This is a genomic window from Aliihoeflea sp. (assembly GCF_052435475.1).
Classification (GTDB): domain Bacteria; phylum Pseudomonadota; class Alphaproteobacteria; order Rhizobiales; family Rhizobiaceae; genus Aliihoeflea.
On sequence record NZ_JBQVMV010000016.1, the window covers coordinates 1 to 53690 of the forward strand.

Annotated in this window: 58 protein-coding genes, 3 tRNA genes and 1 riboswitch (1 of these 62 running past the window's edge); of the genes, 35 read left to right on the forward strand and 26 right to left on the reverse strand. The window is 64.9% G+C overall.

The features are described from left to right. Positions 1-114: 114 nt before the first annotated feature. Positions 115-1431, reverse strand: coding sequence for an NAD(P)H-dependent oxidoreductase (locus tag ACT6QU_RS15995; protein ID WP_444564529.1), 1317 nt, complete (start codon positions 1429-1431; stop codon positions 115-117). A gap of 174 nt (positions 1432-1605) precedes the next feature. On the opposite strand from ACT6QU_RS15995, the gene gpmI reads away from it, so the two are divergent. Next, positions 1606-3114 carry a 2,3-bisphosphoglycerate-independent phosphoglycerate mutase gene (gpmI, locus tag ACT6QU_RS16000; RefSeq protein ID WP_444564530.1) on the forward strand — a complete coding sequence of 503 codons (1509 nt, stop codon included), beginning with the start codon at positions 1606-1608 and terminating at the stop codon, positions 3112-3114. Between the two features lie 63 nt (positions 3115-3177). Here gpmI and ACT6QU_RS16005 read toward each other — a convergent pair whose 3' ends face one another. Next, positions 3178-4464, reverse strand: a complete 1287-nt coding sequence (locus ACT6QU_RS16005) for a PQQ-dependent sugar dehydrogenase (RefSeq protein WP_444564531.1) — start codon at positions 4462-4464, stop codon at positions 3178-3180. A 179-nt stretch (positions 4465-4643) separates the two neighbouring features. Further along, a complete protein-coding gene (locus ACT6QU_RS16010) occupies positions 4644-4925 on the reverse strand; it encodes a c-type cytochrome (RefSeq protein ID WP_444564532.1) in 282 nt (93 codons plus the stop codon). 254 nt (positions 4926-5179) lie between these two features. Between ACT6QU_RS16010 and ACT6QU_RS16015 the strand changes: the two genes are divergently transcribed. After that, positions 5180-6619, forward strand: coding sequence for an FAD-binding oxidoreductase (locus tag ACT6QU_RS16015; protein WP_444564533.1), 1440 nt, complete (start codon positions 5180-5182; stop codon positions 6617-6619). Between the two features lie 151 nt (positions 6620-6770). Here the strand turns inward: ACT6QU_RS16015 and ACT6QU_RS16020 are convergent. Further along, a tRNA-Thr gene (locus ACT6QU_RS16020) sits at positions 6771-6845 on the reverse strand. A gap of 119 nt (positions 6846-6964) precedes the next feature. Here ACT6QU_RS16020 and ACT6QU_RS16025 point away from each other — a divergent pair. The 12 genes from ACT6QU_RS16025 (at position 6965) to ACT6QU_RS16080 (ending at position 13913) form a co-directional block, all read left to right on the forward strand. Further along, positions 6965-7162: a hypothetical protein gene (locus ACT6QU_RS16025; protein ID WP_444564534.1), complete on the forward strand. Its 198-nt coding sequence runs from the start codon at positions 6965-6967 to the stop codon at positions 7160-7162. Between the two features lie 111 nt (positions 7163-7273). Continuing rightward, the gene (murA, locus tag ACT6QU_RS16030; protein ID WP_444564535.1) at positions 7274-8563 is read left to right on the forward strand and encodes a UDP-N-acetylglucosamine 1-carboxyvinyltransferase; all 1290 of its coding nucleotides are present in this window, start codon (positions 7274-7276) and stop codon (positions 8561-8563) included. A gap of 89 nt (positions 8564-8652) precedes the next feature. Continuing rightward, positions 8653-9087 carry a DUF2948 family protein gene (locus ACT6QU_RS16035; RefSeq protein ID WP_444564536.1) on the forward strand — a complete coding sequence of 145 codons (435 nt, stop codon included), beginning with the start codon at positions 8653-8655 and terminating at the stop codon, positions 9085-9087. A gap of 16 nt (positions 9088-9103) precedes the next feature. Continuing rightward, on the forward strand, positions 9104-10396 hold the full coding sequence (gene hisD / locus ACT6QU_RS16040) for a histidinol dehydrogenase (protein WP_444564537.1): 1293 nt from the start codon (positions 9104-9106) through the stop codon (positions 10394-10396). Positions 10397-10401: 5 nt separating this feature from the next. Further along, positions 10402-10887, forward strand: a complete 486-nt coding sequence (locus tag ACT6QU_RS16045; RefSeq protein ID WP_444564607.1) for a UPF0262 family protein — start codon at positions 10402-10404, stop codon at positions 10885-10887. A gap of 6 nt (positions 10888-10893) precedes the next feature. Then, complete coding sequence (locus tag ACT6QU_RS16050) at positions 10894-11331, forward strand: arsenate-mycothiol transferase ArsC (protein ID WP_444564538.1); 438 nt, start codon at positions 10894-10896, stop codon at positions 11329-11331. Between the two features lie 103 nt (positions 11332-11434). Further along, a complete protein-coding gene (gene infA / locus ACT6QU_RS16055; RefSeq protein ID WP_024588484.1) occupies positions 11435-11653 on the forward strand; it encodes a translation initiation factor IF-1 in 219 nt (72 codons plus the stop codon). A 27-nt stretch (positions 11654-11680) separates the two neighbouring features. Beyond that, entirely contained in the window at positions 11681-12307 is a 627-nt protein-coding gene (locus ACT6QU_RS16060) for a Maf-like protein (protein ID WP_444564539.1), read from the forward strand. After that, on the forward strand, positions 12307-12507 hold the full coding sequence (yacG, locus tag ACT6QU_RS16065) for a DNA gyrase inhibitor YacG (RefSeq protein WP_024588486.1): 201 nt from the start codon (positions 12307-12309) through the stop codon (positions 12505-12507). The genes ACT6QU_RS16060 and yacG overlap by 1 nt, the downstream gene beginning before the upstream one ends. A gap of 130 nt (positions 12508-12637) precedes the next feature. Further along, positions 12638-12713 (forward strand) — tRNA-Phe (locus tag ACT6QU_RS16070). Positions 12714-12946: 233 nt separating this feature from the next. After that, positions 12947-13192 (forward strand): hypothetical protein, encoded by a 246-nt coding sequence (locus ACT6QU_RS16075; RefSeq protein ID WP_152529666.1) that lies wholly within the window; start codon positions 12947-12949, stop codon positions 13190-13192. Positions 13193-13487: 295 nt separating this feature from the next. Further along, positions 13488-13913: a L,D-transpeptidase gene (locus ACT6QU_RS16080; RefSeq protein ID WP_444564540.1), complete on the forward strand. Its 426-nt coding sequence runs from the start codon at positions 13488-13490 to the stop codon at positions 13911-13913. On the opposite strand, the gene ACT6QU_RS16085 is transcribed toward ACT6QU_RS16080, so the two are convergent. The 3 genes from ACT6QU_RS16085 to ACT6QU_RS16095 all read right to left on the reverse strand — a co-directional run bounded on the left by ACT6QU_RS16085 (position 13904) and on the right by ACT6QU_RS16095 (position 18652). Further along, on the reverse strand, positions 13904-15067 hold the full coding sequence (locus ACT6QU_RS16085) for an osmoprotectant NAGGN system M42 family peptidase (protein ID WP_444564608.1): 1164 nt from the start codon (positions 15065-15067) through the stop codon (positions 13904-13906). The two genes, ACT6QU_RS16080 and ACT6QU_RS16085, sit on opposite strands and share 10 nt — an antisense overlap. A gap of 10 nt (positions 15068-15077) precedes the next feature. Further along, positions 15078-16793, reverse strand: a complete 1716-nt coding sequence (gene ngg / locus ACT6QU_RS16090) for an N-acetylglutaminylglutamine synthetase (protein WP_444564541.1) — start codon at positions 16791-16793, stop codon at positions 15078-15080. An 86-nt stretch (positions 16794-16879) separates the two neighbouring features. Further along, entirely contained in the window at positions 16880-18652 is a 1773-nt protein-coding gene (locus ACT6QU_RS16095; RefSeq protein WP_444564542.1) for an N-acetylglutaminylglutamine amidotransferase, read from the reverse strand. A 92-nt stretch (positions 18653-18744) separates the two neighbouring features. Here ACT6QU_RS16095 and ACT6QU_RS16100 point away from each other — a divergent pair, with 92 nt between their 5' ends. Together ACT6QU_RS16100 and hemA are read left to right on the forward strand one after the other, a co-directional pair. Beyond that, complete coding sequence (locus ACT6QU_RS16100) at positions 18745-19245, forward strand: MarR family winged helix-turn-helix transcriptional regulator (protein ID WP_444564543.1); 501 nt, start codon at positions 18745-18747, stop codon at positions 19243-19245. 117 nt (positions 19246-19362) lie between these two features. Continuing rightward, a complete protein-coding gene (gene hemA / locus ACT6QU_RS16105) occupies positions 19363-20643 on the forward strand; it encodes a 5-aminolevulinate synthase (RefSeq protein WP_444564544.1) in 1281 nt (426 codons plus the stop codon). A 165-nt stretch (positions 20644-20808) separates the two neighbouring features. Here hemA and ACT6QU_RS16110 read toward each other — a convergent pair whose 3' ends face one another. Together ACT6QU_RS16110 and mscL are read right to left on the reverse strand one after the other, a co-directional pair. Continuing rightward, entirely contained in the window at positions 20809-21975 is a 1167-nt protein-coding gene (locus ACT6QU_RS16110) for a pyridoxal phosphate-dependent aminotransferase (protein ID WP_444564545.1), read from the reverse strand. Positions 21976-22028: 53 nt separating this feature from the next. Further along, the gene (gene mscL / locus ACT6QU_RS16115) at positions 22029-22460 is read right to left on the reverse strand and encodes a large conductance mechanosensitive channel protein MscL (protein WP_444564546.1); all 432 of its coding nucleotides are present in this window, start codon (positions 22458-22460) and stop codon (positions 22029-22031) included. Positions 22461-22662: 202 nt separating this feature from the next. Between mscL and ACT6QU_RS16120 the strand changes: the two genes are divergently transcribed. After that, entirely contained in the window at positions 22663-26145 is a 3483-nt protein-coding gene (locus ACT6QU_RS16120) for a PAS-domain containing protein (RefSeq protein ID WP_444836706.1), read from the forward strand. Here ACT6QU_RS16120 and ACT6QU_RS16125 read toward each other — a convergent pair whose 3' ends face one another. Beyond that, positions 26146-26799 (reverse strand): response regulator transcription factor, encoded by a 654-nt coding sequence (locus ACT6QU_RS16125; protein ID WP_024588497.1) that lies wholly within the window; start codon positions 26797-26799, stop codon positions 26146-26148. A gap of 208 nt (positions 26800-27007) precedes the next feature. Here ACT6QU_RS16125 and ACT6QU_RS16130 point away from each other — a divergent pair, with 208 nt between their 5' ends. After that, a complete protein-coding gene (locus ACT6QU_RS16130) occupies positions 27008-27385 on the forward strand; it encodes a hypothetical protein (RefSeq protein ID WP_444564548.1) in 378 nt (125 codons plus the stop codon). Positions 27386-27391: 6 nt separating this feature from the next. Here the strand turns inward: ACT6QU_RS16130 and ACT6QU_RS16135 are convergent, their stop codons facing one another. Beyond that, a complete protein-coding gene (locus tag ACT6QU_RS16135; RefSeq protein ID WP_444564549.1) occupies positions 27392-27805 on the reverse strand; it encodes a hypothetical protein in 414 nt (137 codons plus the stop codon). 69 nt (positions 27806-27874) lie between these two features. On the opposite strand from ACT6QU_RS16135, the gene ACT6QU_RS16140 reads away from it, so the two are divergent. Further along, positions 27875-28222, forward strand: a complete 348-nt coding sequence (locus ACT6QU_RS16140; RefSeq protein ID WP_444564609.1) for a DUF952 domain-containing protein — start codon at positions 27875-27877, stop codon at positions 28220-28222. Continuing rightward, complete coding sequence (locus ACT6QU_RS16145) at positions 28219-29286, forward strand: quinone-dependent dihydroorotate dehydrogenase (RefSeq protein ID WP_444564550.1); 1068 nt, start codon at positions 28219-28221, stop codon at positions 29284-29286. Before ACT6QU_RS16140 ends, ACT6QU_RS16145 begins: the two co-directional genes overlap by 4 nt. Here the strand turns inward: ACT6QU_RS16145 and ACT6QU_RS16150 are convergent. Beyond that, a complete protein-coding gene (locus ACT6QU_RS16150; protein ID WP_444564610.1) occupies positions 29274-30569 on the reverse strand; it encodes an MATE family efflux transporter in 1296 nt (431 codons plus the stop codon). The genes ACT6QU_RS16145 and ACT6QU_RS16150 overlap by 13 nt on opposite strands. A 127-nt stretch (positions 30570-30696) precedes the next feature. Between ACT6QU_RS16150 and ACT6QU_RS16155 the strand changes: the two genes are divergently transcribed. Then, positions 30697-31599: a histone deacetylase family protein gene (locus tag ACT6QU_RS16155; protein WP_444564551.1), complete on the forward strand. Its 903-nt coding sequence runs from the start codon at positions 30697-30699 to the stop codon at positions 31597-31599. Here the strand turns inward: ACT6QU_RS16155 and ACT6QU_RS16160 are convergent, their stop codons facing one another. Together ACT6QU_RS16160 and ACT6QU_RS16165 are read right to left on the reverse strand one after the other, a co-directional pair. Further along, the gene (locus tag ACT6QU_RS16160; protein WP_444564552.1) at positions 31600-31863 is read right to left on the reverse strand and encodes a DUF6460 domain-containing protein; all 264 of its coding nucleotides are present in this window, start codon (positions 31861-31863) and stop codon (positions 31600-31602) included. A gap of 61 nt (positions 31864-31924) precedes the next feature. Further along, positions 31925-31998, reverse strand: a tRNA-Gly gene (locus tag ACT6QU_RS16165). Positions 31999-32121: 123 nt separating this feature from the next. Between ACT6QU_RS16165 and ACT6QU_RS16170 the strand changes: the two genes are divergently transcribed. After that, a complete protein-coding gene (locus ACT6QU_RS16170; protein WP_444564553.1) occupies positions 32122-32946 on the forward strand; it encodes an ion transporter in 825 nt (274 codons plus the stop codon). On the opposite strand, the gene ACT6QU_RS16175 is transcribed toward ACT6QU_RS16170, so the two are convergent. Further along, positions 32888-33979 carry a 2'-deoxycytidine 5'-triphosphate deaminase gene (locus tag ACT6QU_RS16175; protein ID WP_444564554.1) on the reverse strand — a complete coding sequence of 364 codons (1092 nt, stop codon included), beginning with the start codon at positions 33977-33979 and terminating at the stop codon, positions 32888-32890. The genes ACT6QU_RS16170 and ACT6QU_RS16175 overlap by 59 nt on opposite strands. 78 nt (positions 33980-34057) lie before the next feature. After that, positions 34058-34134, forward strand: a riboswitch (SAM riboswitch). A 55-nt stretch (positions 34135-34189) separates the two neighbouring features. Here ACT6QU_RS16175 and ACT6QU_RS16180 point away from each other — a divergent pair. Beyond that, complete coding sequence (locus tag ACT6QU_RS16180) at positions 34190-35374, forward strand: O-succinylhomoserine sulfhydrylase (protein WP_444564555.1); 1185 nt, start codon at positions 34190-34192, stop codon at positions 35372-35374. Between the two features lie 12 nt (positions 35375-35386). Here ACT6QU_RS16180 and ACT6QU_RS16185 read toward each other — a convergent pair whose 3' ends face one another. Then, positions 35387-36118 (reverse strand): helix-turn-helix transcriptional regulator, encoded by a 732-nt coding sequence (locus ACT6QU_RS16185; RefSeq protein ID WP_444564556.1) that lies wholly within the window; start codon positions 36116-36118, stop codon positions 35387-35389. A 169-nt stretch (positions 36119-36287) separates the two neighbouring features. Here ACT6QU_RS16185 and phoU point away from each other — a divergent pair, with 169 nt between their 5' ends. Then, positions 36288-37016: a phosphate signaling complex protein PhoU gene (gene phoU / locus ACT6QU_RS16190; protein WP_024588509.1), complete on the forward strand. Its 729-nt coding sequence runs from the start codon at positions 36288-36290 to the stop codon at positions 37014-37016. Positions 37017-37018: 2 nt separating this feature from the next. Here the strand turns inward: phoU and ACT6QU_RS16195 are convergent, their stop codons facing one another. Continuing rightward, positions 37019-37516: a GcrA family cell cycle regulator gene (locus ACT6QU_RS16195; protein ID WP_444564557.1), complete on the reverse strand. Its 498-nt coding sequence runs from the start codon at positions 37514-37516 to the stop codon at positions 37019-37021. Positions 37517-37877: 361 nt separating this feature from the next. On the opposite strand from ACT6QU_RS16195, the gene ACT6QU_RS16200 reads away from it, so the two are divergent. From ACT6QU_RS16200 to ACT6QU_RS16225, 6 genes are all read left to right on the forward strand, one after another. Then, positions 37878-39080 (forward strand): aspartate aminotransferase family protein, encoded by a 1203-nt coding sequence (locus ACT6QU_RS16200; protein WP_444564558.1) that lies wholly within the window; start codon positions 37878-37880, stop codon positions 39078-39080. An 11-nt stretch (positions 39081-39091) separates the two neighbouring features. Continuing rightward, positions 39092-40009 carry an ornithine carbamoyltransferase gene (gene argF / locus ACT6QU_RS16205; protein ID WP_444564559.1) on the forward strand — a complete coding sequence of 306 codons (918 nt, stop codon included), beginning with the start codon at positions 39092-39094 and terminating at the stop codon, positions 40007-40009. A gap of 107 nt (positions 40010-40116) precedes the next feature. Beyond that, entirely contained in the window at positions 40117-41106 is a 990-nt protein-coding gene (locus ACT6QU_RS16210) for an Hsp33 family molecular chaperone (RefSeq protein ID WP_444564560.1), read from the forward strand. A 2-nt stretch (positions 41107-41108) separates the two neighbouring features. Continuing rightward, a complete protein-coding gene (locus ACT6QU_RS16215) occupies positions 41109-41465 on the forward strand; it encodes an MliC family protein (RefSeq protein WP_444564561.1) in 357 nt (118 codons plus the stop codon). Between the two features lie 108 nt (positions 41466-41573). Then, the gene (locus tag ACT6QU_RS16220; RefSeq protein ID WP_444564562.1) at positions 41574-41747 is read left to right on the forward strand and encodes a hypothetical protein; all 174 of its coding nucleotides are present in this window, start codon (positions 41574-41576) and stop codon (positions 41745-41747) included. 63 nt (positions 41748-41810) lie between these two features. Then, the gene (locus tag ACT6QU_RS16225) at positions 41811-42068 is read left to right on the forward strand and encodes a hypothetical protein (protein ID WP_444564563.1); all 258 of its coding nucleotides are present in this window, start codon (positions 41811-41813) and stop codon (positions 42066-42068) included. Here the strand turns inward: ACT6QU_RS16225 and apaG are convergent. Then, entirely contained in the window at positions 42061-42453 is a 393-nt protein-coding gene (gene apaG / locus ACT6QU_RS16230) for a Co2+/Mg2+ efflux protein ApaG (protein ID WP_444564611.1), read from the reverse strand. The genes ACT6QU_RS16225 and apaG overlap by 8 nt on opposite strands. Positions 42454-42589: 136 nt before the next feature. On the opposite strand from apaG, the gene ACT6QU_RS16235 reads away from it, so the two are divergent. Both ACT6QU_RS16235 and ACT6QU_RS16240 read left to right on the forward strand, forming a co-directional pair. After that, positions 42590-43198, forward strand: coding sequence for a CDP-alcohol phosphatidyltransferase family protein (locus ACT6QU_RS16235; protein ID WP_444564564.1), 609 nt, complete (start codon positions 42590-42592; stop codon positions 43196-43198). 353 nt (positions 43199-43551) lie between these two features. After that, on the forward strand, positions 43552-45348 hold the full coding sequence (locus ACT6QU_RS16240) for a glycosyltransferase family 2 protein (protein WP_444564565.1): 1797 nt from the start codon (positions 43552-43554) through the stop codon (positions 45346-45348). Here the strand turns inward: ACT6QU_RS16240 and ppk2 are convergent. Next, positions 45308-46210: a polyphosphate kinase 2 gene (gene ppk2 / locus ACT6QU_RS16245; RefSeq protein ID WP_444564566.1), complete on the reverse strand. Its 903-nt coding sequence runs from the start codon at positions 46208-46210 to the stop codon at positions 45308-45310. The two genes, ACT6QU_RS16240 and ppk2, sit on opposite strands and share 41 nt — an antisense overlap. A gap of 80 nt (positions 46211-46290) precedes the next feature. On the opposite strand from ppk2, the gene ACT6QU_RS16250 reads away from it, so the two are divergent. Together ACT6QU_RS16250 and ACT6QU_RS16255 are read left to right on the forward strand one after the other, a co-directional pair. Next, entirely contained in the window at positions 46291-47580 is a 1290-nt protein-coding gene (locus ACT6QU_RS16250) for an ATP-binding protein (protein ID WP_444564567.1), read from the forward strand. Further along, the gene (locus tag ACT6QU_RS16255; protein ID WP_444564568.1) at positions 47577-48410 is read left to right on the forward strand and encodes a transporter substrate-binding domain-containing protein; all 834 of its coding nucleotides are present in this window, start codon (positions 47577-47579) and stop codon (positions 48408-48410) included. Before ACT6QU_RS16250 ends, ACT6QU_RS16255 begins: the two co-directional genes overlap by 4 nt. On the opposite strand, the gene ACT6QU_RS16260 is transcribed toward ACT6QU_RS16255, so the two are convergent. Then, on the reverse strand, positions 48407-48865 hold the full coding sequence (locus ACT6QU_RS16260; RefSeq protein WP_024588522.1) for a tellurite resistance TerB family protein: 459 nt from the start codon (positions 48863-48865) through the stop codon (positions 48407-48409). The two genes, ACT6QU_RS16255 and ACT6QU_RS16260, sit on opposite strands and share 4 nt — an antisense overlap. Positions 48866-49031: 166 nt before the next feature. Between ACT6QU_RS16260 and ACT6QU_RS16265 the strand changes: the two genes are divergently transcribed. Then, on the forward strand, positions 49032-50687 hold the full coding sequence (locus tag ACT6QU_RS16265; protein ID WP_444564569.1) for a lysine--tRNA ligase: 1656 nt from the start codon (positions 49032-49034) through the stop codon (positions 50685-50687). On the opposite strand, the gene ACT6QU_RS16270 is transcribed toward ACT6QU_RS16265, so the two are convergent. The 6 genes from ACT6QU_RS16270 to ACT6QU_RS16295 all read right to left on the reverse strand — a co-directional run. Next, positions 50688-51365 (reverse strand): thermonuclease family protein, encoded by a 678-nt coding sequence (locus ACT6QU_RS16270; RefSeq protein WP_444564570.1) that lies wholly within the window; start codon positions 51363-51365, stop codon positions 50688-50690. A gap of 1 nt (position 51366) precedes the next feature. Continuing rightward, positions 51367-52002 (reverse strand): S24 family peptidase, encoded by a 636-nt coding sequence (locus ACT6QU_RS16275; RefSeq protein ID WP_444564571.1) that lies wholly within the window; start codon positions 52000-52002, stop codon positions 51367-51369. 67 nt (positions 52003-52069) lie between these two features. Then, positions 52070-52687, reverse strand: a complete 618-nt coding sequence (locus ACT6QU_RS16280; protein WP_444564572.1) for a 2-hydroxychromene-2-carboxylate isomerase — start codon at positions 52685-52687, stop codon at positions 52070-52072. After that, a complete protein-coding gene (locus tag ACT6QU_RS16285; RefSeq protein WP_444564573.1) occupies positions 52684-52980 on the reverse strand; it encodes a type II toxin-antitoxin system RelE/ParE family toxin in 297 nt (98 codons plus the stop codon). Before ACT6QU_RS16285 ends, ACT6QU_RS16280 begins: the two co-directional genes overlap by 4 nt. Continuing rightward, positions 52970-53176, reverse strand: a complete 207-nt coding sequence (locus ACT6QU_RS16290; protein WP_444564574.1) for a hypothetical protein — start codon at positions 53174-53176, stop codon at positions 52970-52972. Before ACT6QU_RS16290 ends, ACT6QU_RS16285 begins: the two co-directional genes overlap by 11 nt. 46 nt (positions 53177-53222) lie before the next feature. Next, positions 53223-53690: the 3' portion of a thioesterase family protein gene (locus ACT6QU_RS16295; protein ID WP_444564575.1), read on the reverse strand. It continues 78 nt past the right edge of the window; 468 of the gene's 546 nt are visible here — the last part of the coding sequence; its start codon lies beyond the right edge, outside the window; the stop codon is at positions 53223-53225.

Here is a 53690-nt window from a genome sequence, read left to right on the forward strand (position 1 = left end):
GCAGACAAACGCCTTCGTGCAGCATCAAAATGCTCGCTACACCGATTTTGCAACGATCCCCCTTGTGGGGAGGGATAGAGGGTGGGGGTGTTCGTCGAGCGCAATAGCTCGCCACTAGCCGAGGGTGGCGACCATTTCTTCTTGCTTTTGGCGGAGGGCCCAGAGGCGGGTGGTGGTGTCGGGGGTGGCGTTGTCGAGGGTTATGAGGTCGCCCTTTTTGACCGGTTTCAGCACCTTGCCGCCTTCCAGGAGCCCGACGGGAACGGCTCGGGCGGCTGCCGCCTCGCCTGCCGTCATGGTCCAGGAGCGGTAGCAGGTCTCGCCGATGGCGTCGAAGGTTTCGCCGACGGCAAGATTGCGCTTGGCGACGGCGGCGACTTCGGCGACGGGCTTGGCCAGCGGCACCATGTCGGCCTTGCCGTAGAGGACAGCGCGGGCGCAGGAGAGCGGGACTTCGAGGCTGGTCAAATGGTAGGGCCGGTGGAAGGCGTAGTACGGACCCTTGCCGACATGAAGGTCATCCATGCGTTCGATGACGCGCGGGTGCGTCGCCTCGACGACGACGAAGACGCCGGGGGCGACGCCCTTGCCGATCGTATAATCGACCACGCCCTTTTTCGACAGGACGCCACCATCCTCGCGCGGGATGAGCACCCGGGCGAGTTCGTCGCGGCCGGCGCTCGGGCCGTGCATGCCCGGCTTGTCGGGCACGAGGCCCGTCGCATTGGCGATGGCGGCCATCTCGACCATGGTCTTGGAACCGTCGATGAACTCGACCAGCATGCGCGGGTTCATGTTCCGCCGCTCGGCTTCCTCACGATACTGATCGGGCACGGCGTCGTGGTTGAGCGGGTTGTTCTTGCCCTTGCCGGCGGAGACGACCCGCAGGCCGAGCGCGGTGGCGAACTCGATCAGTTCCATGCAGGAGGACGGCTCGTCGCCGGCGCCGACCGTGTAGACGACGCCGAGCCGATCCGCCTCGCGCTTCAGATACGCGCCGATCGTCACATCCGCCTCGACATTCATCATGACGAGGTGCTTGCCGTGCTCCATCGCCATCAGGTCGTAATCGGCGGCGACGCCGGGCTTGCCGGTGGCGTCGATGACGACGTCGATCAGCGGGTTGGTCACCATGGTCTCGACGGCAGTGATGGCGATGCGGCCGGCCTCGATGGCCGCGGTAACCTTCGACTGCGTGTCGGCCTCGGCGGCGCGGGAATCGTCGCCATAAGCGATTTCGATCGCGGCGCGGGCGGTCCAGGGTCGGCGGGTCGAGATCGCCGCAACCTCGATGCCCGGCATCAGCATGCCCTGCGTGACCAGATCCGTGCCCATTTCGCCCGAGCCGATGACGCCGATGCGCACCGGACGGCCGCTTTCGGCGCGGCGGGCGAGATCGCGGGCGAGCCCCGTTAGGGCGACATTCGTCATCAAAAATTCCTCGAGGCTCAAAAGTCGCGGCAGATGACTGACCGGCTGTCCGCTTGTCAACCAAGCGGGCGATATTCGACCCTTCGGCGCGCGTCGGCAAATGACGATTTTCCGCTTTGGCCTTGGACGTAGCTGGCCTATCTACGGGCGATCTCAAGCAAGAGAGGGCCCAGAATGAGCACACCGGTGGTTTTGACGATCCTCGACGGCTGGGGGCTCAGCGAGCGGGCGGAAGGCAATGCGGTGGCGCTGGCGGCGACGCCGAATTTCAACCGGCTGTGGACGACCTGGCCGCATGCGACGTTGACGACCTTCGGCCCGAGCGTCGGGCTGCCGGAAGGCCAGATGGGCAATTCGGAGGTCGGACATCTCAATATTGGCGCGGGACGGATCGTCTACCAGGACCTGCCACGCATCAACAATGCCGCTGCAGGCTCCGAGCTCGCCGAGCGGCTGGCGGCGAGCGGGCTGATTGACGCGCTGAAGGCAAGCGGCGGCACCTGCCATCTGGCCGGGCTCGTCTCCGATGGCGGCGTTCACGCGCATATCGAGCACGCGCTGGCGCTGGCCGGTCTCCTCGCCGGCGCGGGCGTTCCGGTCGCGATTCACGCCTTTACCGACGGGCGCGATACGGCGCCGAATTCCGCGCCCCAATTCTTGGCCGAGCTGGAGCGCCGGCGGCCGGAGGGCGCGTTCATCGCCACGGTGAGCGGCCGCTATTTCGCGATGGATCGCGACAGGCGCTGGGACCGCGTGAAGCTCGCTTATGACGCAATCGTAGACGCGGCGGGCGAGCGGGCGGCCACGGTGGGCGACGCGCTGGCCGCGGCGCAAGCGCGCGGCGAGACCGACGAGTTCATGACGCCGACGGCGATAAGCACCTATGGCGGCATGAGGGATGGCGACGGATTGGTCTTTTTCAACTTCCGCTCCGACCGCGCGCGGGAAATCCTCCTGGCGCTGGTTGATCCGGCATTCGACGGGTTCGCACGGGAAAGGCGCATCGACTTTGCGGCTCGCGTCGGCATGGTGTCCTATGGCGGCGGGCTCGACGCCTACATGAAGGTGCTGTTCGAGCCGCAGACGCTGGCCGATGGCTTGAGCGAAACCGTGTCCAAGGCCGGGCTGCGGCAGGTGCATCTGGCCGAGACCGAGAAATATCCGCACGTCACCTATTTTCTCAATGGCGGCGAGGAAGTGCCCTACCCCGGTGAAGACCGCGTCATGGTGCCCTCGCCCAAGGTCGCGACCTATGACCTCAAGCCGGAAATGTCGGCGCCCGAACTGACCGAGCGCGTGCTGGAGGCGATCGACGGCGGCAGTTACGAATTCGTCGTCGTCAATTTCGCCAATCCCGACATGGTCGGCCACACCGGCGATCTCAACGCGGCGATCCGTGCCGTCGAGACCGTGGACGCGGCGCTCGGGCGTATCGCGGCAGCGGTGGAGCGGCGCGGCGGCAGGCTGATGGTCATCGCCGACCACGGCAATTGCGAGGAAATGATCGACCGCGTGACCGGCGAGCCGCACACGGCCCATACGACGAACCCGGTGCCGGTGATCGTCGGGCCGTGGGACGGAACGGTGAGCAATGGCGTGCTGGCGGATGTCGCGCCAACGCTGTTGCAACTGATGGAGGTCGCGCAGCCACAAGCGATGACCGGGCGCTCGCTGCTGCGATAGATCCGGGGCTGGATACCGCATCTGCGCCATCCGAAAATGGCGCAGATGCGGTCAGCATTCAGATCAAGGCGTGAGCTTGTGGATCATGCCCTCGTCGACGGCCGTGTAGAGGCTGCCGTCGGGACCCTGCACGACCGAGCGGAAGCGACCCGCTTCCATCGGCAGGGTCATCTCGGTCACGTCGACGACTTCGGTGCCCTCTTCGTTCAACTGGATGACATCGATGCGCTGGCCGATCGGCGTGCCGCCGAAGCCGATGCCCATGATTCCTACCACCAGCGCGCCGTCCCAGTCGCCCCACTGCTCGCCCGTCAGGAACTCAGCCGAGCCCGTCCCCTGCGACCAGCCATTGTTGTCCCAGATGGGCTTCATGGCGTCGGGATAGGTTTCGAGGTCCGTCATCGGCATGAAGGCCGCGCGTTCGTAGCGGTTCATGCCTTCCATCTGGTTGGGGGAATAGCCGCAATAGTCGTCCGGACACTCTTCGCGCCCGGCCATGTTCGGCCGCGGATCCCAGCCGCCATTGCCGCCATTGACCAGCACGGTGATCTCGTCGGAGTGCCATGGGCCGTGCTCGGCGACGATCGGCGTGTTGGTCTGGGGGTGGAAGGCGATGCCCTGCACGTTGCGATGCCCGTAAGTGTATGTGCGCGGGTCGAAGCCCTCAGGCGGGGCGTTGTCGGGAGCGGCGTTGCCGTCGGTATCGATGCGCAGCACCTTGCTGCCCATGAGGGTCGGGCTCTGGGGGATTTCACTGTTGTGATTGTCCCCCGTCGTCACGTAAAGGAAGCCGTCGCCGGGGCTGAACCGGATGCGTCCGCCATTGTGCGCGCCGGGACCGCCGAACGGATGATCGGATTCGGCGACCTTGTAGGGGATGTCGTCGACAATGTCGGTTCGCTCGGAGACGTTGCTCAACGCCTCGTCGACCTCGAGACGCAGGACCCTGTTGGTCCGCGGGTCCGACATGGCGGAGGTCGAATAGACGTAGATCCGGCGATTTTCCTCGAAGTCCGGATCGACGGCCACGCCGTTCATGCCCGCCTGGCCCTCGCAAACGAGATCGTCGGCCGTCGTGGCATAGCCTTCGACCTCGTTCATTCCGAGCAGCTTGTTGACCTCGCCCGAAGGCAGAAGAACCGAGAGGCCGTGACACTTCTCGGTAAAGAACATCGTTCCATCCGGGAGAAACGCCATATCCCACGGGGCCTGCAGGCCTTCCAGCACCACGCTGTGCTCCAGGCTGGTCGTATTCGTGGCCATCGCAAGCGTCGGCACGGCAACGATGGTCGAACAGGCCAGCGCGGCCGCATAAGGCAAGGTTTTCGCGATACGAGATCTTTCCAACATTCACTCCTCCCAGTGTTGTCGAGGCGGCAGCCTCGAACGTTGGTGCAATTCTCCTTCCGTTCCTCAACGGGATCACGAGGCTAACGCCGCCGTCTTGCTACATCAAGCAGTGAAACCTACGGCCGGAAATCCAATGAAGCGGCGCCCGGCATCTATTGCGGATGGCGGGCCAAGAAGTCCTACGGAAACGTCGTCGTGATATAGGCTGCGATGTTCTCGATATCCTCGTCCGTCAGCTTGGTCGCATGGGGGATCATCAATGCGGAATTGGGGCCGACCTTCTCGCCTTCGCGATAGGTCTGCAGCCGCTCGACGAGAATTTCTTCGGTCTTGTCTGACAGCTTGGGGAAGCTGGCCATGCCTTGGGCGCTTGGACCGTGGCAGGCCCGGCATGTGCTCTGGTAGAGTTTTTCGCCGGCGGCCAGATCCTGCGCGAAAGCGGAGGATGGGCCCAGGATCATGATTGCTGCGACTGTTCGAAGGACCAAGTTTTTCATCTGACCATCCGGCTCTGATTATCTGAGGTCTCGCCAGTATCCGACGATAAATCCGGTTCGTCTACGTCTCGTATTTGGAGAGACCTCATCCGTGCTCAGTTAAATCGGTAGCCCAAAGAGTTGAGGGCCCTAGTCACTTGTGCAACTTGCCGGGACACCTTCGCGGGCGCACCATGACTGCGGCGTTGGGCGGCCCCAGTCACCGGAAGGAACGGGTCATGCTCGATACGAACATCGTCAATCTCGACACCGGATCGACCACGATAAGTGCCAGCGAGATCGAAGCGCTTGCGGGCAGATTGCGCGGCAGCGTGCTTGAACCGGGCGACGCGTCCTACGACGATGCGCGCTCGATCTGGAATGCCATGATCGACAGGCGCCCTGGACTGATCATGCGCTGTGCAGGCGCGTCCGACGTCGTCCATGCGGTCCGCTTTGCGCGCGAGCACGGCCTGCTCGTCTCGGTGCGCGGCGGCGGGCACAACATAGCCGGCAACGCCGTCTGCGATGGCGGCCTTTTGATCGACCTGTCGCAGATGCGCTCGGTGCGCGTCGACCCGTCGATCCGGCGCGCATGGGTCGAACCCGGTGCGCTTTTGGCCGATCTCGACAAGGAGACCCAGGCATTTGCGCTCGCGGTGCCGACCGGCATCAACTCGACGACCGGCGTTGCGGGGCTCACGCTGGGCGGCGGCTTTGGATGGCTGACGCGCAAGTTCGGCCTCACCATCGACAATCTGATCAGCGCCGACGTGGTGACGGCCAACGGCGAAGTGCTGCGCACCAGCCTTTCGGAAAATCCGGACCTGTTCTGGGCAATCTGCGGCGGCGGCGGCAATTTCGGCATCGTGACGGCCTTCGAATTCCAGCTTCACCAGGTCGGCCCGCAGGTGCTGTCGGGCCTCGTCGTTCATCCGTTCGCCGCTGCGCGTTCCGTGCTGAAAGCCTATCGCAAGGCGCTCGAAACCGCGCCCGACGAGCTCACCTGCTGGGTCGTCATGCGCCAGGCGCCACCCCTGCCCTTCCTGCCTGCCGAATGGCATGGCAAGGAGGTCATCGTCCTTGCCATGTGCTATTGCGGCGACCTCCAAGACGGCGAAAAGGCGACGGCGCCATTGCGCTCGATCGGAATGCCGATCGCCGACGTGGTCGCCCCGACACCGTTCGTCGCCTGGCAGCAGGCCTTCGACCCGCTCCTCACCCCCGGCGCGCGCAATTACTGGAAGAGCCACGACTTCACCGAGCTTTCGGACAAAGCGATCGACGTTCTCGTCGACGCGATCGGGCGCCTGCCCGGCCCCGAATGCGAAGTCTTTCTCGGACATGTCGGCGGCGCCGCCGGCCGCATCTCCACCGACGCCACCGCCTTTCCGCAACGCAGCGCGCATTACGTCATGAACGTCCACGCCCGCTGGCGGGAAATCCGCATGGACCGGCCCTGCATTGACTGGGCGCGCGACCTGTTCGACGCCGCGCGGCCCTATGCGGCCGGAACCGCCTACATCAACTTCATGCCCGAAGACGAGACGGACCGCGTCGAGGCGGCGTATGGGGCGAACTACCAGCGTCTCGTCGAGATAAAGCGGAAATATGACCCATTGAACGTGTTCCGGATGAATCAGAACATTCGGCCAAGGGCGCAAGTCCGCGCGGCGTGAACGCATGACGATGCGGCGCAAGCCGCCGACCGGGTTCAGCCAATCGCGACGAAGTCCTTTGAGGTGTGTCGCGATTGGCATCCGCACGTTTTCAGACCGTCGGCGGTCTCGAGCGACCGTTGCGGCACGTCAGACAATTCATGGATTTGGATGGTGCTGCGAGAGAGGATTGAACTCTCGACCTCTCCCTTACCAAGGGAGTGCTCTACCACTGAGCTACCGCAGCTTCCGGATGCGGCGGTCTTCTGCCATAGGAGGGGGGAGAGCGCAAGCGGGGTAGCCAGCTTTTCAGGCGACCTTGCGAAAGCTGTTCCGTCGGCGCGGGACAGACGCTAGATATCCACCATGACCAGCCAGACACGTCCGCCCCCTAAGACCAGCGAAGCCGAGCGCCAGGAGGAAGCCCGACAAAAGCGCCTTGCCGAGCGGCTGCGCGCCAATTTGCAAAAGCGCAAGGCACAGTCGCGCGCGCGGCGGGCTGGCGCGGCCGACGAGCGGCCGGAGGGGCTGTTGCAGGAGAATGACGGCGGCGGGGATTCGTGAGCGCATCCCGGCGCGTTCCTTGAACCGGCCGTTTCGATACGCTACAGCCCCGCCTTTACCCCTGCGAACACTGGCCGAGTCCTCGCCTGGACCGGGAAAGAGAAACATAAGATGGATCGCATCCGCATCGTCGGCGGCAACGAACTGCGCGGCACCATTCCGATTTCGGGCGCGAAGAACGCCGCCCTCCCCTTGATGATCGCCTCGCTCCTGACCGACGAGACCTTGATGCTGCACAACGTGCCGCATCTGGCCGACGTCGAGCAGTTGATCCGCATTCTGGGCAATCACGGCGTCGACTATTCGGTCAATGGACGGCGGCTTTCGCAACAGGAAGGCTATTCGCGGACGATCAACTTCACCGCCAAGGAAATCGTCGACACGACCGCGCCCTATGAACTCGTCTCCAAGATGCGGGCGAGCTTCTGGGTCATCGGGCCGCTTCTGGCGCGCATGGGCGAATGTCGAGTGTCGCTGCCGGGCGGCTGCGCGATCGGTACGCGTCCGGTCGACCTCTTCATCGATGGTCTGCGGGCGCTTTCGGCCGACATCGAGATCGAGCAGGGCTACATCATCGCCAAGGCGAAGAAGGGCCTGATCGGCGCGCGCTATGCCTTCCCCAAGGTTTCCGTCGGCGCGACGCATGTCCTGATGATGGCCGCGACGCTGGCCAAGGGGCAGACGATCCTCGAAAACGCCGCGCAGGAGCCGGAAGTCGTCAACCTCGCCGAATGCCTCAACGCCATGGGCGCCAAGGTTTCGGGGGCGGGCACGGCGACCATCGTGATCGACGGCGTCGCACGCCTCCACGGCGCCCGCGTCGAGGTCATTCCGGACCGGATCGAGACCGGCACCTATGCGATGGCCGTCGCGATGACCGGCGGCGACGTGCTGCTGGAAGGCGCGCGGGCGGATCTGTTGCAGAACGCGCTCGACACGCTTGCGCAGACGGGCGCGGAGATCACCCAGACGAATTCGGGCCTGCGTGTCGTGCGCAACGGCTCGGGCATCGGGCCGGTCGACATCACGACGGAGCCCTTCCCCGGCTTCCCGACCGATTTGCAGGCGCAGTTCATGGGGCTGATGACCAAGGCGGACGGGCGCTCGAAGATCACCGAGACGATCTTCGAAAACCGGTTCATGCACGTTCAGGAACTGGCGCGGCTCGGCGCACAGATTTCGCTCTCCGGCCAGTCGGCGATCATCGACGGCGTCGACCGGCTGCGCGGCGCGCCCGTCATGGCGACCGACCTTCGCGCCTCCGTGTCGCTGGTGATCGCGGGGTTGGCGGCCGAGGGCGAGACGATCGTCAACCGCGTCTATCATCTGGACCGCGGCTTCGAGCGGCTGGAGACCAAGCTTTCCGAATGCGGCGCAGCGATCGAGCGGCTGTCCTCCTGATCGGGTTTTCGTTGCGCTGCAACTAAACTATATCATTGAAAGCGCCGGCACCTGCCGGCGTTCGACAATGCGAGATCGGGGCCTGTGGAATGAGCGAACTGAAACTCGTCGCACTCGACGAAGAGGACCTGAAGGTCATTTCCGCTCATTGCCAGGACGCCGTCCTGAAGACCGGCGACATCGCCTATTTTCCGGCCGAGAAGCGGCTCGTCGTCGCGATGAACCGCTTCGTCTGGGAAAAGAAGACCGGCTTTTTCCGCCGCGACTACGAGCGCCGCCGCACGGCGCTGCATTTCGAGCGCGTGACCGGCATCAAGCTTTCGGGCGTCGACCGGACGCGGCCGCAGGACGTTCACGAACTGCTCGCGATCCGCTTCATGGCCGGGGAACTGCCGGGCGGAACGATCGAGCTCGTTTTTGCCGGCAATGCTGCCATGCGGCTCGAGGTGGAATACATCGAGGCACGGCTTGCCGACCTCGGCGCGGCATGGGAAACCGGCAGCCGCCCCCAGCACACGACCTAAGGACGACAGCAGCGACATGGCCATTCGCCTCGACATGACCGACGCCGATTTCGAGGCCGGGTTCTCGGCGTTCCTCGGCTCCAAGCGCGAGGCTGCGCAGGACGTGGACGACACGGTGCGTGCGATCATTTCGGACGTGCGGGCGCGCGGCGACGAGGCGATGCTCGACTACAGCCGCCGGTTCGACCGGCTCGATTTTTCCGATACGGGCATTGCGTTTTCCGCGGCGGAGATCGAGGCGGCGGTTGGTGCCGTGGATGCGCGGACGCTCGATGCGCTGACACTCGCGCATGAGCGCATCACCTCGCACCATGCGCGGCAGATGCCGAAGGACGACCGCTATGTCGACGCGATCGGCGTCGAACTCGGCTCGCGCTGGACGGCGATCGAGGCCGTCGGCCTTTACGTTCCAGGCGGCACGGCGAGCTATCCGAGTTCGGTGCTGATGAACGCCGTGCCGGCGCGCGTGGCGGGCGTCGAACGCATCGTAATGGTGGTGCCAACGCCGGATGGCGTGGTGAACCCGCTGGTGCTGGCGGCCGCACACATTGCCGGCGTCAGCGAAATCTACCGGATCGGCGGGGCGCAGGCGATCGCTGCGCTCGCCCATGGGACGGAGACGATCCGGCCGGTGTCCAAGATCGTTGGACCGGGCAACGCCTATGTCGCGGCGGCCAAGCGGCAGGTGTTCGGCACGGTCGGCATCGACATGATCGCGGGACCTTCCGAGATTCTTGTCGTCGCCGACGCCGACAACGACCCGGCCTGGATCGCGGCCGATTTGATCGCGCAGGCCGAGCACGACGTCGCGGCGCAGTCGATCCTGATCACCGACGATGCGGCGTTCGGCGAACGCGTGGCGGCCGAAGTCGAGCGGCAGATCGCGGCCCTGCCCCGCGGCGAGATCGCCGCGGCGAGCTGGCGCGATTTCGGCGCCATCATCCATGTTCCCGATTTCGGCGCGGCGCTGCCGCTGATCGACCGGATCGCGGCGGAACACCTTGAACTTGCGGTGGCCGACCCCGAAGCGCTGATGGCGCGCATCCGCAATGCGGGCGCGATCTTCCTTGGCCGGCACACGCCCGAGACAATCGGCGACTATGTCGGCGGCTCGAACCACGTTCTGCCGACGGCGCGCTCGGCGCGGTTTTCGTCGGGGCTTTCAGTGATGGAATTCGTCAAGCGGACGTCGATCCTGAAATGCGGCCCGGACCAGCTTCGCGCGCTCGGGCCGGCGGCGATCGCGCTCGCCGAGGCCGAGGGGCTTGCCGGGCACGGTCGCGCCGTCTCCATCCGGCTGAACATGTGAGCGCGATGGACGGCGGCGACACGACACGCAACCGCCTGATCGACGTCGAGCTCGACGAATCGATCGGCCGGTCGACGCCCGATGTCGAGCACGAACGCGCCGTCGCGATCTTCGACCTGATCGAGGACAACAGCTTCCACCCGGTCAGCGACGATGCGGGCGGCCCCTACAAGCTCAAGCTCTCGCTGGCCGATTCCCGGCTCGTCTTCTCCATTGCGCGCGAGGACGATGCGGCCGTCGTCACGCATATCCTGTCGCTGACGCCGTTTCGGCGGATCGTGAAGGACTATTTCCTGATCTGCGAAAGCTATTACGAGGCCATCCGCACCTCGACGCCGAGCCAGATCGAGGCGATCGACATGGGCCGACGCGGGCTTCACAACGAGGGCTCGCAGACTCTGATGGACCGGCTGTCGGGCAAGATCGAGGTCGATTTCGACACCGCGCGACGGCTCTTCACGCTGGTCTGCGTGCTGCACTGGCGGGGCTGAGGCCAGATGCCGGGCGACAAACCAGCGCCGAAATCGATCCTGTTCCTGTGCGGCATGAACGCAATCCGCTCGCCGATGGCCGAGGCGCTGGCGCGAAACGATTTGCCGAAGAGTGTTTTCGTCGCCTCCGCCGGGGTGCGGCCGGGCGAACGCGACCCCTTCGTCGAGGCGGTGCTGAAGGAGGCCGGGCTGAACGGCGTTGCCCATGCGCCGCAGCTTCTCGACGATCTCGAAGACAGCTATTTCGACCTGATCGTGACGCTGGCGCCCGAGGCGCACCACGCCGCGCTCGAACTGACGCGGTCGATGGCGATCGACGTCGAATACTGGCCGACGGCCGATCCTTCGACCGCGACGGGCACGCGCGAGCAGATCATGAGCGCCTATCGCGAAGTGCGCGACCGGCTCAAGTTGCAGATTCAAAAGCGGTTTGGAAAAGCGTAGCGGACACGCGCATTATGCGTGTTCCCAAAATCGCCAACTTCCTATAGGTTCCGCGCCAATCGCGGCCTATATAGCCGAAACCAGCACAAACCAAAGGTTCCGAATGCCGAAGGAAGAAGTCCTCGAGTTCCCGGGCGTCGTCGTCGAATTGTTGCCGAATGCGATGTTCCGGGTCAAGCTTGAAAACGATCACGAGATCATTGCCCATACGGCCGGCCGGATGCGCAAGAACCGCATTCGTGTCCTCACCGGCGACAAGGTGCAGGTCGAGATGACGCCCTACGACCTGACCAAGGGCCGCATCACCTATCGCTTCAAGTAAGCCCGCACCCGGCGGCGCAGGATTTCGATGAGCATTCCCCAGAAGCTTGTCCTTGCATCCGGTTCGCCGCGGCGGATCGAGCTTCTCCAGCAAGCAGGCATCGAGCCCGACCGCATCTTCGCGACCGATATCGACGAAACGCCGAACCGGGCCGAGCATCCGCGCTCGCTGGCCAAACGGCTGGCGCAGGGCAAGGCCGATAAGGCCGCCGAAGGCATGAAGCGCCTCGGCGAGGAGCCGGCTTTCGTGCTCGCCGCCGATACGGTGGTGGCCGTCGGACGGCGCATTTTGCCCAAGGCCGAAACGCTGGAAGACGCGCAGGACTGCCTGCGGCTTCTTTCGGGCCGCGCGCACCGCGTCTATTCCGGTGTCTCCGTCATCACGCCGACCGGCAAATCGCGATTGAGGCTGGTCGAGACGCGCGTCCGCTTCAAGCGCCTGTCGCGCGAGGAGATCGACGCCTATCTCGCTTCGGGCGAGTGGCGCGGCAAGGCGGGCGGCTACGCGATCCAGGGACTTGCGGGCGCGTTCGTCGTCAAGCTCGTCGGCTCCTACACCAATGTCGTCGGCCTGCCGCTCTACGAGACGGTGAGCCTTCTTGCCGGCGACGGCTATAAGGTCACGGCAAGCGCACCGACTGGGACGGCGGTCTGATGGCGCTCGACGCCGCCAACGTGACGCCGCTGCGCCCCAAGCGCGCATGCCCCGAATGCGGCAAGCAATCGCAGCGCGCGAGTTTTCCGTTCTGCTCGGAACGCTGCAAGAATGTCGACCTGAACCGCTGGCTGACCGGCTCCTACGTGATCCCCGCGACCGAGGACGAGGATGACGGCAGCGAGGACGAGCGCGGCTGAAAAGGGCGCAAATTTTTCGCCGACTTTCGCAACGTCAGCCGCTGGACAGCGCGATTTGGCGTGTTATAACCCGCTCGCTTCCGGCGGAAACCAACACCGCCCCGGCCTTTCAAGGCCGACCGGAGCAGTTGCCCAGGTAGCTCAGTTGGTAGAGCATGCGACTGAAAATCGCAGTGTCGGCGGTTCGACTCCGTCCCTGGGCACCATTTCGAATTTCCAATCGTGATCTTCGTTTGCGCGGCGTTAACCTTTCGTTAACCAATCTGGCGCACCTTGTTGCGATAGCGTGCCGACCACGGATGTACTGGCGGGGCGCGATTTGAAAAGCCGGGCCTTGCGCCCGGCTTTTTCATGTCCGCACATCGATATTCCACACGCGCCGGAACACTCGGTTCATCCGCTCGTTTTGCAAGTCCAATCCCCAACCAAGGACATGACCATGGACCCGATGCAGAACGACGACCGCGAAACGCACGGCCTGGAGCGCCAGATCGCCGATTTGCGCGAGGAACTGGCCTCACTGCAGAGCGCGGCCAGCGAGCGGGCGCAGCAAGCCTATGAAGTCGTCAAGGACAATCCCGGCACCTCGATCCTCGTCGCCTCGGTGCTCGCCGGCGTGATCGGCTTCGTGCTGGGCCAGCAGGCGGAAGCCGAACGGCACCAGAGCCGCTGGCGCTGGAATTGATGGGACGGACGGCGGCAGTGCTTCGTTTGATGCCAAGTCGTCGCGGCGGTAAGGTTGCTGTCTTTCTGAAGTGACCCCCACCCTGTATCCCTCCCCACAAGGGGGAGGGAGTCGTCGGCGTCGCGCTCATAAGGCCGACAACTGGTCTTAACGCGGGCAAGTTCAAATCGTCGTCGAACGTCTTTCCGGCCCCGATTAACCACGGCGCGAAGTAAAGCAGGTTCTCACGGCTACGTTACGTAGCGTTATATTCGCGATGTGATTTACTAGCGCTCTGGTTGCAGGAGCGCTTTTCATGGTTCGTTTCGTTCCCCTCATCCTTGCGGCAATGCTGGCCATCGCGCCGGTTTCGGCTCATGCGGCGAGTCTGGTTGCCAAGGTGAGCCTTGCCACCCAGACGATGACCGTCAGCCACAACGGCAAGGTGCTCTATCGCTGGCCGGTTTCGACGGCGCGCAAGGGCAAGATCACGCCGACCGGGCAGTGGTCTGCGAAATGGCTTTCGAAGAACCACAGGTCGAGCCGTTATGAGAACGCGCCGATGCCTTATGCGATCTTCTACAACGGACATTACGCGGTGCACGGCACCTATCAGGTGAACCGGCTCGGGCGCCCTGCCTCGGCAGGCTGCGTGCGCCTTCATCCCGAACACGCAGCCCGACTGTTTTCGCTGACGCAGCGCGTCGGCCTCAAGCAGACGCGGATCGTCGTTCAGCGCTGATCGTCGGCGTGGGCGTGGATGTCGGGGTCGAACTCCGGCTGTTCGGCCTCTTCCATCGGCTGTTCGGTAAAGCCCTCAAGGCTCGACACTTCGCTGACGTCCCGCTCGATCTCGAGCGGGCTGACGACATAGCGTGCAATGAGTTCGGCGATCGAGATCAGCGCGTGCACGTGGATGCGCTCGTAGCCGTGCGAGGCGTCGATGCCGAAGGCAACGAGCGCGGTGCGCACGTCGTGGCCGGCTTCGATGGCGGAGGCGGAATCCGAGCGGTAGTAGCGGAAGATGTCCTTCTGGTACTGAAGCCCGTTCTCGCGGCACAGATCGACCAGCTTGCGGGTTAAATGGTAGTCGAAGGGGCCAGCCTGATCGGCCATGGCGATGGTGACGCCGAATTCGGACGAGTTCTGGCCGGGCGCGGTGGTGCCGTTGTCGATTGTGACCATCGAGGCGATTTCGGGCGTGACGATGGAGGCCGCGCCGACGCCGACCTCCTCGGCGATGGTGAACAGCCAGTGGATGTCGACCGGCGTCGTAGCCTGCTCGTCCTCCAGCGCCTTGATCGCGGCGAGCGCGATGGCGACGCCGGCCTTGTCATCGAGATGGCGTGAATTGATGTAGCCATTGTCGAGGAATTCGGGCTGCGGATCGACGGCGACGAAATCGCCGACATCGATGCCGAGGGCGTGGGTTTCCTCGCGGTTCTTCGTCAGCGCGTCGATGCGCAGCTCGATGAAGTCCCAACCGACGGGAAGCGTGTCGACGCCCTCGTTGAAGGTGTGGCCGGATGCCTTCAGGGGCAGGATCGTGCCGCGATAGGCACCCTGCTCTGTGTAGATCGTCACACGCGCGCCTTCGGCGAAACGCGCTGACCAGTTGCCGATGGGCACGAGTTCGAGACGGCCATTGTCCTTGACCATCTTCACCTGCGCGCCAAGCGTGTCGAGATGGGTGATGATGGCGCGGGCGCCGCGACGGCGCGAGCCCTGGCGCACGGCGCGGATCGCGCCGCGACGCGTCAGTTCCGGCGTCAGGCCGAGCCGTTCGAGCTCTTCGGAGCAATAGCGCACGACCTGGTCGGTGTAGCCGGTCGGGCTGTTGATCGAGAGCAGATTGTGGAGCTGTCGAGCGAGATAGGCTTCGTCGATCTTCAAGATTCAACCTCGATTAGCTTCGGCCGAGCGCCTGCGACGCCGACCGTTGCCCCGACATGGGGAAAAGAAGATCGACGAACCGCTCGGCCGTCGGCTGCGGCTCATGATTGGCGAGGCCCGGCCGCTCGTTGGCCTCGATGAACACATAGTCCGGCTCGCCGGGCGAATGCACCATGAAATCGATGCCGACGACAGGAATGTCGATCGCGCGCGCGGCCTTGATCGCCGCGTCGACGAGCTTTGGATGGACCTGCGCGGTGACGTCGTGGATCGAGCCGCCGGTGTGGAGATTGGCGGTCTTGCGGACCACGATCTCCTCGCCTTCCTTCGGCACGTCGTCGAGCGTCAGGTTTTTCTCGGCCAGGCAGCGCTCGGTCTCGGCATCGATGGGAATCGTGCTTTCACCACCGGTGGCGGCGGCGCGGCGGCGGGACTGCTTTTCGATCAGCGAGCGGATGTCCTTCTGGCCATCGCCGACAATGGCGGGCGGACGGCGCATGGCGGCGGCGACGAGGCGAAAGTCGATGACGACGAGACGCAGATCGTCGCCATCGAAACAGGCTTCGAGCAGGACGCGGTCGCAGATTTCGCGTGCGACGGCGATCGCCGCCTTCGCATCGTCGAGATTGTCGAGCCCGACGGCGACGCCCTTGCCCTGCTCGCCGCGCGCAGGCTTCACGACGATCTTGCCGTGCTTTTCGATGAAGGCCGAAAGCGCCGCATCGTCGTCGCCGGCGACGATCTGTTCGGGCACGACGATGCCGGCATTCTCGACCACACGGCGCGTGACGGACTTGTCGTCGCAGATCGACATCGCCACGGCCGAGGTCATCTCCGACAGGCTCTCGCGGCAATGGACCGAGCGGCCGCCATAGGACAAGCGGAAGAAGCCGCCTTCGGCGTCGGTGATCTCGACATGGACGCCGCGCCGGCGCGCTTCGTCGACGATCAGCCGCGCATAGGGGTTGAGCGCGTCATATTCGGCAAGCGGCGAGGCGAAGAGCTTTTCGTTGATCGGGTTCTTGCGCTTGACGGCGAAGACCGGGACGCGCCGGAAGCCGAGCTTCTCGTAAAGACCGATCGCCAGATCATTGTCGTGCAGGACCGAGAGGTCCATGAAAGCCGAGCCGCGGGCCGCGAAATGCTCGGCAAGGCGGCGCACCAGCATCTCGCCGATACCGGGATGGCGGGCTTGCGGATCGACCGCAAGGCACCAGAGCGAGGAGCCTTTCTCGGGATCGTCGAAGAGGCGCTTGTGGTCGACGCCGGTTACAGTGCCGACGATCTCGCCGGTGATCTCGTCCTCGGCGACGAGGTAGGTCAAAGAGCGGCTGTCGCGGTTGCGCCAGAAAAAATCGGGCCGCACCGGCACCATGCCGCGCGAGGCGTAGATGGTGTTGACGGCATCCGCATCGGCCTCCGAGGAGAGGCGACGGATGAAATAGCCTTTCGGCTGCTTGCGCGCGGGGCGGTAGGTGGCGAGATCGAGCCGGAAAGTGTGCGAGGGGTCGAGAAAGATTTCCTGCGGTGCCATGGCGAGCAGGACGTGCGGATCGCGGACGTAGAACGCGATGTCGCGCCGCGCGGGTCCCTCCTCGCGCAGCGCGTCCACGATGGCTTCGTTGTCGTCATAGGTCTGGCAGAAATGGAGCCTGCCCCAGCCGCAATCGATGGATGCGTTGGGTTTGGGGACGGCCGCGGCCTGGTCGTGCTGCGCGATGGGGTTCATCGTTTCGTTTCGCATCCTTCTCAAGCGATGACCGAGGGCCTTGTCGGTGCGGCCGCGCTCGGCGGCCGCTGATCTGCGGGCCATACTCAGACCTCGTGGGTCTGCAGCCAGAGTTCCAGAAGCCCGACCTGCCAGAGTTCAGAACCCTGGAGGGGGGTGATATGATCCGACGGGTTGGCGAAAAGGCGCTGCAGATAGTCGTCGCGGAAGATGCCACGATCCTTCGCCGCCTGCGACGTCAGCGCGTCGCGGACCAGGTCGAGATAGGGGCCGTCGACATATTTGAGCTGGGGGACCGGGAAGTAGCCCTTCTTGCGGTCGATCACCTCGTGCGGGATGACCTTGCGGGCGGCTTCCTTGAGCACGCCCTTGCCGTTCTGCTTAAGCTTTTCCTCGGGCGGAATCTTCGCGGCGAGTTCGACCAGCTCGTGGTCGAGGAAAGGCACGCGCGCCTCGAGGCCCCAGGCCATGGTCATGTTGTCGACGCGCTTGACCGGATCGTCGACCAGCATCACCTCCGAATCCAGACGAAGCGCCGCGTCGACGGGGGTGTCGGCATTGGCCATCCGCAGATGACGCGAGACGAGATCGAGGCTCGGATCGTGATCCGGCATCCATTGCGGATTGATGTGCTCGGCCATCTTCGCATGGCTGCGGTCGAAGAAGACCTTGGCATAGTCGGAGACGACGTCGTTGGAATTCGCCAGCGGCGGATACCAGTGATAGCCGCCGAAGACCTCGTCGGCGCCCTGCCCCGACTGCACGACCTTGATGTGCTTGGAGACCTCCTTCGACAGGAGGTAGAAGCCGACATTGTCATAGGAGACCATCGGCTCGGACATCGCGGCGAAGGTGCCGGGCAGCGCGTCCATCAGTTCGCTCGACGGCACGAAGATCTTGTGGTGCCTGGTGTCGAAATGCTTGGCGATCAGGTCCGAATAGACGAACTCGTCGCCCTTTTCGCCGTTCGCCTCTTCGAAGCCGACCGAGAATGTCATCAGCCCATGCTGGCCCTGTTCGGCGAGGAGGCCGACGATGACGGAGGAATCCACGCCGCCCGACAGGAGAACGCCGACCGGCACGTCGGCGACCATGCGGCGCTTGACGGCGACGCGAAGCGCGTCGAGCACGCGGTCGCGCCATTCGTCCGAGGACAGCGAATAGTCCGGGTCGCGCTCATAGGGCGGACGCCAGTAGACCGTGTCCTTTTGCGTCCCGTTCGCCTCGATGACGCGGATTGTCGCCGGCGGCATCTTCTTGACGCCGTTGATGATGGTACGCGGCGGCGGGACGACGGCGTGGAACGAGAGATAATGATGGAGCGCGATGCGATCGATCGACTTGTCGATGTCGCCTCCCTTCAGGAGCGCAGGCAGCGACGAGGCGAAGCGCAGCGCGTTTGGCGTTTCGGCAATGTAGAGCGGCTTGATGCCGAAGCGGTCGCGCGCCACGACGACGCGGCCAGAGTCACGCTCGTGAATGACGAAGGCGAACATGCCGAGGAAGCGCTTGACGCAGTCGATGCCCCAGGCGTGGTAGGCCTTGAGGATGACTTCCGTGTCGCCGGTGGAGAAGAACTTGTAGCCCTTGCCCTCAAGCTCGGCGCGCAGTTCGGGATAGTTGTAGATACAACCGTTGAACGCGATGGTGAGGCCAAGTTCGCCGTCCACCATGGGCTGGCGGGCCTTTTGCGACAGATCGATGATCGACAGGCGGCGATGGGCGAGCGCGGCATTGTTGTGCATCACCAGCCCCGACCCGTCCGGGCCGCGCGGCGCAATGGCATCCATCATCTTCGAAATGGCGACAGCCGATGGCTGCGCGCCGTCGAACCTGATCTCTCCGCAAATTCCACACACGGTTGTTTTTCCAACCCTCCGTTGTTCGATTGAATTTCATCTTCCAATCATTTATAGTTCAAATGATTAGATGTCAAATTAATGAGGTTGTCGTGGTTGATGTCCCGACGAACGCGGAAGGCCAGCGAGAGTTCCCGCGGGCCGACCTCAAGACGATCGAGAAGGCCATCCGCCGCATTGTGCGGGCGCATGATTTGCAGTCGAAGGCGCTCACGAAGGCGGTCGGGCTGACGGCGGCGCAGCTCGTCCTGATGAAGGGGATCGCGGAACTCGGCGAGGTGACGACGACCGCGCTTTCCGCCCATGCCGACATCAGCGCGGCGACCGTCGTGACGATCCTCGACAATCTGGAAGAACGCGGGCTGATCGAGCGCTACCGCTCGGCGCATGACCGGCGGATCGTGCATACGCGGCTGACGGCGGCGGGCGCGGCGAAGGCGCAAGCTGCACCCGAGCCGCTGGGCGATGCGCTCGCCGGTCGCCTTGGAGCTTTATCTGCGCTGGATCGCGAGGCGATCGTGACCGGGCTCGTGCGGGCGGCCGATCTGCTGCTGCCGGCCGGAATTCAAGCGAAAAAGGAGCCGGAGCCTTGATTGTGCTCGTGCTTTGGCCGAAAAGCGGAGTCTAGAAGCGTTCCAAGGCGTGGCAATTTGTCGATGTGACGCCGTCGAGGCGCAAGCCTATGTTCCGCGCGACATACGGGGCCAGGAATGAATTACGACCGATTTTTCGACGAGGCGATCGCGCAGCTTCACGCAGAGCGCCGCTACCGCGTCTTTGCAGATCTCGAGCGCATCGCCGGCGAATTCCCGCGCGCGATCTGGCGCTCCAATGGCGCGGCGCGCGAAATCACCGTCTGGTGCTCGAACGACTATCTCGGCATGGGCCAGCATGAGAGCGTGATCGGCGCGATGCAGGTTGCCGCCGGCCGCATGGGCTCGGGCGCAGGCGGCACGCGCAACATTTCCGGCACCAACCATCCGCTCGTCGAGCTCGAGGCGGAACTTGCCGACCTACACGGCAAGGAAGCCGGTCTCGTTTTCACCTCCGGCTTCGTCTCCAACGAGGCGGCGATCTCGACCATCGCAAAGCTGCTGCCCGACTGCCTGATCCTTTCGGACGAACTCAACCACGCCTCGATGATCGAGGGCGTGAAGAAGTCCAGCGCGGAGAAGAAGATCTTCCGCCACAACGACCTTGCCCATCTCGAAAGCCTGCTCCAGGCAGCGCCCATCGAGCGCGCCAAGCTGATCGCCTTCGAGAGCGTCTATTCGATGGATGGCGACATCGCGCCGATCAAGGAAATCTGCGACCTCGCCGAGCGCTACAATGCGATGACCTATATCGACGAGGTGCACGCGGTCGGCATGTATGGCGCGCGCGGCGGGGGCATTTCGGAGCGTGAGGGCCTGGCGCACCGGATCGACATCATCGAGGGCACGCTCGCCAAGGCGTTCGGCGTCATGGGCGGCTACATCACCGGAAAGCGGGCCGTCATCGACGCCGTGCGCTCCTATGCGCCGGGATTCATCTTCACCACCGCCCTGCCCCCGGCGCTGGCCGCCGCGGCGACGGCCTCGATCCGGCACCTTAAGCAGAGCCAGAGCGAGCGCGACGCGCATCAGCGCCAGGCGCAGCAGGCCAAGGAGGCGCTGAAGGCCGCTGGCCTGCCGGTCATGCCGTCGCAGGCGCATATCGTGCCGCTGCTCGTCGGCGACCCCGAGCTTTGCAAGCAGGCGAGCGACCGGCTGCTCGACAAGCACGGCATCTACATCCAGCCGATCAACTATCCGACCGTGCCGCGAGGCACGGAGCGTCTGCGCATCACGCCGACGCCGTTCCATTCGGACGCGCTGATCGCGGAGTTGAAAGACGCGCTGCTGGAGACGTGGGTGGCGCTTGGGATTCCGTTCCAGACGGCGCCTGCGGAGACGCAGCCGGGACAGTCGGAGCGCGTCGTTTCCTTAGTAACCGCTAAGGCTGGCGGCTAGGCTTCAAGTCCGTCAACAGCGCCCCCTCCGTCCCTTCGGGCCACCTCCCCGCTTCGCAGGGGAGGATTGAGGTCGCGGTCGTCTTCGACGGTGATCCTCCCCCGTTTTACGGGGGAGGTGGCCCGGAGGGACGGAAGGGGGCGCCCGGAAGTCCCCAAAGCAAGTTCAGCGGCTTTCGATCCAGCGCGCCAGCCTGTCGGCGGCTTCCTCGACATGGTCGAGGCGGCGGTGGAAGCAGAGGCGGAAGAATTCTTCGCCGCCCGGACCGAAGGCCGTTCCCGGCGCAAGCCCGACATTGGCCTCGTCGACGATCTCGAACGCAGCGCGCTTCGTGTCGCGGATGCCGTCGATCTTGAAGAACAGATAGAACGCGCCGGGCGGCACCGTCAGGTCGACGCGGCCGGTGGCGAGCAGGCGCTGGGCGATCGTGTCGCGCGCTACGCGGGCCGCCGCGATCTCGCCCTTAAGGAAATCATCGCCCTGATCGAGCGCGGCGACGGCGCCTTTTTGCAGGAAGGCGGGGGTGCCCGAGGTCGAATACTGGATCAGGTTTTCGAAGACCTGCTGCAGTTCGGGGTGGATCTTCAGCCAACCGACGCGCCAGCCGGTCATCGCCCAGTTCTTCGAGAAGGAATTGACGAAGAGGATGCGGTCATCGGGGCGCATGACGTCCATGAAGGACGGGGCGCGCGGGCCGTCATAGTAGAACAGCGAATAGATCTCGTCGGCGATGATCCACAGATTGCGCTCGCGCGCGATCTCCAGAATGTCCTCCAGCGTCTCGCGGTCGGCGGTCCAGCCGGTCGGGTTCGACGGCGTGTTGACGAAGATCGCCTTCGTCCGATCCGTGATCGCCTCCTCGATGCCGTCGACGTCGCAGGTCCAGCCATTGCCCGAATGGACGAGCGGAACGGGGACCGGCACCGCGCCGGCGACGCCGAGCGCCGCGGGGAAGTTTGGCCAGGACGGCGTTAGGTAGACGACCTCGTCGCCCGCGCCCGCGACGGCATCGATGGCAAGCTGGATCGCCTGCATGCCCGAGCCGGTGACGATGAATTCCTCGTGGCTGAAGTCGTAGCCGAAATGGCGCTTGTGGTAGCGGACTAGCGCTTGGCGCAGTTCGGGTATGCCGCGCTGCCAGGTGTAGAAGGTTTCGCCGGCCTGGAGCGCCTGGATGGCCGCATTCTGGATGAAGTCCGGCGTCGGCTTGTCGCCCTCGCCTGCCCAGAGCGGAATGAGGCCGGGCTTGGTGCGGCCATGGTTGACGACGGCAACGATGCCGCTTTCGGGCGCAAGACGGGCTTCGCCACGCAGATGATCCACGAGTGACATTCAATGTTCCTGGGAAGAGGCGCCCCGGCGGAAATCGGGGCGCCGCGATGGGATCAGACGGGCCTGCGGGCCAGAAGATCGCGGATTTCGGTCAGAAGTGCGACCTCGGCGGGCGGAGCCGGCGGCACACCCGATACCTCTTCCTGCCGTTCCAGCCGGCGGCGCAGATTGTTGACCGCCTTGACGATGATGAAGATGATCCAGGCGAGGATCAGGAAGTTGATCAGCACGGTCAGGAAGCTGCCATAGGCGAAGACTGCACCTTGCTCGCGGGCCGCGGCCAGCGTGCTCGCCGTGACCTCGGAGGATAGTGGCAGGAAGTAGTCGGAAAAATCGAACCCACCGAAGATCGCGCCGACCACCGGCATGATGATGTCGGCGACGAGCGACGAAACGATGAGGCCGAATGCACCGCCAATGATGACGCCGACGGCGAGATCCATGACATTGCCCTTGGCGATGAACTCCTGAAATTCCTTGAGCATGACAGCCTCCATGTCCCCTTGGAGCCGAACGAGCGAAGGTTGCGGACGGCTGCTCCGCAACAGGGCAGAAGATAGCAGAAGCTTTCGCGCGCATAAGCTGCAATCTTCGCTGGCCCCACAGTCATTTGAATCAGACGCAAGTTCGATGGACAGGTCGATCTCGCTGTGGTTGCCTGAACAGCCAAGGAGGAGGAAAGCAGGCATGCAGGGGTGGGTCGTCGTCATCGTCGCCGTCGCCTATGTCTCGCTGCTTTTCGGCATTGCGAGCCTCGGCGACCGGCATTCCGCGCGTTTCGGATCGGGCAAGGCGCGGCCCTACATCTATTCGTTCAGCCTGGCGATCTACTGCACGTCCTGGACCTTCTTCGGCTCTGTGGGGCTGGCCAGCGAGCGCGGTTTCGAGTTCCTCGCCATCTATATCGGCCCGATCATAGTGTTCCTGTTCGGATTTCCGCTGCTGCGCCGGATCATGCGGCTGGCGAAATCCGAAAAGATCACCTCGATCGCCGACTTCCTCGCCGCGCGCTACGGCAAGAGCTTCGCGGTCGCCTCGATCGCGACGATGATCGCGGCGATGGGGACGGTGCCTTACATCGCGCTGCAGTTGAAGGCGATCTCGGGCAGCGTCAGCCTGATGGTCGAGCACTATAATGGCGCGCCGCCGGTCGATTTCGTCTTCGGCGACATCTCGCTCATCGTGACCGTCCTGCTCGCGATCTTCGCGATCCTGTTCGGCACCCGGCATGCGGACGCGACCGAGCATCAGGATGGGCTGATCCTGGCCGTGGCGGTCGAATCGATCGTCAAGCTGGCGGCATTCCTCGCGGTGGGCATCGCCGTCTCGTTCTTCTTCTTCGGAGGCCCGAGCGAACTGATCAGCGAGGTGCGCAACTCGGCTGCCGCCATGGCCGCCTACGACTTCCAGACCTCGCTGCCGGTGTGGATCACCATGACGACGCTGAGCGCCATCGCCATCATCATGCTGCCGCGCCAGTTCTACGTCACCATCGTCGAGAACCGCTCGGAGAGCGAGTTGCGCACGGCGACATGGCTGTTTCCGGCCTATCTGGTGATGATCAACCTCTTCGTCGTGCCGATCGCCTTTGCAGGCATCGTGCTTCTCGGGCCCGAACAGAACGCCGACCTCTACGTCGTCTCGATCCCGCTTCTCTTCGGCCAGGACTGGCTAGCGATGTTCGCCTTCATCGGCGGGCTTTCGGCGGCGACGGCGATGGTGATCGTCGCCAGCGTGGCGCTGGCGATCATGATCTCCAACGACCTCATCCTGCCACTCTTCCTGCGCGGAATGGCCAAGCAGTATCTCGTCCAGCGGGACGACCTGTCCAAGGTCATCCTCAACATCCGCCGTGCTGCGATCTTCGCCGTGCTGATCGCGGCGTTCCTCTATTATCGCGAGATCACCAACAACACGCGCCTCGCCTCGATCGGCCTGATCTCGTTCGCCGCGATCGCGCAGTTCGCGCCGGCGTTCTTCGGCGGACTGGTCTGGCGCGGGGCGAATGCGCGCGGCGCGGTGATCGGAATGCTCGCCGGCATCGCGCTCTGGGGCTACACGCTGCTCCTGCCCTCGCTTGCGCCGCTGGACACGTCGATCGTGCAGTTCGGGCTTTTCGGCCTCGAGGCGCTGCGCCCGCACTCGCTGTTCGGAACCCGCGCCGAGCCGCTCGTCCATGGCGTCCTGTGGAGCCTGTCGGTCAACACGCTGTTCTTCGTGCTCGGCTCGCTCTCGCGCACGGCCAAGCCGCTCGAGCGCATCCAGGCGGCGCTGTTCGTACCGCGCGATACGAGCCCGATGCCGAGCTTCCGGCGGTTCCGCACGGCGGTTACGGTCGACGATCTGAAGGACACGATCGCGCGCTATCTGGGGGTGGAGCGCACGGAGCGGTCGTTCCAGAACTTCGAGGCAAAGCAGAGCCTGCCGCTGGTCGGCAAGGACCCGGCCAACATGGCCGTGATCCGCTTTTCCGAACAACTTTTGACCAGCGCCGTCGGCTCGTCATCGGCGCGGCTCGTCCTGTCGCTTCTCTTCCAGCGCCACGACCGCTCGCCGCGCGAGGCGCTGCGGCTTCTCGACGACGCTTCGGAAGCGCTGCAGCACAATCGCGACCTTCTCCAGATCGCGCTCGACCAGATGGAACAGGGGATCACCGTCTTCGACCGCGACTTCCGGCTGATCTGCTGGAACAGACAATACCGCTCGCTGTTCTACCTGCCGGATTCGATGGGGCGGGTCGGCGTCTCGCTGGACGAAATCCTGCGGCATCTCGCGGATCGCGGCGACATCAATTTCGACACGATCCACCAGACGATCGACCGGCTCGCCGCCTTCCGCTCGCCCTGGCAGCTCGAACTGAAGAGCACCGGGCGGATCATCGAATTGCGCTCCAACCCGATGCCCGACGGCGGGCTGGTGGCGACCTATGCGGACATCACGCAGCGCGTGGAGGCCGATCTGGCGCTGAAGCGGGTGAACGAGACGCTGGAAAACCGCGTCGCGCGGCGCACCGCGGAATTGACGCGGGTGAACGAGGAACTGGCGCAGGCACAGATGCTCGCGGAGGAGGCCAATCTCGGCAAGACGCGCTTCCTCGCCGCCGCCGGCCACGACATCCTTCAGCCGCTCAACGCGGCGCGGCTCTATTGCGCCTCGCTTGCCGAAAGCGTCGGCGCAAGCCCGGTCGGCGATGGCGTCGCCAACATCGAATCCTCGCTCGATTCGGTCGAGACGATCCTCGGCGCGGTGCTCGACATCTCCCGCCTCGACACCGGCGCGATGCGGCCGGTCGACACCATTTTCAGGCTGGACGGGCTCATGCGCCAGATCCAGACCGACTTCCAACCGCTGGCGCAGGAAAAGAAGCTCGACCTGCGCATCGTCTCGACCGGGCTCGCCGTCCATACGGACCGCAACCTGTTTCGCCGTCTCGTCCAGAACCTCGTCTCGAACGCGATCAAATATACCCGCTCCGGCACCGTGCTGGTGGGCGTGAAGCGGCGCGGGGACCTGCTCGAACTGCAGGTCCACGATACCGGCATCGGCATCGACGGCGACAAGCTCAATACCGTCTTCAGCGAATTCACCCGGTTGCAGGACGGCGCGCGCGAGGCGCAGGGGCTGGGGCTGGGGCTGTCGATCGTCGATCGCATCGCGCGGGTGTTGCGGCTCGAAATCCGCATTCATTCGGTGAAGGGCAAAGGCTCGTGCTTCTCGGTCCTGTTGCCGATCACCGAGGCCCCGCCGGCAGCGCTGGCCAGCGACATCCGACCCCAGGTCGGCGCCCATATCAGGCTCGACGGCGTCTCGGTGCTTTGCATCGACAACGAACCGCGCATCCTCGACGGAATGCGCAAGCTGCTCGATGGCTGGGGCTGCCGCGTGACCACGGCCGGCGGATCGTCCGGCCTGACGGCGGCGATGCCGACGCCGGACGTGGTGCTGGCCGATTTCCACCTCGACCAGGAGGACGGCTTCCAGGCTATTGCTCGCGCGCGGCAGATCTGGAGCGATGCCCTGCCCGCGATCCTGGTGACGGCGGACCGGTCGAACGACGTGCGCGAGCGTGCGACGGCACTCGACGTTCCGGTGCTGCAAAAGCCGGTCAAGCCGGCGGCGCTGCGAACGATGCTGACGCGCTATCGCAAGCTGCTTTCGGCGGCCGAATAATCAGGCGTTCGCCTGCTGCTCCATGCCGATGCGCGAGAGGCGGATGACGGCCTGGGTGCGGCTGTCGACGCCCAGCTTCTGCAGGATCGCGGACACATGCGCCTTGATCGTCGCCTCGGACACACCCAGCTCATAGGCGATCTGCTTGTTGAGGAGACCCTCGGCGAGCATCGTCAGGACCCGCGATTGCTGCGGGGTCAGGGATTGAAGGCGCTGAATGAGATCGGAGACTTCCGCGTCCCGCTCCTCGCCCAGATCGAGCCCGTCCGGCAAGGCGATACCGCCCGCCAGCACCGTCTCGACCGCCCGGCGTATCTGGTCCATGCCCGCGGATTTGGAGATGAAGCCCGACGCGCCGAGCTCGATCGCGCGGCGGACGGTCTCGGCATCGTCACGCGCGGAGACGATGACGACCGGAAAGTTCGACGAAATGCCGCGCAGGGCGACGAGGCCCGACAGGCCGCTCGAGCCCGGCATCGTCAGATCGAGGAGCAGGAGGTCGATGTCGTCATTGGCAACGACGCTGGCCTTCGCCGCATCGAAATCACCCACCTCCTCGATCCGGGCATCGCCGAACGAGGAGAGCGCGTGCTTGAGCGCGCCGCGAAACAATGGATGATCGTCGGCAATGACGAACCGATAGCGCTGATCCAAAAACCCCTCCCTGTTCCGGCCCGCCGGGCGGAGTTTAGCGGTATGCGGCCAAGGCGCTAGTGCGATTGTGGCCGCGCGCCGGATTTTGTGAACGCCGCTGTGGCGCGGATCGTGCGATATTCGACTTTAGTCGTGCAAAACCGCATTCCCTTGCGGAACCGGGGCGCAGGCGCGGCGTTGAGGCACATCCCGAACCGGAACCATCACGATGGAAGCGATACGTCAGATTGCCGTTTTCTGTGTCGGGCGGGCCGTGATGTTCGGCGCCCTCGCCATCGGCCTCGTGATGCTGTCCTTCTCGTTCGATCCGGCCTGGGCGTTTCGCGCCGGCGCGATCATGACGCTCTTCATGGCGGCCGTCCTGCTCTTCAAGGCCCAGACCGCAAAGCACAAGCAGCCCAGCCGCACGGAAGTCTGGATTTATCTCGACGACCGGATCAAGCCGAAGAACGATCACGCCGTCAGCTATTTCGGCAAGATCCTGAGCGAGGTCTATGGACGGTTCGCGCAGGTGTCGCTGATGGTGGCCTGCGGCATGTTCGTGGTTTCGCAGACCTTCTTTGCCATCGGCTTCAGTTTCTACTGACCTGCCCTAGGTCCGGTCCGGCGCTTCTTCGGGCGTGCGCAGATCCTTCTCCCAGCCCTCGACGATGTCGAAGAAATTCTGGAAGAAGCGGCGCATGTAGCCGAGCGACCGCTCGAACTCCTCTTCGGACGGCAACGCCCGCGTGCCATCGTCTGAACCGGCGCCCGCTTGCCGTTCCAGGGCTTCGACCCGGCGCTCCAGATCGTCGATGCGTTCCTCGTAGGCGACGCGCTCGTCGGTCGAGGTGCGGCAGACGAGCTGGCCGGACTGTTCCTCGCAGACCGACATCTGGCCGGTCGTGATGTCCATGCGCACGAAGCCCGTATCGGTGCGCTCCAGCCTGTAGCGCTCCGTCTCCTGCGCGAAGGCCGGAGCGGCGAGCATTCCGCCGAGAACGGCGGCGACGACGAGATGGCGCATTTGCGTTCCTCCTTGGCATCGGCGGCGGCGGCGCTTTTCATCGGCGCGCGCGACCGCTATAGCGCGGACATGACAGGCATCATCTACAAGATCGTCCCGGCGCCAATGTGGCAAGAGGCAGTGGACCGCGGCCGCTTCGACGGCGCGCCGGTCGACCTCGCCGACGGGTTCATCCATTTTTCGACCGCAGCTCAAGTACGCGAAACCGCGGCGAAGCATTTCGCCGGGCAGGACGATCTTCTGCTCGTCGCCGTGGATGGCGACGCGCTCGGTGCGGGGCTGCGCTATGAGGTCTCGCGCGGCGGCGCCCTCTTCCCGCATCTCTACGCGCCGCTCGATCCTCGCCTTGCGCTGTGGGCAAAGCCCCTGCCCCTCGGCACGGACGGACGGCACGTCTTTCCGGAACTGCCGGCATGAACCAGCTTTACCGGACGATCGGCCGCAAGCTTCTGTTCGGCCTCGATGCCGAGCGCGCGCATGGGCTTTCGATCGCGGGGCTGAAGAGCGGCGTGCCGCTTTGCCCGCCGCCGGTCACTGACGCGCGGCTTCGCGTCGATGTAGCCGGGCTGTCCTTTCCCAACCCGCTCGGGATGGCGGCCGGGTACGACAAGAATGCCGAGGTGCCGGATGCGCTGTTGAAGCTCGGTTTCGGTTTTGCCGAAGTCGGCACGGTGACGCCGAAGCCGCAGGCCGGCAATCCGAAGCCGCGCATCTTCCGGCTCGTCGAGGACGAGGCGATCGTCAACCGGTTGGGCTTCAACAATGAAGGCCATGCGGCGGCGCTTGCCAAGCTGCGCGCGCGCAAGGGCGGCGGGATCGTCGGCGTCAATATCGGGGCGAACAAAGACAGCGCGGACCGGGTCGGCGACTATGTGCTTGGGGTCGAGCGGTTTCGCGATTTCGCTTCCTATCTCACCGTCAACATCTCGTCCCCCAACACGCCTGGCCTGCGTGATTTGCAGGCACGGGCGAGCCTCGAGGAACTGCTCGGCGCGGTCGCGGCGGCGCGGGGTGACAGGGCGGTGCCGATCTTCCTGAAGATCGCGCCGGACCTTGGCGATGCCGATCTGGAAGACATCGCCGAGACGGTTGCGGCCAACGGCATCGACGGCATCATCGTCTCCAACACGACGCTTTCGCGCGACGGGCTGACGAGCCGGCTGGCGCAGGAGAGCGGCGGCGTTTCGGGGCGGCCGCTCTTTGCCCGCTCGACGATCATGCTGGCGCGGATGCGCCGTCTCGTCGGGCCGCAACTGCCACTGATCGGCGTCGGCGGCGTCGATACGGCCGAGGCGGCGCTGGAGAAGATCCGGGCCGGCGCTGACCTCGTGCAGGTCTATACCGGGATGGTCTATGCCGGGCCGACGCTGCCGGGCGACATCCTGCGTGGAATGAGCCGATTTGCCGCCGAGCAAGGGCTGGCCTCGCTGCGCGACATCCGCGACAGCCGCACCGACCACTGGGCCGGTCAGGCGCTCTGATCGAAGGTCTGTCGGGCGCGGAGCGGCAGGACGGCGAGAAGGCTGAGACCGCGCGCCAGCAAAAAGACGTGCAGCGCGGCCCACAGGCCGTGATTGCCGAAGAGCGGGCCGAGCGTCAAAAGCGCGGCGACATAGAGCGCCAGCGACAGAAGCATCATGTTGCGCATGTCGCGTGACCATGTCGCGCCGATGAAGACCCCATCCATCTGGAAGGCGAGAACGGCGGTGACGGCGGTCAGCGCCGCCCAGGGAAGGTAGGTCGCAGCGACAGCGCGCACCTCGGGCGCGGTGGTGACGAGCGCGATCAGATGATCGCCGAAGACCAGCACCAGAAGTGTCATGACGCCCGCAAGCGCAAAACCCCAGATCGCCGTCAGCCTGACCGCACGATCGAAAGCGGGTCGCCAGCGCGCACCCACGGCGCGGCCGGCAAGCTGCTCGGCGGCAGTTGCGAAGCCGTCGAGGAAGTAGCTCGCGACGAGGAAGAAATTCATCAGGACGGCATTGGCCGCGAGCGTCACCGTGCCGAGCTGCGCGCCCTGCCGCGCCAGAAGCGCGAAGGCGGCGAGAAGGGCGAAGGAGCGGATCATGATGTCGCGGTTGAGCGTCAGCATCGCCTTCAGCCTGGCCATGTCGCGCAGGGCGCCGGGACGCATGGGGCCGCGCCGGCCGAAGCGCGTCGTCAGGACAGCGATGCCGATGGCAAAGCCGATCGCCTCGCCCATGACCGTGCCCCAGGCGACGCCTTCGAGCCCCCAGCCGAGCCAGAGGCCGAGCCAGAGCGACAGGGCGATGTTGGTGAGGTTGATGGCGAATTGCAGCGCGAGGCCGACGCCCCCCTCGCCGCGGCCGAGCACGTAGCCGAGGATCGCGTAATTGCCGAGCGCGAGCGGGGCGCACCACAGGCGGATCAGCACGTAGGTCTGCAGCGCCTCGGTAACGCGCGGTTCGCCGGCGATGAACCAGGCGCCGAGCGCGGCGATGAGCGGCCCGAGCAGGATCAGCGCGGTGCCGATCAGAAGCGCGAGGATCAGCGCGCGCCAGAAGATCGCCTGCTCCTCGGCACGGTCGCGGCTGCCATAGGCCTGACTGACGAGGCCGGTGGTGCCCGAGCGCAGGAAATTGAAGGTCGCGAAGACGACGTCGAAGACGATCGCGCCGGCGGCAAGGCCGCCGAGAAGCGCCGCGTCGCCGAGCTGGCCGACGATTGCCGTGTCGGCGATGCCGATCAGCGGCGTCGTCAGATAGGCGAGCGTCATCGGAACGGCGATCCGCAGGACCATTTTGTTCGTAACGGTAAAGTGCCGCTCCGAATTGTCCGTCCGTTCGTCCAAGGCGGTTATCCTCAACAGTCGATGCGGCGATTCGCCCGCCTTTGCCGATATCGAACAAAGCCTATCTGATCACGCGATGAAACTGCCGATCGTCCACCACCCCGACTACGATGCCCGATTTCCGGCCGACCATCGGTTTCCGATGAGCAAATATGCGCGGCTGATCGAGGTGCTGCGGGAGCGGGGCGTGGCTGGGGCGCAGAACGAATACATGCCGGACGAGCCCGGCTTCGACACGCTCGCACGGGCACATGCCGCAGAGTATGTGCGGCAGGTGCTGGACTGCGCCGTTCCGCCCGCGATCGAAAAGGAAATCGGCTTTCCGGTCAGCGAGCGCGTTTCGCGCCGCGCCCAGCTTGCAAGCGCCGGGACCGTCATGGCGGCGCGGCTGGCGCTCGATCACGGCATCGCCTGCAACGCGGCCGGCGGCAGCCACCATGCGCGGCACGCGCAGGGCGCGGGGTTCTGCACGTTCAACGACGTCGCAGTCGCGGCCAACACGCTGCTCGCCGAAGGGACGGTCAGGCGCGCGCTGGTGGTCGATCTCGACGTGCATCAGGGCGACGGCACGGCGGAAATCCTGATGGGCGAGACGAGGGTCTTCACCTTCTCCATGCACGCGGCGAAGAACTACCCGGTCCGCAAGGCGGTGTCCGATCTCGACATGGCGCTCGACGACGGCCTGGAGGACGAGGCGTATCTCGCCCGGTTGACGGCGATCCTGCCGATGCTGAGCGAATATTCGCGGCCGCAGATCGTCTTCTACAATGCCGGCGTCGACCCGCATCGCGACGACAAGCTCGGGCGCCTTGCGCTCTCCGATGACGGGCTTCGCGCCCGCGACCGCGCCGTGATCGGCAATTTCCGCGAGCGGGGCATACCGGTCTGCGGCGTCATCGGCGGCGGTTATTCGAACGACATCGACGCGCTGGCGGCGCGCCATGCGATCCTTTTCGAGACCGCAGCCGAATTCGCCTGATCAGCCGCGCCGGTAGCTGAGGAGCCGGATAATGAAGAAGGCCGGGACGACGATGATGGCGCCGACGAGGAAATAGTCGATGAAGCGGCCGAAGGCGTCGAAGCCCATATAGTAGGCGTTCACGACGAGGTCGCGCGCGCCGTAGATTACGTCATAGGGCGACCAGCCCATCGCGCTCATGACGATGCCGACGAGAAACGAGATCACGATCAGCTTGACCAGAACCCGCAAGGGGCTGTCGCCGAGAAAGCGGTTCACTGCCATGTCGCGTCTCCGTTGGTGCGAGGCCGCACATACGCATTCGAGACGGACGCTTCAAGTCGGCTGGAGCGGGTGAAGGGAATCGAACCCTCGTATTCAGCTTGGGAAGCTGCTGCTCTACCATTGAGCTACACCCGCGACGGGCTCATTAATCGGTGAGGTCAAGGTTGGCGTCAAGCGCATTTGTCCGGATCGACAGTTGACGCGGGGGCCGTCCTCGGCGACTGGTGCGGCGAATTTCCTCCATCCAGGACGCCCGACGTGACACGCTTGCAGACGCTGATCGAATCGCGCCGCTTCGAACTCTTCATCACCATTCTCATCATCGTCAACGCGATCACGCTCGGGCTGGAGACGTCGCAGTCGATCATGTCGCGGTTCGGGCCGCTGCTTCTGGTGGTCGACCGTGTGGTCCTGTTCGTTTTCGTCGCCGAACTGGCGGCGCGGGCGCTCGTCTATCGCAGCCGCTTCTTCAACGATCCGTGGCGCATCTTCGACCTGATCGTGGTGGGCATCGCGCTGATGCCGGCGACGGGCAATCTCTCGGTGCTGCGCGCGCTGCGCATCCTGCGGGTGCTGCGCATCGTCAGCGTGGTGCCGTCGCTGCGCCGGGTCGTCGGCGGGCTCGTCGCGGCCCTGCCCGGCATGGGCTCGATCGTGCTTCTGCTCGCGCTGGTCTTCTACGTCTTCTCGGTGATGGCGACGAAGCTCTTTGCCGCGTCGTTCCCCGAATGGTTCGGAAACATCGGCGAGAGCGCCTATACGCTGTTCCAGATCATGACGCTGGAAAGCTGGTCGATGGGCATCGTGCGGCCGGTGATGGAGGTCTATCCCTGGTCGTGGCTCTATTTCATCCCGTTCATCGTCACGACGTCCTTCGCCGTCTTGAACCTCTTCATCGGTATCATCGTGTCGGCCATGCAGGAGGAGCACGAGTCGACCGCGTCCGAGGAGCGCTCGCAGATGAAGGACGAGCAGGACATGATCCTGCAGGAAGTGCGGGCGCTGCGTGCCGAAATCCGGGCGCTCAGGGCTGACGGAAATGCTTCGACAGCTTCAGGCCCTGCGCCTGATAGTTCGACTTGAGGTCGGTGCCGTAGAGCGCCTTCGGGCGCTCCAGCATGTGCTCGTAGACGAGACGGCCGACGGTCTGTCCGTGTTCGAGGATGAAGGGCACCTCGTGGCTGCGCACTTCGAGCACCGCGCGGCTGCCCGTGCCGCCGGCGGCCGAATGGCCGAAGCCGGGATCGAAGAAGCCGGCATAATGGACCCGGAATTCGCCGACGAGCGGGTCGAAGGGCGTCATCTCGGCGGCATGGTCCGGCGGGACGTGCACCGCTTCCCGGCTGACGAGGATGTAGAACTCGTCCGGGTCGAGGATGAGTTCCTTCTGGCCGCGATCGTGCAGCGGTTCCCAAAAGTCGAGGATGTCCTGCGCGGCGCGCTTGTCGACGTCGACGACGGCGGAATGGTGCTTGCCGCGGTAGCCGATCAGGCCACTTGCGTCGCCGGTCAGGTCGATCGAGAGCGCGATGCCGCCGCCGGAAATGTTGGGGTTCGCCGACGCGACGAGCGTCTCGGCCTGGTGGAGCGCGTGGAGCGCGGCTTCGTCGAGCAGCGCGTTGCCGATCCGGAAGCGTATCTGCGACAGGCGCGAGCCGGTGCGGACCACGATCGGGAAGGTGCGCGGGCTGATCTCGAGGTAGAGCTGCCCTTCATAGCCGGCCGGGATCTTGTCGAACTCGGCGCCGAAATCGGTCATCACGCGGGTGAAGATGTCGAGGCGGCCGGTCGAGCTTTTCGGGTTCGCCGAGGCGGCGATGTTGGCCGGCAGTTTCAGCTTCTCCAGGATCGGCACGATGTAGACGCAGCCCGTTTCCAGGACGGCGCCGGCCTCGAGGTCGAATTCGTGGAGCTTGAAACGTTCGAGCTTGTCGGCGACGCGGTTGCCCGGCCCCGGCAGGAAGCTGGCGCGGACACGGTAGGCGCGCTTGCCGAGGCGCAGGTCGAGACTGGCGGGCTGGATCTGGTCGGCGTCGAGAGCCCTGTCGCAGGACAGAGCGCCGCTGGCGAACAGTTCGCCGATCTGCCGGTCCGGCAATATTCCCGTCTGACGCACCCTGTTCACCCCTCTAGACTGGCGGGGAGGTTTAAACAGGACACGAATTGACGCAAGGCGAGAAAGCCGGTAGACGGCGCTTTATCCCGTGGTGATTTGCCGGTCGGCTTGCAGCCACGTAAAACAAGTCGCTAAAGGACCGTGGGCCGCAAGGCTGTATGGACCGGCGCGACTGTTCGCGGCCGGTTTTTTTGTGTCTGGATGATGCCGATGTCGAACGAGAAGAACTGGAAGCCCGCCACCCAACTCGTCCATGGCGCGACTGTACGCTCGCAGTTCGGCGAGACGTCGGAGGCGATGTATCTGACGCAGGGCTTCGTCTACGACAGTTCGGAATCGGCCGAAGCACGCTTCAAGGGGGACGAGCCGGGCTTCATCTATTCGCGCTACGCCAACCCGACGGTCGATGTGTTCGAAAAGCGCATGTGCGCGCTGGAAGGCGCCGAGGATGCGCGGGCGACGGCGTCGGGCATGGCGGCGATCTCGGCCGCCCTTCTCTGCTCGGTGAAGGCGGGCGACCATGTGGTCGCGGCGCGGGCGCTTTTCGGCTCCTGCCGCTGGGTTGTCGAGACGCTGATGCCGAAATACGGCATCGAGTCGACGCTCGTCGACGGCTGCGACCTTGCCCAGTGGGAAGCGGCGGTGCGGCCCAATACGAAGCTCTTCTTCCTCGAAAGCCCGACCAATCCGACGCTCGAAGTCGTCGACATTGCGGCGGTCGCGAAGATCGCCAACGGCATCGGCGCGCGAGTCGTCGTCGACAACGTGTTCGCGACGCCGCTGCAGCAAAAGCCGCTCGAACTCGGCGCCCATGTCGTCGTCTATTCGGCGACGAAGCACATCGACGGCCAGGGCCGTTGTCTTGGAGGCATCATCCTTTCGGACAAGAAATGGATCGACGAAAATCTGCACGACTATTTCCGCCACACCGGACCGTCGCTGTCGCCGTTCAACGCGTGGACGCTCCTCAAGGGATTGGAAACGCTGCCGATCCGGGTGAAGCAGCAGACGGAGAGTGCGGCGCGGATCGCGGGGCATCTCGCCTGCCACCCGAAAGTTTCGCGCGTCATCTATCCCGGCCGCAACGATCATCCGCAGGCCGAGATCATCGCGCGCCAGATGACGGGCGGGTCGACGCTCGTCTGCTTCGAGACGAGAGGTGGCAAGGCCGGTGCGTTCGGCTTCCAGAACGCGCTCGACATCGTCAGGATTTCCAACAATCTGGGCGATGCCAAGAGCCTGATCACGCATCCGGCGACGACGACCCACAAGAACCTGACGGAAGAGGCGCGCATGGAACTTGGGATCACGCCCGGCACGGTGCGGCTTTCGGTCGGTCTCGAAGACGCCGACGATCTGATCGCCGATCTCGACCGGGCGCTGGAGACCGTCTAGGCCGGCGAGCGGCTAGGTGATGTAGCCGAGGCGGATGGCCTCGGCGACGGCCTGCACGCGATTGACGGCGCCCAGCTTGGTCTTGGCGCTGAGCAGGTGCTTTTCGGACGTGTGTTCGGAAATGCCGAGAATCTGCGAGATTTCCCATTCCGACTTGCCGAGCGCGGCCCACCTTATGCACTCGCGCTCGCGCGCGGTGAGTTCTGGCCGGGTGCTTTGCACCCTTGCGATCTCCGACAATTGCAGCGCCCGCGTCACCGCGTGGGTCGCCGCCAGTTGGAGCGTGCCGATCTCGAAAGGATCGATGTCCAGCATCTCGCCCGACAGCGAAACGAAGACGACGACACCCTCGAGCGTAATGATCGGAAGGACGAGCCCTTCCTTGATCTTGAATTCGCTTGCCTCGTCGAACATCAGGCGTGCGCGGGGCGACAGGCCGGGCAGAGCGCTGGCCCCTTTCCAGGGGACGGGACGCGGCCCGTTTCGAATGATGTCGACCAGCGGGTCGCATTCGAGATAGTCTTCGCCCACATAGTGATCCAGCCATTCCTCGGGCCAGCTATGCATCAGCACGTGGGCCTTCTGGTCCTCCGGGCTGAGACCGTCATCGGGCAGCGTGCCGACGAGCACCCGGTCGAGACCATAGAGCGAGGTCAGCGACAGGAACTTGTTTCGAACGGTGTCGATGGCATGGGCGGATTGCAGGTCGGATGCGAATTGAAGCGTCTCGTCGAAGGAGCGCACGGCCGATGCCCTTTTGTATCCGGTGTGAAACGATAGTATGGGCTCAAACTGATGTCACGCAACAACTTTCACTTGTGCGCGGCGCCATTTGCAGCGGTCATGAAGGCGGGTTCTTTTTTCCGTCATGTCCGGCACCTAAACTTGAGCGAACTGATTCTGGAGCAATGACATGTCGTCAGGTCACATCGTCCGAGCCTATGACGAGGATCTGGCCAGGCTCGGCGCACGCATCGCGGCGATGGGCGGCCAGGCCGAGCGGCTGGTCGAACAGTCTGTCGCGGCGCTCGTCAATGCCGACCTGACGCTCGCGCGGCACGTCGTCGAGGCGGACAAGGCCCTCGACGAGGCGCATCGGGAGATCGACGAAAAGGCCGTCGCGCTGATTGCCCGGCGCCAGCCGATGGCCGGCGACCTGCGCGAAATTCTGAGCGCGATCCGCATCGCGGCCGATCTCGAACGCGTCGGCGACATGGGCAAGAACATCGGCAAGCGCGTCGGCGCCGTCGCCGAGACGCGCCAGCCGCCCCGCCTCTTCCGTGGGCTCGAAGCGCTTTCCGACCTTGCTTTGACGCAACTCAAGGATGTGCTCGATCTTTACGCGACGCGTTCGGTCGAGCGTGTGCCGTTCATCCGCGACCGCGACGAGCAGATCGACGCGATGTACACCTCGCTGTTCCGCGAGCTCCTGACCTACATGATGGAAGATCCGCGCAACATCACCGCCTGCACGCATCTCCTGTTCTGCGCCAAGAACATCGAGCGCATCGGCGACCACGCCACCAACATCGTCGAGACGGTCTATTTCATCGTCACGGGCGAGCAATTGCCGCCGGAGCGTCCCAAGGAGGACGAGAGCCATCGCGTGGTGATGGACGCCGCGCGGTTCGCGGCGCAGTAGCCTTACCCGCGACGGCGGCGCTCTGCGACCGGCTGGTAGGCGACGCGCGAGTGATAGGCGCAGTAAGGGCCGCAATCGCCGACGTCGTTGCCGCAGAACGAGAATTCCTCGGCCAGCGGATCGCCATTCGGCCATTTGCAGGTGCGTTCCGACAGTTCGATCAGCTTGAGATTGCGCGACAGCGGCACGACGACGCTGGACAGGCGCGGCGCGGGCGCGGCTTCCGGTTGCGCGTCGAAGCGGGCCTGAAGGGCGGTCGCGCCGATCGTGGTCGTCATCGGGCGGCTCGGGCGCGGCGCCTTGGGGGCCGACGGGGCGGTTTTCTTGGGACGCGGCGTTGCGGAGGAGGCACGGCCCCGGCCGGACAGCTTCAGGCGATGGACCTTGCCGATGACCGCGTTGCGGCTGACGCCACCGAGCTGGGTTGCGATCTGGCTGGCGCTCAGGCCTTCGGCCCAAAGCTTCTTGAGAAGTTCCACCCGCTCGTCGGTCCAGTTCATGGCGACACGCTCCTAAGTGAGGTGCGGAATCCGAATCCTTTCCCGCCCGGCAACTGCCGAGTGGGCACCGCGTTGAGCTTGGTGATTAGATCCGCCGCACGAAATCTAGTTCTTTACTGGCCCGAAACTACAATATGCGCCGACTCGGTGACAAGAGTCGGCCGGACACACCGATTCTGTTTTTTCGGTTTTCCCCAACTTGGGCGCTTCGTCTGTCGCCGATCTGTCGCATTGCCCCGGCGCATGACGCTGCGTTGCAAAGAATTGACAGCGCGCCCGCGAACGCTGATAAAGACGGGCAGAAGCCGCCCTCGAGGCGGATTTTTTGTTTTTGATCGCGTCCCCCGGATGGAGTGAGGCCATGGGCGGTTCGGCCCTTTTCGAAACCTACAACCGCGCGCCCTTGCGTTTCGAACGGGGCGAAGGGGTCTGGCTCTATACGGAAAGCGGCGAGCGCTATCTGGATTTCGCGGCCGGCGTCGCGGTCAATTCGCTCGGCCATTCGCATCCGCATCTGGTCGAGACGCTGAAGACGCAGGCCGAAAAGCTGTGGCACGTCTCCAACCTCTATGAGGTCCCCGGACAGACCCGGCTCGCCGAGCGCCTGACCGACGCCACTTTCGCCGACAAGGTGTTCTTCGCCAATTCCGGCGCCGAGGCGCTCGAATGCTCGATCAAGACGGCGCGGCGCTATCATTATGCGAGGGGCCAGCCGGAGCGCTATCGGATCATCACGTTCGAGGGCGCCTTCCATGGCCGCACCCTGGCGACGATCGCGGCGGGCGGCCAGCCGAAATATCTCGAAGGCTTCGGCCCGAAGGTGCAGGGCTTCGACCAGGTTCCGTTCGGCGACCTCGAAGCGTTGGAAAAGGCGATCACCGACGAAACGGCCGCCATTCTCGTCGAGCCGGTGCAGGGCGAAGGCGGCATCCGGCCGATCGAGGCCGACATGCTCGGCCGCCTGCGCGCGCTATGTGACCAACACGGCCTGCTCCTGATCTATGACGAGGTCCAGTGCGGGATCGGCCGGACCGGCAAGCTGTTCGCCTATCAGTGGTCGGGCATGGCGCCGGACATCATGGCGATCGCCAAGGGCATCGGCGGCGGCTTTCCCCTCGCCGCCTGCCTTGCCAGCGAAGAGGCGACATCCGGCATGGTCCCGGGCGTTCACGGCACCACCTTCGGCGGCAATCCGCTCGCGATGGCGGTCGGCAATGCCGTGCTCGACGTCGTCCTCGAAGAGGGCTTCCTCGACGAGGTCAAGCGCAAGTCCCTGCTCCTGAAGCAGTCGCTCGCATCGGTCGTCGACGAATTCCCGGAGGTCTTCGAGAGCGTGCGCGGGTCGGGGCTGATGCTCGGCCTCAAGTGCCGGATGCCCAATGGCGAAGTGAACCTCGCCTTCAGGCGGCATAATTTCCTGGCGGTGCCTGCCGGCGACAACGTCGTCCGCCTGCTGCCGCCGCTCAACGTCACCGACAAGGAAATCCGCATCGCCGTCGAAGCGATCCGCGAAGCCGCATCGGACCTCGCGCTGCCCGCGCGCAAGGCCGGCTCGGCCGCCTGAGAAACGAGATCATGGCTTCAGCATTCCGGCATTTCACCGACCTTTCCGCCATCGCATCGGGCGAGCTGCGCGCCATCCTGGACGACGCGCGCGCGCGCAAGACGCGCCTCAAGGCGGGCGAGCGCGAGCGTCCGCTGGAAGGCAAGGTGCTGGCGATGATCTTCGACAAGCCGTCGACCCGCACGCGCGTCTCCTTCGACGTCGGAATGCGCCAGCTCGGCGGCGAGACCCTGATGCTGACGGGCACGGAGATGCAGCTCGGCCGGTCCGAGACGATCGCCGACACCGCGCGCGTCCTGTCGCGCTATGTCGATGCCATCATGATGCGCACGACCGAGCACGACCGCCTGCTGGAAATGACCGAGCACGCGACGATCCCGGTCATCAACGGCCTGACCGACGACACGCATCCGTGCCAGATCATGGCCGATCTGATGACCTTCGAGGAACATCGCGGCCCGGTCGAGGACAAGCTCTTCGCCTGGACGGGCGACGGCAACAATGTATTGCACTCTTTGGCCGAAGCGTCGGCGCGCTTCAATTTCCGGCTGAGCATCGCCGTTCCCGCGGGCAGCGAGCCGGACGCGAAATTCGTCGACTGGTCGAGGGCCAATGGCGGCCGCATCGAATTCCACGACAGCGCCGACCGAGCGGTTGCGGGCGCAGATTGCGTCGTCACCGACACCTGGGTCTCGATGAACCAGGAGCATCGCGCGCGCGGCCACAACGTCTTCCAGCCCTATCAGGTCAATGCCGAATTGATGGCCGGCGCGAAGCCGGATGCCCTCTTCATGCACTGCCTGCCCGCCCATCGCGGCGAGGAGGTGACGGACGAGGTCATCGACGGACCCAATTCGGTCGTCTTCGACGAGGCGGAGAACCGGCTGCACGCCCAGAAGGCCGTGCTTGCGTGGTGCTTCGGCGCTTGATTGAACGCGGCGCGGCACCTATCTGCCGGGCACAGTTGATAGATCTGGCTTGGCCAGCGGGCGCGGCGCGGCGATAATCGCGCTTCCCCGAGGATAGGAATGTTCCCGTGACTGCACCGCATGCAAAGCTCGGCGATTTCGGTTTCGCCGGTGACGACACCGTCGTTCCGTTTCAGGTCGGCCCGCTCGACGCGCGCGGCCGCGTCGTCCAGCTCGGCCCGATCCTCGACGCGATCCTCGGCCGGCACGATTATCCCGAGCCCGTCGCGCGGCTGCTCGCCGAGGCGATGACGCTGACCGTGCTTCTCGGCACCTCCCTCAAATTCGACGGCAAGTTCATTCTCCAGACCCGCTCGGACGGGCCGGTGGACATGCTTGTCGCCGACTTCACCACGCCCGGCTCACTGCGCGCCTATGCGAGCTTCGATGCCGAGCGCATGGCGGAGGCGAGCGCGGCCGGCAAGGCGTCGCCCGCCGATCTCCTCGGCAAGGGCGTCCTGGCGCTGACCATCGACCAGGGCCAGCACATGCAGCGCTACCAGGGCATCGTCCAGCTCGACTCGACTTCGCTCGAAGACGCCGCGCGCACCTATTTCCGCCAATCGGAGCAGATTCCGACCGAGGTTCGGCTGTCGGTCGCGCGCCAGATGATCAAGGGCCAGAACGGCTTCGACGGGCACTGGCGTTCCGGCGGTCTGCTCTCGCAGTTCCTGCCCGAGGCGCCCGAGCGGCTGCGCCTGCCCGATCTTCCGGGCGGCGACGGCGACAATGGTGAGATGCCCGATCCGACCGACGATGCCTGGGCCGAGGTGCAGGCGTTGGTCTCGACCGTCGAGGCGGACGAGCTGATCGATCCGACCGTCGGCCCCGAGCGCCTTCTCTACCGTCTCTTCCACGAGCACGGCGTCCACGTCTTCGAAGGCGCGGACGTCATCGACGACTGCTCCTGCTCGCGCGAGAAAATCCGCGGAATTCTCGACGGTTTCACGGAAGAGGAAATCTCCGACAGCATCGAGGACGGGAAGATCAAGGTTTCGTGCGAGTTCTGCTCGACCCATTACGAGTTCGATCCGACCGACTTCGTCACGCGGAATTGAAGATGGCCCAAGGGCTTCTGCCTTCGCTTCTACTCATTGCGGCTCTGGCGGCTCCGGCCGCCCGGGCCGGCGAAGTGATGATCGATTTTCCCGGGACGGAGGTCGGGGAAACCACCCTTGCCTATCGTTGTGGATCGACCGGAATCGACGTGCGCTACGTCAATGCCGGGCCGGTATCGCTTGCGATTTTCGATTGGGAAGGCGAGCGGATCGTGGCTTCGGCCGGCATTGCCGCTTCCGGTGTGCGCTACGTCGGCGGACGCTATGTGTGGTGGTCGAAAGGCAGCGAGGCGACGCTCTTGGACGAAATGGCCGACGACGGAGACGCGCCTCTGGCGTCGTGCATCGAGCAGCCTTAGCCACAATTGCGCCACTTTTGTTAACGTGTGACTTAAACCTTCATCAAGCGTGCGGTTGCAGTATGCCCCGGAATTCGGCAAGCGGGGGGCATCGCTACCGGATGAACGATGATCATAAGACTGGCAATAATCTGGCTCCTCGTCGCGGGTTTTGCGGCAGGCTTTGCGGAACTGGTGACGTCCGACACGGTCGGGCGGGCAGACCGCGCGGGTTCGCCTTGCGACGAATGGTCGAATCCGGATTGCTCCGGGCCGGCTGCTGCGGGCGCCCCGCTCAACTGATTAGCATTGCGGAAACCATAAGCTGCCAAGGTCGGCCGTGAATCACAGCCGATCGGAATAAGCATGCCCGCATTGTCAGCCGGCCACGAGGAAGAGATTGCAGAGGCCGTCTGCGAGATCGCCGTCCTTCTCGCGCAGGCCATCCACCAGATCGATCCCGAAGCCGCTCAGCGAATGAACTTCGCCGCCGGCAAGGCCTACAACCGGCATCTCGGACGGGACCAGACGCTGGCTGCCGATCTGATGCTGCGCTTCGGGCGCGCTCTGGTCGACCGCTCGCTCTTTCCGGTCGCCGGCGACGGCGAGGATACGCTCAGTTGACGGAATGGCGCTCGCCGGGAAAGTCGAGCGAGAAGGCGGGAATGGCGACGTCGAACTCGCGGCCGGCCTCGTCGCGCATCGTATAGTCACCGACCATGAAGCCGGACGACGTGGCGAGCGGGCAGCCAGAGGTGTACTGAAAGCTGTCGCCGGGCTCCAGTTCCGGCTGTTCGCCGACGACGCCGGCGCCGCGCACCTCCTCGAGCTTTCCGCTGGCATCGGTGATGCGCCAGTGCCGGGAGACGAGCTTGACGGCCTTCGTGCCCCGATTTGCGATCGTGACGCGATAGGCCCAGAAATAGCGGCCAACCTCCGGTTGGGAGCGCTCCTCGAGAAAAAAGGGCTCCACGGTGACCTCGATCCCGCTGGTGGTCGTCCGGTACATCGGCTTGTTCACACTCACTCCTTGAAAAATAACGCATACGGGGACGCTTTGGGTGCGTGGCGCGTGCAAGTTGAAGCGAAAGTGATCATGCGGCCGTCGCGCTTTCACCTATGACCGAACCGAGGAGAGCAATGCAATGCTGGACGGCTGGGCACGAGCAAGGATCGATCCGGCGCTGGACCGCGCCGGATCGATCCTTGCGCGAAGCGGCGTCACCGCGGACGCCGTCACCCTGGCAGCTTTCGCGGCCGGGCTCGCAGCCTTCGTCGCCATTGCGCTCGAAGCCTATCTGAGCGGACTTTTCCTGCTGCTCCTCAGCCGGATCTGCGACGGCCTCGACGGAGCGGTCGCCCGCCACACGCGCAAGTCGGATTTCGGCGGCTATCTCGACATCGTGCTCGACTTCGCATTTTACGGGCTGGTCCCGCTCGGTTTCGTGCTGGCCGATCCGTCCGCAAATGCCGTTGCCGGCGCCGTTCTGATCCTGTCGTTCTACGTCAATGGCGCAAGCTTCCTCGCCTATGCGGTCATGGCCGAAAAGCGTGGCCTGTCGACCGACGCGAGGGGGGAAAAATCGCTTTTTTTCACCACCGGACTGGCCGAGGCGACCGAGACGATCGCCTTTTTCGTCGCTTTCTGCTTGTTTCCGCAATGGTTCGTGGTGCTCGCATTCGTCTTCGCCGCGTTGTGCTTCTATACCGCCGTTTCGCGCATCGTCATCGCCGCCCGGACTTTCCGCAACTAGGTTCGACCGAGTCTTTCGCGGCTAGACTGTTACAGCGAAGAGATTTCGACTGGACAACAATTACAACTAAACCTAACGTTGCACGAAAGTGCAGCTTTCAGGGCGGGACGGGCCTCGATGACGAACTTTGCGGGTTGCCGACAGGACGACCATGTCCTGCGCGGGGCTGTCTAGGCATGCTCGACGACGCGGCTGAGAGCACCGCCATCGGCGATGTTTCCGGTCCGCGAACGTCTTTCGTGACGGATTGCACTCAAGAGCCGGCTTTGCGGACACCGCCGCCGGCCGAAGAACTCGCGCGTGCACTTGGCCTGACGCCCGCTGACCTCGCAACGGCTTCGGCCCGATGCAGGATGAACGGGACGAGCCTCGCGGCGGAACTGATCGCGGCGCAGGTCGTCACCGAAGAGCGCTATTGCCGCGCGCTCGCCACGCTGCTCGGCCTCCCCTTCCTCGAACAGATCGAACCGTCGCTCGTCGTGATGCGCACGGCGGTGCGGTTCGAGGCGCTGTCGCGCGACGGCGATCTGCCGCCCCTCTTCTACTATTCGCATGAGCGCCCGTTGCTGCTGGTCGCTCCGCTCAACGCCTCCGTCGACGACCTCGTGCGACTGACCCGCGGCAAACCGGAATTTCGCCAGCGCCTGCGCATCGTCGCGCCAACGACTTTGCGCAAGGCGATCCAGGCGCGCAGCCGCGCTTCGCTCATGCGTGCGGCCGTCTCGGGACTTGCCGAGGCCGCGCCCTCGCATTCGGCGCGGACCGTGATGACGGGGTATCAGGGCTTCGTGCTCGGGTTGCTCGGCGCAAGTTTTGCCGCACTCGCCATTTTCGACTTCGGCCGGTTGGCGCTGGTCATCCACGCGGCCGGCAGCCTGGCATTCCTTGCCTGCGTCCTGCTGCGCGTCGCGGCGGCGATGGTCGCAAGGCCGCTGAAGCTTGCCCGGATCGAGACCGACCCTTGCGCGCCGGTGCCGATCTACTCCGTGCTGGTGGCGCTGCGGCACGAGGCCGACATCGTGCCCGAACTGCTCGTTGCGCTCGGCAAGATCGACTGGCCGCGATCGAGACTGGAGATCAAGCTGATCTGCGAGAGCGACGATGCGGCGACGCGCGCAGCGCTCGCTGCGCATGAACTGCATCCTTGCGTCGAGGTGATCGTCGTGCCGGCCGGCAATCCGCGCACGAAGCCGAAGGCCCTCGCCTACGCCCTGCCCCAGTGCAAGGGCGAGTTCGTGGTGCTCTATGATGCGGAGGACCGGCCGCACCCGTTGCAGTTGCGCGAGGCGTGGGATCGGTTCAGCCGCGAGGGTCGCGAGCTTGGCTGTCTGCAGGCGCCGCTCGTCATCTCACGTTCGCGGCCGCTGCTGCCACGCCTGTTCGCGCTCGAATATGCGGCGCTCTTTCGCGGGCTTCTGCCCCGGCTGGCGTCGTGGAACGCACTGCTGCCGCTTGGCGGGACGTCCAACCACTTCCGGCGCGAGGCGCTCGACGCCGTGGGCGGCTGGGACCCCTACAATGTCACCGAGGATGCCGACCTGGGCTTGCGGCTGACGCGCTTCGGCTATCGCGTCGACCTGATCACGCGGCCGACCCATGAGACGGCGCCGGCGGACTACGACACGTGGCTGCCGCAGCGCACGCGCTGGTTCAAGGGCTGGATGCAGACCTGGCTCGTGCACATGCGTTCGCCGCGCACGCTGATGCGCGATCTCGGCTTCGGCAATTTCATGCTCATGCAGGTGCTGTTCGCGGGAATGGTGCTTTCCGCGCTGGCGCATGTGTTCTTCGTCATCACCATCATCGCGCTCGGCACGACACTTGCGGTGAAGGGTGCGCTTCCGACCAACCATGCGGCAATCCTGGCGCTCGACATCTTCAACGTCGCCGCCGGCTACACGGCTTTCCTGATCCTCGGAAGGCGCACACTGGCGTCTTCCGAGCGGCCCGGCTTCTGGACGGTGGCGGCCGCGACTCCGCTCTACTGGCTCGCCCTATCGCATGGCGCGTGGCGTGCCGTCTGGCACCTGATCCGCCAGCCCCATCACTGGGAAAAGACGCCGCATCCGCCGAGCCGGATTCTCGTCCGGCGGCAAACCGGCGAGGCGATCACCCCGGCAGAGGCGCTGCGGCTCGATAATCGGCGATGATGCTGGCATCGATCGACTCGATTGCGTCGAGATCGCGGCCATCATAGGCGAGCGCGCGCAGGATGCGCGACATGACGGCCAGTCTGGCACGGCGCTTGTCGTTGGCCCGCACGACGATCCAGGGCGATACCTGGCTGTGCGTGCGTTCCAGCATCGCGTCGCGCGCCGCGGTGTAGTCATTCCAGCGCGACATGCCGGCGACGTCGATGGGCGAAAATTTCCATGTCTTCAGCGGATCGTGGCGACGGTCGTGGAAGCGTTTAAGCTGGGTTTCGTGCGAAATGTTCAGCCAGAACTTGAAAAGGTGGATGCCGTCGTCGACGAGGGTCGCCTCGAAGGTCGGCACCTCGCGGAAGAACTTTTCCGTTTCCGCCGGCGTGCAAAAGCCCATCACCGGCTCGACCACGCCGCGATTGTACCAGGAACGGTCGAAGGTGACGAATTCGCCGTCGGTGGGGAAATGGGCGACGTAGCGCTGGAAGTACCATTGGCCGCGCTCGACCTCGGACGGCTTGGTCAATGCGACGTTGCGCGCGGTGCGGGGGTTCATGTAGCGGCGGATGACGAAGATCATGCCGCCCTTGCCTGCGGCGTCGCGCCCCTCGAAAAGCATCATCACGCGCTCGCCGGATTTCTGCAGCCAGTATTGCAGCTTGACGAGTTCGACCTGCATCTTCTCGAGCGCCGCCTCGTATTCCTTCTTCGGCATGCGCTCGGCATACGGGAAGGCGTCGGCGGTCAGGTGATGCTCGTCGATCCAGTCCGGCAGGTCGGGATCGTCGATGTCGAACACGCGCTCCTTGCCGCGAACGTTCAGGCGTAGGGGCGCGATCGGATCGCCGGGCAAAAGCGTCGCATTCATCGGATATCCTTTCGATTTTCGGGGTTCATGCTATGTGGGGGCCAGGTTCCGGTCCAGCCGAAGTTGAACGAGGGGCAAAGGTGGCAAGCGACAGTTCCGCATCGCTTTCGTCGGCCAGACGGCTTGGCGCGCGCTGGCGCATGCGCCTGCGCGATCAGGCGGTCGTGGTGTGCGTATCGCTCGGTTCCATCGCGCTGGTGGCAGGCGTCGCGGGGCGGCCAATTCTGGGCCTGATCGCCGCGATGGCGGTGCTGGCCGCAGCGATCATGCAGGCCGGCGCGCCGCGCAGGCAGCCCGCGATCTCAGCGTCCGCGCGCGCCCTCGGCGGCGATCCCGAGCACGAAGCGCATCCGAGCGGACTGGAACTGGCGGCCGCCATCGCCGACCCGTTGATCGTGTGCGACGCGAACGGCGTCGTCCTGATCGCCAATGCGGCGGCGTCGCTCGCCTTCGGCCGCATCCAGCCAGGCGAACTCGTCGCGCTGCGCTTCCGCAGCCCGGAAATGCACGATCTGATCGAAGCGGCGCTTGCCGGCAGCCATGTCCGGCCCATCGATTATGCCGAGCGCGTTCCGATCGAGCGGAGCTTCAAGGTGAGCGTGACGCGGATCGGCGAGGACGGCCGTTTCGCGCTTCACTTTCGAGACCAGAGCGAAGCCCGGCGGATCGACCGGATGCGAGCCGATTTCATCGCCAATGCCAGCCACGAATTGCGCACGCCGCTCGCCTCGATCTCCGGCTTCATCGAGACGCTGCGCGGCCCAGCGCGCAACGATGCCGAGGCGCGCGAGCGGTTCCTCCAGATCATGCACACCCAGACCGGCCGGATGGCGCGGCTGATCGACGACCTCCTGTCGCTGTCGAGGCTGGAGATGAAGCCGCTCGCCGGCGCGGGGACGGCCGTCGACCTCGTGGCGCTGACGCGGCAGGTCACCGATTCACTCGGCCAGATGATCCGCGATAACGAAATGGAGCTTACGCTCGACCTGCCGGCACAGCCCGTGCGCGTACTGGCCAATGCCGACGAGATCGTCCAGGTCGTCGAAAATCTGGTCGAGAACGCCTGCAAGTACGGACAGGCCGGCAAGCGGCTCGACATCACGCTGTCGAGCGACGACGAGGAAGCCGCGCTTTCGGTTCGCGATCATGGGCCGGGCATTCCGGCCGAGCATATTCCGCGCGTCACCGAGCGGTTCTACCGCGTCGACGTGGAAACCAGCCGGGCGCAGAAGGGGACGGGCCTTGGTCTTGCCATCGTCAAGCATATCCTGACCCGTCACAAGGGAAGGCTGACGATCCGCTCGACGCCGGGCGACGGCGCGACCTTCACCATGCACCTGCCGCTTGCCAAGGACCAGACCGCCCGATGATGCGCGCCGCCATTCTCTTTCTGCTGCTTGCGGCCCTCCCGATGCAGGCTGCGGCGCAAAGCCCGCAGATTCCCAGCTTCTGGGATGCGCGCGAGCGCATCGAGCGGCCGCAGGTCACGGACCTGCCCCGCATTCGCTTCCTGACGACGGTGGACTTCGCGCCGTTCAACTTTCTCGACGCGAACAATCAGTTGACCGGTTTCAATGTAGATCTCGCGCGCGACATATGCCGGCAATTGTCTCTCGATGCCGTCTGCCAGATCCAGGCACTGCCGTGGGACGAACTCGTGCCGGCGCTCGAAAACGGGGACGGCGAGGCGATCATCGCCGGCTTGGCGCCAACGGCGGAATTGCGCGAAGACCTGGCGTTCACGCGACCCTATCTCAAATTTCCCGCCCGCTTCGTGGCGGCTCGTTCGGCGAGTCTTGCCGAGCCGCTCCACCGCTCGGTGGCCGGAAAACGGATCGGCGTGGTCGCCGGCTCGGCGCATGAAGCTCTCCTGCGCGCGCATTTCGCCGATGCCATACCGGTGCCGTTCTCGCGCGCCGACTGGATGCTGCGCGACCTGAAGGCCGGGCGGATCGACGCCGCCTTTGCGGATGGTTTGCGCATCGCCAACTGGCTTGCCGGAGACGAACCGGAGGATTGCTGCGCCCTTGTCGGTGGGCCCTATCTCGCGCCGGACCATCTCGGCCAGGGGCTGACGATCGCAGTGGCGCGCGACAATGCAGACCTGGCGACCGCATTCGATTCCGCCCTGCGCGAAATCGACGCCAGCGGACGCTTCGCAGAGCTTTACCTGCGCTATTTCCCGGTGAGTTTCTTCTAGTCTTCCACGCGGTGCCGGATCGCTGCGGCGCGCTCGATGGCGGCGGCGGCGAGCGGGTCGATGGAGAAACGCGCCTTGACGATGTCGAGGATGCGGTCCTCCTCCTCGCGGATGTCGAGATCGATCGCGGCGACGTCGACGGCCAGCGCATAAGCCGTCTCGCGCAGGCGCGGCGACAGCGCGTCGCGGATCGCCTCCAGAACGTCCGGCAGGCCGCCCTCCGCCGCCAGCGCCTTCTGGCAGGCCTGTGCGACGCGCAGCGTTCCGGCCTGGTCGAACCCGGCGAAGAGAGGGAGCGTGCGCACGATCGCGCCGATGCGCGCGAGTTCCTCGTCGCCCATGTCCCGGTCGGCGGCAGAGGTGATGACCATGATGTAGACCATCGCCTCCTGCGGCGACAATTTGGGCGCGGGCTCGCGGACGCGGTAGGCTTCCTCGGGTTTCGTCTTCGCCATGGTTCTCGCCCTCTTCTGGATTCAGTCTCAAATCTAGGAGCGACACCGCCGAACCGCAATGCAATCGGCATGGCCGGGGCCGCCAAAGATTGACGCTCGCCCCTTGCAAGCATAGACCATGCCCGCCCGCTGGCTTGCGGGCTTCCAGAAACCGGATATCGACACGATGGCGACCACAGGATCGAACGCGCTCCATTTGACCCCGGAAATTCTCGAAGCGGCGAAGGTATCGAAAGCCTGGCCGTTCGAGGAAGCGCGCAAGATCGTCAAACGCTACGAAGGCAAGGACTGGCCGAAGACCGTGCTGTTCGAGACCGGTTATGGGCCATCCGGCCTGCCGCATATCGGCACGTTCGGCGAGGTAGCCCGTACCTCTATGGTGCGCCATGCGTTCCGCATCCTGACCGAGGACAAGGTGGCGACGAACCTCTTGTGCTTTTCCGACGACATGGACGGGATGCGCAAGATTCCCGACAACGTGCCGGATCGCGCCTTTCTCGAGCCGCACATGCACAAGCCGCTGACCGCCGTGCCGAACCCGTTCGGCGGCGACTATGCGAGCTTTGCCGACCACAACAACACGATGCTGTGCCGCTTCCTCGACACGTTCGGCTTCGACTACGAGTTCGCCAGCGCGACGCAATATTACAAGACGGGCAAGCTCGACGCGATCTTGAGGCGCGTCGCCGAACGCTATGACGACATCATGGCCATCATGCTGCCGACGCTGGGCGAAGAACGCCGCGCCACCTATTCGCCGTTCCTGCCGATCTCGCCGAAGACCGGTCGCGTGCTCTATGTCCCGATGAAGAATGTGGACGCGGAGGCGGGCACCATCACCTTCGACGACGAGGATGGTGAGGAGACGACGCTGCCGGTGACCGGCGGCCAGGTAAAGCTGCAGTGGAAGCCGGATTTCGGCGCGCGGTGGGCCGCGCTGGGCGTCGACTTCGAGATGTTCGGCAAGGACCATGGGCCCAACATGGGCGTCTATGACGCGATCTGCGAGGCGCTTGGTGGACGGGCGCCGGAGCATTTCGTTTACGAGCTCTTCCTCGACGAGAACGGCCAGAAAATCTCGAAGTCCAAGGGCAACGGGCTGACCATCGACGAATGGCTGACCTATGCGCCCACCGAAAGCCTGGCGCTCTACATGTTCCAGCGGCCGCGGCAGGCGAAGAAGCTCTATTTCGACGTCATCCCGCGCGCGGTCGACGAATATTACCAGTTCCTCGCCGCCTATCCGCGGCAGGACTGGAAGGAGCGGCTCGGCAATCCCGTCTGGCACATCCATGACGGCAATCCGCCGCAGATCGAACTGCCGGTGACCTTCGCGCTTCTGCTCAACCTCGTCTCGGCGTCGAACGCGCACGACAAGGCGGTGCTGTGGGGCTTCATCTCGCGCCATGCACCGGGCGTGACGCCGCAGACACATCCTGAACTCGACCGGCTGACCGCCTATGCGATCCGCTATTTCGACGATTTCGTGAAGCCGACGAAGGCATTCCGCGCACCGGACGAGGCGGAGCGGGAGGCCTTGGCTGCGCTGTCGGCCGGTCTCGCGGCCCTACCCGTCGGTGCCGACGGCGAAGCGATCCAGAATGCGGCGCTCGACGTGGCGCGCTCGATCGAGCGCTACCAGGACCATGCCAAGAAGAGCCCGACCGGCGGGCCGGGCGTTTCGGTCGCCTTCTTCCAGATGATCTATCAGGTGCTGATCGGGCAGGAGCGCGGGCCGCGCTTCGGATCGTTCGTGGCCCTTTACGGCATCGACAACACGCGGGTACTGATCGACAAGGCGCTCAAGGGCGAATTGCAGTAGTCAATTCGAGCCGGGGGCGGCGCCGTGTATGCCGCGCCCGGCTTCGCTCGCCGCCCTTTCCTCATCCTCGTAGCCGCTGCCGGGCGCCGCATGTGCCCAGCCTTGAGTGACCAGCCATTCGGCGGGATCGGCAGGGCCGAGCTTGCAGCGGCTGACGATCGTCTCGCCGCCCGGCGTGCCGGGCACGGTGCAGGCGATGGCGCGACCGCGCAGATAGTTGCGGAAGGCCGTTCTGGCATGGACGCCGCAGGGCCAGGACCGGCCGCCCTCGCCGCAGGTCTCGTCGGCGGCGACGATCTCGATTCCCTTCAGCGCAACACGGTGGCCTTCCGCCTCGATCGTGCCGGCATCGATGGCGACGGGCCGATGAAGGAGCGTTTCGCGCGGCGGGCGGGTTGCCGGGTCTTCCGGCGCGCCGAGCGGGCTCAGCGGTTCGCGCGGCGCGACGCGCTCAAGTTGCGTGATGTCGACGGGCGGGGCAGCGATCGTCGGCGCGACGGGGCGGCCGACGCGCTCGGATTTTGGCGCGGACGGTGTTGGCTCAGGCGCGACGGGCGGGGTTTCCGAAACTTGCCGGTCGGACGGACCCGACGCCAGTTCGCTCTGGCCCCAGCCGAACACGATGGCGCCGACCAGGACCAGACCGCCGACACCCACGAGGAGCGCGGTCGGCCGCATGCTACTGGCTCGCCCAGACGATCCGCGCCATCCAGACGATGTCATCTGCGGGGATGGAACGGTCGGGGTGGTCCGGGTTGAGCGACTGGAGTTCGACTATCTTCGCGCTTTTCCGTGCCAGAACCTTGGCGGTCACCTCGCCGCTGGAAGTCTTGGCGACGACGCGGTCGCCCTTGCGGACCTGCGCTGCCGGGTCGACGATCAGCACGTCGCCGTCGCGGTAGAGTGGCAGCATGGAATCGCCCTGCACCGTCAGGGCATAGGCGCCCTCGCCCGCGCCGGCCGGTAGCGGCACCTGATCCCAGCCATGGCCGGCGGGAAAGCCCGCATCGTCGAAATAGCCGCCGGCGCCAGCCTGCGCGAAACCGATCAGCGGCACCGTCGAGGACGCCGGGCGCGCCTCGCCATCGGCCTTGAACAGGCCGAGCAGATCGTCGATCGAGGCGCCCGTCGCGTCCATGACCTTGGCGAGCGATTCCGTCGACGGCCAGCGCGGACGGCCATCGGCGGACTGGCGCTTCGACTTGTTGAAGGCGGTGGAGTCCAGGCCCGCACGCTTGGCGAGCCCCGACGCCGACAGCGCATTGCGCGCGGCCAGCGCATCGATCGCGGCCCAGACCTTGTCATGGGAGAGCATGGCGCCACCCCGCTAGAGGAAAATATACCTTTGACGTGTTAGCGCGACACGGCCGGCTTGTCCAGCCTCACGGCCGGTAGGCGGCGCGGCCGGTCGCCAGCATGGCATCGAGCAGGTCGAGCCGGTCCTGGCCCCAGAAGGCTTCGCCATCGAGCACGTAGACCGGCGCGCCGACGGCGTCGCTCGCCGCGGCCGACTGCGTGTTGGCCTTGCGGCTTTCCTCGATCTGGGACGTATCGGCGGCGGCGAGGATCGCGTCCGCATCGTGACCCTCGGCCGTCAGGTAGGCGGCGAGTTGCGCGCGGTCGGCGATGTTCTCGTCCTTCGCCCATACGCCCTCATGGACGCGCCACAGATAGCCGGCGGGGTCGGCGCCGGCTTCGACGAGCGCGATGGCGACGCGGTCGGCAAGGGCGGAATCGACGGGGAAGAATTTCGGCTCGAGATTGAGCGTCAGGCCGCGCATTTCGCGAAAGCGCTGCAGTTCGACGCGGCGGTAGCGCTGGCGCAGCGGCGTGCGCTGGCCGAGCGGGACCGAGCCTGAGCTCGCCCAGACGCCCATGATGTCGATCGGCTTGTAGCGGATCGTCGCGCCGTGACGCGCGGCAATCTCATGCAGGGCGTTGTGGCCGAGATAGGCGTAGGGCGAGGAGCCGATGAGGTAGTAGTCAATGATGCGGGTCATAGCTTTCGTCGTTCGCTTTCCTGCGCGTGATGGAGCATGCGAGCGATTTCGATCGAGTTCCCCAAGACGCGATAGTAGACGGCATAGGGCGGCATCGTGATCTTGCGCATGTCGCGATATTTGCCGGCAGAAACGACCGGCCCCATGAATGGGCGACCGCTCATCAACTCCAAGGTACGATCGAGTTGCCGGAGCATATTGGCTGCCGCTTCGGGGTTCCTCGCCGAGAGGTATCGCGCGGCGCTGTCAACATCCTTTTGCGCAGCGGGGGCGAAGATGATCTCAAGCGCCATAGCGCCGTTTCAAGTCCGCCATGACTTCTTCGCCCGGTATCCCCTCGCCGCGATCAAGCTGTTCGATGCCGATAGCCAACTCGTCCTGCAGCGCGAGAATGCGATGCACAACGTGCAAGAGGTCTTCGCCCAATCGCTCCTGCAGATCAGGAGGAAGCTGCGCGGCGTCCTTCACGGCCAGTTCGAGTTTGGTCATCACATTCTCCGGCTTTACGCCATTCTCGCCTTCTCCAATCCTTGCGTCAATGTGAGGACTTCGCAAGATCGCGCAAGCCTTGATGGGAGGCGAGGAAGGCTTCTTCCTGAGGTAGAAGAGGGCGTGGGGTGGCTTCGATGCCGAGCTCAGCGATGAGTTCGTCGATCGGCACGAAGCGGCGGTTGTTCCGATCGTAGACGCCTGCCGTCGTCATGATGACGGCGGCGGTGCGGCCGTCTTCGTGCAGGAATCGGTGACGGCCGATCAAATGGCGATCGGTCCAGGTCTCGACGGTCGTGACGACCTCGAAACGCTGCCACAGCTTGATCTCGCGGACATAGACCGATTGCAGCCCGCCCATCATCGGGCCCCAGCCGCGCTCGCGCGCGAGCTTCAAAAAGCCGAGGCGCAGGAAGATGTCGACGCGGCCGACATCGGCCAGCATCATGTAGCGCGCATTGTTCAAGTGCATGTTGCGGTCGATATCCGACGGCAGGCAGCGGAATTTCAGCCG

Excerpts from the sequence above, each read along its gene's own strand:
- ACT6QU_RS15995 (WP_444564529.1), bottom strand. The coding sequence starts at position 1,431 with ATGACGAATGTCGCCCTAACGGGGCTCGCCCGCGATCTCGCCCGCCGC.
- gpmI (WP_444564530.1), top strand. The coding sequence starts at position 1,606 with ATGAGCACACCGGTGGTTTTGACGATCCTCGACGGCTGGGGGCTCAGC.
- ACT6QU_RS16005 (WP_444564531.1), bottom strand. The coding sequence starts at position 4,464 with ATGTTGGAAAGATCTCGTATCGCGAAAACCTTGCCTTATGCGGCCGCG.
- ACT6QU_RS16010 (WP_444564532.1), bottom strand. The coding sequence starts at position 4,925 with ATGATCCTGGGCCCATCCTCCGCTTTCGCGCAGGATCTGGCCGCCGGC.
- ACT6QU_RS16015 (WP_444564533.1), top strand. The coding sequence starts at position 5,180 with ATGCTCGATACGAACATCGTCAATCTCGACACCGGATCGACCACGATA.
- ACT6QU_RS16025 (WP_444564534.1), top strand. The coding sequence starts at position 6,965 with ATGACCAGCCAGACACGTCCGCCCCCTAAGACCAGCGAAGCCGAGCGC.
- murA (WP_444564535.1), top strand. The coding sequence starts at position 7,274 with ATGGATCGCATCCGCATCGTCGGCGGCAACGAACTGCGCGGCACCATT.
- ACT6QU_RS16035 (WP_444564536.1), top strand. The coding sequence starts at position 8,653 with ATGAGCGAACTGAAACTCGTCGCACTCGACGAAGAGGACCTGAAGGTC.
- hisD (WP_444564537.1), top strand. The coding sequence starts at position 9,104 with ATGGCCATTCGCCTCGACATGACCGACGCCGATTTCGAGGCCGGGTTC.
- ACT6QU_RS16045 (WP_444564607.1), top strand. The coding sequence starts at position 10,402 with ATGGACGGCGGCGACACGACACGCAACCGCCTGATCGACGTCGAGCTC.
- ACT6QU_RS16050 (WP_444564538.1), top strand. The coding sequence starts at position 10,894 with ATGCCGGGCGACAAACCAGCGCCGAAATCGATCCTGTTCCTGTGCGGC.
- infA (WP_024588484.1), top strand. The coding sequence starts at position 11,435 with ATGCCGAAGGAAGAAGTCCTCGAGTTCCCGGGCGTCGTCGTCGAATTG.
- ACT6QU_RS16060 (WP_444564539.1), top strand. The coding sequence starts at position 11,681 with ATGAGCATTCCCCAGAAGCTTGTCCTTGCATCCGGTTCGCCGCGGCGG.
- yacG (WP_024588486.1), top strand. The coding sequence starts at position 12,307 with ATGGCGCTCGACGCCGCCAACGTGACGCCGCTGCGCCCCAAGCGCGCA.
- ACT6QU_RS16075 (WP_152529666.1), top strand. The coding sequence starts at position 12,947 with ATGGACCCGATGCAGAACGACGACCGCGAAACGCACGGCCTGGAGCGC.
- ACT6QU_RS16080 (WP_444564540.1), top strand. The coding sequence starts at position 13,488 with ATGGTTCGTTTCGTTCCCCTCATCCTTGCGGCAATGCTGGCCATCGCG.
- ngg (WP_444564541.1), bottom strand. The coding sequence starts at position 16,793 with ATGAACCCCATCGCGCAGCACGACCAGGCCGCGGCCGTCCCCAAACCC.
- hemA (WP_444564544.1), top strand. The coding sequence starts at position 19,363 with ATGAATTACGACCGATTTTTCGACGAGGCGATCGCGCAGCTTCACGCA.
- ACT6QU_RS16110 (WP_444564545.1), bottom strand. The coding sequence starts at position 21,975 with ATGTCACTCGTGGATCATCTGCGTGGCGAAGCCCGTCTTGCGCCCGAA.
- mscL (WP_444564546.1), bottom strand. The coding sequence starts at position 22,460 with ATGCTCAAGGAATTTCAGGAGTTCATCGCCAAGGGCAATGTCATGGAT.
- ACT6QU_RS16120 (WP_444836706.1), top strand. The coding sequence starts at position 22,663 with ATGCAGGGGTGGGTCGTCGTCATCGTCGCCGTCGCCTATGTCTCGCTG.
- ACT6QU_RS16130 (WP_444564548.1), top strand. The coding sequence starts at position 27,008 with ATGGAAGCGATACGTCAGATTGCCGTTTTCTGTGTCGGGCGGGCCGTG.
- ACT6QU_RS16135 (WP_444564549.1), bottom strand. The coding sequence starts at position 27,805 with ATGCGCCATCTCGTCGTCGCCGCCGTTCTCGGCGGAATGCTCGCCGCT.
- ACT6QU_RS16140 (WP_444564609.1), top strand. The coding sequence starts at position 27,875 with ATGACAGGCATCATCTACAAGATCGTCCCGGCGCCAATGTGGCAAGAG.
- ACT6QU_RS16145 (WP_444564550.1), top strand. The coding sequence starts at position 28,219 with ATGAACCAGCTTTACCGGACGATCGGCCGCAAGCTTCTGTTCGGCCTC.
- ACT6QU_RS16150 (WP_444564610.1), bottom strand. The coding sequence starts at position 30,569 with ATGGTCCTGCGGATCGCCGTTCCGATGACGCTCGCCTATCTGACGACG.
- ACT6QU_RS16155 (WP_444564551.1), top strand. The coding sequence starts at position 30,697 with ATGAAACTGCCGATCGTCCACCACCCCGACTACGATGCCCGATTTCCG.
- ACT6QU_RS16160 (WP_444564552.1), bottom strand. The coding sequence starts at position 31,863 with ATGGCAGTGAACCGCTTTCTCGGCGACAGCCCCTTGCGGGTTCTGGTC.
- ACT6QU_RS16180 (WP_444564555.1), top strand. The coding sequence starts at position 34,190 with ATGTCGAACGAGAAGAACTGGAAGCCCGCCACCCAACTCGTCCATGGC.
- phoU (WP_024588509.1), top strand. The coding sequence starts at position 36,288 with ATGTCGTCAGGTCACATCGTCCGAGCCTATGACGAGGATCTGGCCAGG.
- ACT6QU_RS16195 (WP_444564557.1), bottom strand. The coding sequence starts at position 37,516 with ATGAACTGGACCGACGAGCGGGTGGAACTTCTCAAGAAGCTTTGGGCC.
- ACT6QU_RS16200 (WP_444564558.1), top strand. The coding sequence starts at position 37,878 with ATGGGCGGTTCGGCCCTTTTCGAAACCTACAACCGCGCGCCCTTGCGT.
- argF (WP_444564559.1), top strand. The coding sequence starts at position 39,092 with ATGGCTTCAGCATTCCGGCATTTCACCGACCTTTCCGCCATCGCATCG.
- ACT6QU_RS16215 (WP_444564561.1), top strand. The coding sequence starts at position 41,109 with ATGGCCCAAGGGCTTCTGCCTTCGCTTCTACTCATTGCGGCTCTGGCG.
- ACT6QU_RS16220 (WP_444564562.1), top strand. The coding sequence starts at position 41,574 with ATGATCATAAGACTGGCAATAATCTGGCTCCTCGTCGCGGGTTTTGCG.
- ACT6QU_RS16225 (WP_444564563.1), top strand. The coding sequence starts at position 41,811 with ATGCCCGCATTGTCAGCCGGCCACGAGGAAGAGATTGCAGAGGCCGTC.
- apaG (WP_444564611.1), bottom strand. The coding sequence starts at position 42,453 with ATGTACCGGACGACCACCAGCGGGATCGAGGTCACCGTGGAGCCCTTT.
- ACT6QU_RS16235 (WP_444564564.1), top strand. The coding sequence starts at position 42,590 with ATGCTGGACGGCTGGGCACGAGCAAGGATCGATCCGGCGCTGGACCGC.
- ACT6QU_RS16240 (WP_444564565.1), top strand. The coding sequence starts at position 43,552 with ATGAACGGGACGAGCCTCGCGGCGGAACTGATCGCGGCGCAGGTCGTC.
- ppk2 (WP_444564566.1), bottom strand. The coding sequence starts at position 46,210 with ATGAATGCGACGCTTTTGCCCGGCGATCCGATCGCGCCCCTACGCCTG.
- ACT6QU_RS16255 (WP_444564568.1), top strand. The coding sequence starts at position 47,577 with ATGATGCGCGCCGCCATTCTCTTTCTGCTGCTTGCGGCCCTCCCGATG.
- ACT6QU_RS16260 (WP_024588522.1), bottom strand. The coding sequence starts at position 48,865 with ATGGCGAAGACGAAACCCGAGGAAGCCTACCGCGTCCGCGAGCCCGCG.
- ACT6QU_RS16265 (WP_444564569.1), top strand. The coding sequence starts at position 49,032 with ATGGCGACCACAGGATCGAACGCGCTCCATTTGACCCCGGAAATTCTC.
- ACT6QU_RS16270 (WP_444564570.1), bottom strand. The coding sequence starts at position 51,365 with ATGCGGCCGACCGCGCTCCTCGTGGGTGTCGGCGGTCTGGTCCTGGTC.
- ACT6QU_RS16275 (WP_444564571.1), bottom strand. The coding sequence starts at position 52,002 with ATGCTCTCCCATGACAAGGTCTGGGCCGCGATCGATGCGCTGGCCGCG.
- ACT6QU_RS16280 (WP_444564572.1), bottom strand. The coding sequence starts at position 52,687 with ATGACCCGCATCATTGACTACTACCTCATCGGCTCCTCGCCCTACGCC.
- ACT6QU_RS16285 (WP_444564573.1), bottom strand. The coding sequence starts at position 52,980 with ATGGCGCTTGAGATCATCTTCGCCCCCGCTGCGCAAAAGGATGTTGAC.
- ACT6QU_RS16290 (WP_444564574.1), bottom strand. The coding sequence starts at position 53,176 with ATGACCAAACTCGAACTGGCCGTGAAGGACGCCGCGCAGCTTCCTCCT.